The 57671-nt window shown below is 42.8% G+C and carries 53 protein-coding genes and 1 pseudogene (1 of these 54 running past the window's edge); 33 read left to right on the top strand and 21 right to left on the bottom strand.

Going from position 1 to position 57671, the window contains the following annotated elements:
• The 3 genes from JZ787_RS08185 to JZ787_RS08175 form a co-directional block, all read right to left on the bottom strand.
• Positions 1 to 832: the 5' portion of an NAD(P)-dependent oxidoreductase gene (locus tag JZ787_RS08185; protein ID WP_224467416.1), read on the bottom strand. The gene continues 44 nt to the left of window position 1, outside the view; only the first 832 of its 876 coding nucleotides appear in the window; it begins with the start codon at positions 830 to 832; the stop codon falls past the left edge of the window.
• Between the two features lie 34 nt (positions 833 to 866).
• Positions 867 to 1655: a crotonase/enoyl-CoA hydratase family protein gene (locus JZ787_RS08180; RefSeq protein ID WP_004692317.1), complete on the bottom strand. Its 789-nt coding sequence runs from the start codon at positions 1653 to 1655 to the stop codon at positions 867 to 869.
• A 113-nt stretch (positions 1656 to 1768) separates the two neighbouring features.
• A complete protein-coding gene (locus JZ787_RS08175) occupies positions 1769 to 4582 on the bottom strand; it encodes an ATP-binding protein (protein WP_346312088.1) in 2814 nt (937 codons plus the stop codon).
• Between the two features lie 153 nt (positions 4583 to 4735).
• Here JZ787_RS08175 and cysM point away from each other — a divergent pair, with 153 nt between their 5' ends.
• The 4 genes from cysM to JZ787_RS08155 are packed head-to-tail and all read left to right on the top strand — an operon-like array spanning position 4736 to position 10244.
• Positions 4736 to 5665 (top strand): cysteine synthase CysM, encoded by a 930-nt coding sequence (gene cysM, locus JZ787_RS08170; protein WP_168157955.1) that lies wholly within the window; start codon positions 4736 to 4738, stop codon positions 5663 to 5665.
• 22 nt (positions 5666 to 5687) lie between these two features.
• Positions 5688 to 6509 (top strand): 3'-5' exonuclease, encoded by an 822-nt coding sequence (locus tag JZ787_RS08165; RefSeq protein ID WP_004692313.1) that lies wholly within the window; start codon positions 5688 to 5690, stop codon positions 6507 to 6509.
• A gap of 6 nt (positions 6510 to 6515) precedes the next feature.
• A complete protein-coding gene (gene rlmD / locus JZ787_RS08160) occupies positions 6516 to 7904 on the top strand; it encodes a 23S rRNA (uracil(1939)-C(5))-methyltransferase RlmD (protein ID WP_346312087.1) in 1389 nt (462 codons plus the stop codon).
• A gap of 33 nt (positions 7905 to 7937) precedes the next feature.
• Positions 7938 to 10244: a bifunctional (p)ppGpp synthetase/guanosine-3',5'-bis(diphosphate) 3'-pyrophosphohydrolase gene (locus JZ787_RS08155; RefSeq protein WP_004979149.1), complete on the top strand. Its 2307-nt coding sequence runs from the start codon at positions 7938 to 7940 to the stop codon at positions 10242 to 10244.
• Positions 10245 to 10284: 40 nt separating this feature from the next.
• On the opposite strand, the gene JZ787_RS08150 is transcribed toward JZ787_RS08155, so the two are convergent.
• Positions 10285 to 11052 (bottom strand): SDR family oxidoreductase, encoded by a 768-nt coding sequence (locus JZ787_RS08150; RefSeq protein WP_346312086.1) that lies wholly within the window; start codon positions 11050 to 11052, stop codon positions 10285 to 10287.
• Between the two features lie 118 nt (positions 11053 to 11170).
• Between JZ787_RS08150 and mazG the strand changes: the two genes are divergently transcribed.
• The 9 genes from mazG (at position 11171) to yjgA (ending at position 17813) form a co-directional block, all read left to right on the top strand.
• Positions 11171 to 11932, top strand: a complete 762-nt coding sequence (mazG, locus tag JZ787_RS08145; protein WP_062033385.1) for a nucleoside triphosphate pyrophosphohydrolase — start codon at positions 11171 to 11173, stop codon at positions 11930 to 11932.
• An 18-nt stretch (positions 11933 to 11950) separates the two neighbouring features.
• Positions 11951 to 12349, top strand: coding sequence for a ComEA family DNA-binding protein (locus JZ787_RS08140; protein WP_062033382.1), 399 nt, complete (start codon positions 11951 to 11953; stop codon positions 12347 to 12349).
• 137 nt (positions 12350 to 12486) lie between these two features.
• The gene (pcnB, locus tag JZ787_RS08135; protein ID WP_346312085.1) at positions 12487 to 13956 is read left to right on the top strand and encodes a polynucleotide adenylyltransferase PcnB; all 1470 of its coding nucleotides are present in this window, start codon (positions 12487 to 12489) and stop codon (positions 13954 to 13956) included.
• The gene (gene folK / locus JZ787_RS08130) at positions 13953 to 14441 is read left to right on the top strand and encodes a 2-amino-4-hydroxy-6-hydroxymethyldihydropteridine diphosphokinase (protein ID WP_148826703.1); all 489 of its coding nucleotides are present in this window, start codon (positions 13953 to 13955) and stop codon (positions 14439 to 14441) included. Before pcnB ends, folK begins: the two co-directional genes overlap by 4 nt.
• 36 nt (positions 14442 to 14477) lie before the next feature.
• Positions 14478 to 15287, top strand: a complete 810-nt coding sequence (gene panB, locus JZ787_RS08125) for a 3-methyl-2-oxobutanoate hydroxymethyltransferase (protein WP_346312084.1) — start codon at positions 14478 to 14480, stop codon at positions 15285 to 15287.
• A 3-nt stretch (positions 15288 to 15290) separates the two neighbouring features.
• Complete coding sequence (gene panC / locus JZ787_RS08120) at positions 15291 to 16133, top strand: pantoate--beta-alanine ligase (protein WP_125274089.1); 843 nt, start codon at positions 15291 to 15293, stop codon at positions 16131 to 16133.
• A 26-nt stretch (positions 16134 to 16159) separates the two neighbouring features.
• Positions 16160 to 17011 (top strand): RNase adapter RapZ, encoded by an 852-nt coding sequence (gene rapZ, locus JZ787_RS08115; RefSeq protein WP_004692298.1) that lies wholly within the window; start codon positions 16160 to 16162, stop codon positions 17009 to 17011.
• Positions 17008 to 17277, top strand: coding sequence for an HPr family phosphocarrier protein (locus tag JZ787_RS08110; RefSeq protein ID WP_010325935.1), 270 nt, complete (start codon positions 17008 to 17010; stop codon positions 17275 to 17277). Before rapZ ends, JZ787_RS08110 begins: the two co-directional genes overlap by 4 nt.
• A 2-nt stretch (positions 17278 to 17279) precedes the next feature.
• The gene (yjgA, locus tag JZ787_RS08105) at positions 17280 to 17813 is read left to right on the top strand and encodes a ribosome biogenesis factor YjgA (protein ID WP_005400753.1); all 534 of its coding nucleotides are present in this window, start codon (positions 17280 to 17282) and stop codon (positions 17811 to 17813) included.
• A gap of 78 nt (positions 17814 to 17891) precedes the next feature.
• Here the strand turns inward: yjgA and JZ787_RS08100 are convergent, their stop codons facing one another.
• Entirely contained in the window at positions 17892 to 19535 is a 1644-nt protein-coding gene (locus JZ787_RS08100; protein ID WP_087527523.1) for an acyl-CoA synthetase, read from the bottom strand.
• 508 nt (positions 19536 to 20043) lie between these two features.
• Here JZ787_RS08100 and thrS point away from each other — a divergent pair.
• The gene (gene thrS / locus JZ787_RS08095; protein ID WP_004692292.1) at positions 20044 to 21966 is read left to right on the top strand and encodes a threonine--tRNA ligase; all 1923 of its coding nucleotides are present in this window, start codon (positions 20044 to 20046) and stop codon (positions 21964 to 21966) included.
• 5 nt (positions 21967 to 21971) lie between these two features.
• The gene (gene infC, locus JZ787_RS08090; RefSeq protein WP_050796974.1) at positions 21972 to 22523 is read left to right on the top strand and encodes a translation initiation factor IF-3; all 552 of its coding nucleotides are present in this window, start codon (positions 21972 to 21974) and stop codon (positions 22521 to 22523) included.
• Between the two features lie 61 nt (positions 22524 to 22584).
• Here infC and JZ787_RS08085 read toward each other — a convergent pair whose 3' ends face one another.
• Positions 22585 to 23037, bottom strand: coding sequence for an Hsp20 family protein (locus JZ787_RS08085; RefSeq protein ID WP_346312083.1), 453 nt, complete (start codon positions 23035 to 23037; stop codon positions 22585 to 22587).
• Between the two features lie 324 nt (positions 23038 to 23361).
• Between JZ787_RS08085 and JZ787_RS08080 the strand changes: the two genes are divergently transcribed.
• From JZ787_RS08080 to JZ787_RS08070, 3 genes are all read left to right on the top strand, one after another.
• Positions 23362 to 23982: a glutathione binding-like protein gene (locus JZ787_RS08080; protein ID WP_205667120.1), complete on the top strand. Its 621-nt coding sequence runs from the start codon at positions 23362 to 23364 to the stop codon at positions 23980 to 23982.
• Between the two features lie 115 nt (positions 23983 to 24097).
• Complete coding sequence (locus JZ787_RS08075; protein WP_114836810.1) at positions 24098 to 24391, top strand: hypothetical protein; 294 nt, start codon at positions 24098 to 24100, stop codon at positions 24389 to 24391.
• Position 24392: 1 nt separating this feature from the next.
• The gene (locus tag JZ787_RS08070) at positions 24393 to 24821 is read left to right on the top strand and encodes a YqaA family protein (RefSeq protein ID WP_346312082.1); all 429 of its coding nucleotides are present in this window, start codon (positions 24393 to 24395) and stop codon (positions 24819 to 24821) included.
• A 105-nt stretch (positions 24822 to 24926) separates the two neighbouring features.
• Here JZ787_RS08070 and JZ787_RS08065 read toward each other — a convergent pair whose 3' ends face one another.
• Together JZ787_RS08065 and JZ787_RS08060 are read right to left on the bottom strand one after the other, a co-directional pair.
• Complete coding sequence (locus JZ787_RS08065; protein ID WP_346312081.1) at positions 24927 to 25658, bottom strand: TonB C-terminal domain-containing protein; 732 nt, start codon at positions 25656 to 25658, stop codon at positions 24927 to 24929.
• A gap of 104 nt (positions 25659 to 25762) precedes the next feature.
• Positions 25763 to 27015 (bottom strand): annotated as a pseudogene (locus tag JZ787_RS08060) (MFS transporter).
• Positions 27016 to 27236: 221 nt separating this feature from the next.
• On the opposite strand from JZ787_RS08060, the gene rpmI reads away from it, so the two are divergent.
• Together rpmI and rplT are read left to right on the top strand one after the other, a co-directional pair.
• Positions 27237 to 27431 (top strand): 50S ribosomal protein L35, encoded by a 195-nt coding sequence (rpmI, locus tag JZ787_RS08055; protein WP_004278281.1) that lies wholly within the window; start codon positions 27237 to 27239, stop codon positions 27429 to 27431.
• An 11-nt stretch (positions 27432 to 27442) separates the two neighbouring features.
• Positions 27443 to 27802, top strand: coding sequence for a 50S ribosomal protein L20 (rplT, locus tag JZ787_RS08050; RefSeq protein ID WP_004692276.1), 360 nt, complete (start codon positions 27443 to 27445; stop codon positions 27800 to 27802).
• A 29-nt stretch (positions 27803 to 27831) separates the two neighbouring features.
• On the opposite strand, the gene JZ787_RS08045 is transcribed toward rplT, so the two are convergent.
• Positions 27832 to 28803: a hypothetical protein gene (locus JZ787_RS08045; protein ID WP_346312080.1), complete on the bottom strand. Its 972-nt coding sequence runs from the start codon at positions 28801 to 28803 to the stop codon at positions 27832 to 27834.
• Between the two features lie 428 nt (positions 28804 to 29231).
• On the opposite strand from JZ787_RS08045, the gene JZ787_RS08040 reads away from it, so the two are divergent.
• A complete protein-coding gene (locus JZ787_RS08040; RefSeq protein ID WP_078426674.1) occupies positions 29232 to 29783 on the top strand; it encodes an adenylate kinase in 552 nt (183 codons plus the stop codon).
• A 128-nt stretch (positions 29784 to 29911) separates the two neighbouring features.
• On the top strand, positions 29912 to 30124 hold the full coding sequence (locus JZ787_RS08035) for a hypothetical protein (RefSeq protein WP_004692273.1): 213 nt from the start codon (positions 29912 to 29914) through the stop codon (positions 30122 to 30124).
• Positions 30125 to 30185: 61 nt separating this feature from the next.
• Here the strand turns inward: JZ787_RS08035 and JZ787_RS08030 are convergent, their stop codons facing one another.
• The gene (locus JZ787_RS08030; RefSeq protein WP_346312079.1) at positions 30186 to 31202 is read right to left on the bottom strand and encodes a hypothetical protein; all 1017 of its coding nucleotides are present in this window, start codon (positions 31200 to 31202) and stop codon (positions 30186 to 30188) included.
• 157 nt (positions 31203 to 31359) lie between these two features.
• On the opposite strand from JZ787_RS08030, the gene pheS reads away from it, so the two are divergent.
• The 3 genes from pheS to JZ787_RS08015 all read left to right on the top strand — a co-directional run bounded on the left by pheS (position 31360) and on the right by JZ787_RS08015 (position 35152).
• The gene (gene pheS, locus JZ787_RS08025; RefSeq protein WP_004979194.1) at positions 31360 to 32340 is read left to right on the top strand and encodes a phenylalanine--tRNA ligase subunit alpha; all 981 of its coding nucleotides are present in this window, start codon (positions 31360 to 31362) and stop codon (positions 32338 to 32340) included.
• 137 nt (positions 32341 to 32477) lie between these two features.
• Positions 32478 to 34859, top strand: coding sequence for a phenylalanine--tRNA ligase subunit beta (gene pheT, locus JZ787_RS08020; protein WP_346312078.1), 2382 nt, complete (start codon positions 32478 to 32480; stop codon positions 34857 to 34859).
• Complete coding sequence (locus tag JZ787_RS08015; protein WP_004649746.1) at positions 34856 to 35152, top strand: integration host factor subunit alpha; 297 nt, start codon at positions 34856 to 34858, stop codon at positions 35150 to 35152. The genes pheT and JZ787_RS08015 overlap by 4 nt, the downstream gene beginning before the upstream one ends.
• A gap of 142 nt (positions 35153 to 35294) precedes the next feature.
• Here JZ787_RS08015 and JZ787_RS08010 read toward each other — a convergent pair whose 3' ends face one another.
• From JZ787_RS08010 to trxA, 3 genes are all read right to left on the bottom strand, one after another.
• On the bottom strand, positions 35295 to 35537 hold the full coding sequence (locus JZ787_RS08010) for a hypothetical protein (RefSeq protein ID WP_218289394.1): 243 nt from the start codon (positions 35535 to 35537) through the stop codon (positions 35295 to 35297).
• A 411-nt stretch (positions 35538 to 35948) separates the two neighbouring features.
• Positions 35949 to 37217 (bottom strand): transcription termination factor Rho, encoded by a 1269-nt coding sequence (rho, locus tag JZ787_RS08005; protein WP_004692266.1) that lies wholly within the window; start codon positions 37215 to 37217, stop codon positions 35949 to 35951.
• 330 nt (positions 37218 to 37547) lie between these two features.
• Positions 37548 to 37874 (bottom strand): thioredoxin, encoded by a 327-nt coding sequence (gene trxA / locus JZ787_RS08000; RefSeq protein ID WP_004692264.1) that lies wholly within the window; start codon positions 37872 to 37874, stop codon positions 37548 to 37550.
• 263 nt (positions 37875 to 38137) lie between these two features.
• Between trxA and ppx the strand changes: the two genes are divergently transcribed.
• Genes ppx through JZ787_RS07975 form a run of 5 tightly spaced genes read left to right on the top strand, consistent with a single transcriptional unit; the run spans position 38138 to position 43253 of the window.
• Positions 38138 to 39661: an exopolyphosphatase gene (ppx, locus tag JZ787_RS07995; RefSeq protein WP_004692262.1), complete on the top strand. Its 1524-nt coding sequence runs from the start codon at positions 38138 to 38140 to the stop codon at positions 39659 to 39661.
• Positions 39662 to 39691: 30 nt separating this feature from the next.
• Entirely contained in the window at positions 39692 to 40516 is an 825-nt protein-coding gene (locus JZ787_RS07990; RefSeq protein ID WP_078388708.1) for an acetyl-CoA carboxylase carboxyltransferase subunit alpha, read from the top strand.
• The gene (gene tilS / locus JZ787_RS07985) at positions 40453 to 41799 is read left to right on the top strand and encodes a tRNA lysidine(34) synthetase TilS (RefSeq protein ID WP_168157941.1); all 1347 of its coding nucleotides are present in this window, start codon (positions 40453 to 40455) and stop codon (positions 41797 to 41799) included. The genes JZ787_RS07990 and tilS overlap by 64 nt, the downstream gene beginning before the upstream one ends.
• 22 nt (positions 41800 to 41821) lie before the next feature.
• On the top strand, positions 41822 to 42658 hold the full coding sequence (gene proC / locus JZ787_RS07980) for a pyrroline-5-carboxylate reductase (RefSeq protein ID WP_171054246.1): 837 nt from the start codon (positions 41822 to 41824) through the stop codon (positions 42656 to 42658).
• A gap of 25 nt (positions 42659 to 42683) precedes the next feature.
• The gene (locus JZ787_RS07975) at positions 42684 to 43253 is read left to right on the top strand and encodes a YggT family protein (protein ID WP_004979206.1); all 570 of its coding nucleotides are present in this window, start codon (positions 42684 to 42686) and stop codon (positions 43251 to 43253) included.
• Positions 43254 to 43396: 143 nt separating this feature from the next.
• Here the strand turns inward: JZ787_RS07975 and polA are convergent, their stop codons facing one another.
• On the bottom strand, positions 43397 to 46162 hold the full coding sequence (gene polA, locus JZ787_RS07970; protein WP_346312077.1) for a DNA polymerase I: 2766 nt from the start codon (positions 46160 to 46162) through the stop codon (positions 43397 to 43399).
• A 162-nt stretch (positions 46163 to 46324) separates the two neighbouring features.
• Between polA and JZ787_RS07965 the strand changes: the two genes are divergently transcribed.
• Positions 46325 to 49021, top strand: coding sequence for a DUF2339 domain-containing protein (locus tag JZ787_RS07965; RefSeq protein WP_346312076.1), 2697 nt, complete (start codon positions 46325 to 46327; stop codon positions 49019 to 49021).
• A 49-nt stretch (positions 49022 to 49070) separates the two neighbouring features.
• Here JZ787_RS07965 and JZ787_RS07960 read toward each other — a convergent pair whose 3' ends face one another.
• Positions 49071 to 49994 carry a mechanosensitive ion channel family protein gene (locus tag JZ787_RS07960; RefSeq protein WP_004692251.1) on the bottom strand — a complete coding sequence of 308 codons (924 nt, stop codon included), beginning with the start codon at positions 49992 to 49994 and terminating at the stop codon, positions 49071 to 49073.
• Between the two features lie 9 nt (positions 49995 to 50003).
• Positions 50004 to 50825 (bottom strand): hypothetical protein, encoded by an 822-nt coding sequence (locus JZ787_RS07955; RefSeq protein WP_004692248.1) that lies wholly within the window; start codon positions 50823 to 50825, stop codon positions 50004 to 50006.
• A 105-nt stretch (positions 50826 to 50930) separates the two neighbouring features.
• On the opposite strand from JZ787_RS07955, the gene gspE reads away from it, so the two are divergent.
• Positions 50931 to 52418, top strand: coding sequence for a type II secretion system ATPase GspE (gene gspE / locus JZ787_RS07950; RefSeq protein ID WP_234950658.1), 1488 nt, complete (start codon positions 50931 to 50933; stop codon positions 52416 to 52418).
• A gap of 116 nt (positions 52419 to 52534) precedes the next feature.
• Positions 52535 to 53113, top strand: a complete 579-nt coding sequence (locus tag JZ787_RS07945) for a hypothetical protein (protein ID WP_346312075.1) — start codon at positions 52535 to 52537, stop codon at positions 53111 to 53113.
• A 43-nt stretch (positions 53114 to 53156) separates the two neighbouring features.
• On the opposite strand, the gene JZ787_RS07940 is transcribed toward JZ787_RS07945, so the two are convergent.
• From JZ787_RS07940 to JZ787_RS07920, 5 genes are all read right to left on the bottom strand, one after another.
• Positions 53157 to 53582 (bottom strand): organic hydroperoxide resistance protein, encoded by a 426-nt coding sequence (locus JZ787_RS07940; RefSeq protein WP_005400731.1) that lies wholly within the window; start codon positions 53580 to 53582, stop codon positions 53157 to 53159.
• Positions 53583 to 53923: 341 nt separating this feature from the next.
• Positions 53924 to 54748 (bottom strand): carbon-nitrogen hydrolase family protein, encoded by an 825-nt coding sequence (locus JZ787_RS07935; protein ID WP_346312074.1) that lies wholly within the window; start codon positions 54746 to 54748, stop codon positions 53924 to 53926.
• A gap of 23 nt (positions 54749 to 54771) precedes the next feature.
• Positions 54772 to 55293, bottom strand: a complete 522-nt coding sequence (gene gigB / locus JZ787_RS07930) for an anti-anti-sigma factor GigB (RefSeq protein WP_004692241.1) — start codon at positions 55291 to 55293, stop codon at positions 54772 to 54774.
• 112 nt (positions 55294 to 55405) lie between these two features.
• Positions 55406 to 56374: an RsbU family protein phosphatase GigA gene (gigA, locus tag JZ787_RS07925; RefSeq protein WP_078388698.1), complete on the bottom strand. Its 969-nt coding sequence runs from the start codon at positions 56372 to 56374 to the stop codon at positions 55406 to 55408.
• A 98-nt stretch (positions 56375 to 56472) separates the two neighbouring features.
• On the bottom strand, positions 56473 to 57375 hold the full coding sequence (locus JZ787_RS07920; protein WP_346312073.1) for a VacJ family lipoprotein: 903 nt from the start codon (positions 57373 to 57375) through the stop codon (positions 56473 to 56475).
• Between the last annotated feature and the right edge of the window lie 296 nt (positions 57376 to 57671).

Here is a 57671-nt window from a genome sequence, read left to right as displayed (position 1 = left end):
CAGCTTCAGCATAGCCTTGTTGTTGGTGTGCTTGCAATTGCTGAAGTGCTCGCGCAGCAACAGGAATGTCGAGTTGGTGCTGCGCCGCAAGCTGCACGGCATTGTTCAAGTCTTTGGACAGGGTTTGAACTTTCCACTGTACGGGCTCAAACAGGTGAGTCGCCATACGTGGACTTAAAATTTGAAAGGGTTTCGAATCGGCAAAACCGCCTGCAAGCGCAGGTGCGAGTAAGCGAGTGTCCACGCCAGCTTTGGATGCTAAAGCAACCGCTTCTGCAATCAGCGTGCTATTGGCTGCCACAATCAGTTGATTACAAATTTTGGTGGCTTGTCCTGTTCCTGTGTTGCCCATACAGGTGACACGTTGCGACAAGATATTATAAATCAAAGACAAGTCTTGAATCGTCTGTGCATCGCCACCAGCAAAGATGACCAGCGTACCTTGTTCCGCACCGACAGTCCCCCCTGAAACAGGTGAGTCGATCCATTGCACCTGTTTTTGTTCGGCGCGTGCTGCAAGACTCAGGGTTTGCTCCACCGAAAGACTGGAAAAGTCGATGATCACTTGCTTTGCCGTCAAAAACGGTTCGATTTGTTCATAAACGCTGAGTGCGGCTTTGTCATCAGCTAAACAGGTCAGAACTACGGGATATTCAGCAATACTCTGTAGTGCTAAGTCTGTCGCTCCCAAATCAATGAGGGCATCACAGGCGCTACTGGTACGGTTCCATACAGCGACTTCGAAACCCGCTTGAAGTAAGCGGGTGGCCATCCGGCTTCCCATGAGTCCCATGCCGAGAAATGCAATTTTAGTGTGTCGATCGAAATTCATGGGACCCTCTTTGATTGTCAGTGCTTAAATACTGTTATTTATATTGGCGTGGTAGATACTGCACGTCGGGTTGTTTATCTTTCTTACGTGCGATTTGGCTATTTTTACCTAACAGTAATTTGAGCTGCCAAATTTTTTCCAAACGTAAGGATTTTTTAGGCTCATGCTGCATGGCATCCAGCACATATTTTGAGGCCATGAGCGCATCTGGTGAGCGTTGTAACATTTCTTCTGCAATGGCTTGGGCTTTAGCAAGCGGTGATTCATCAAGATGTGTGACTAAGCCGATTTCTTTGGCATAAGTTGCATCGAAAATACGCGCCGTAAGTGTTAATTCTTTGGCAAGATCTAGTCCGATCAGACCTTTTAAAGAACGCGTTAGTCCCATATCCGGAACCAGTCCCCAACGGCTTTCCATAATCGACATTTTGGTTGCAGGGTGTGCGACACGAATGTCTGCCGCTAAAGCCAGTTGCATACCAGCGCCAAAGCAAAATCCTTCAATCGCGGCAATCACAGGAACAGGCAGTTCTTGCCAAATTAGGAAAGCTTTTTGAAATAGACTTTGTCCCGGTTTAATCAGCTCCCATGCGGCATAGGCGCGATTCTTCGGATTGTTCAAATCGGCAAGATCAATGCCTGCACTAAAGACTTGCGCTTCACCAGTGAGGATGACACAACGAATGCTGCGGTCTTTTTTAATTTTTTCAGCAGTTTTAACCAACTCGCGCAACAGGTCGAAACTCATCGCATTGCGTTTGTCTGGACGGTTTAGTGAAACAGTGGCAATGCCATTTTTGTTTTCAATGCGAAGTAAAGCCATGATGAGAACTCTTATTTTTTGCTCGCACGGAGCATAGCATAGCTCTCGTGCGGATAAATGACACCAAGAGTCACGTCGCAATTTGTCTTTCGTGCCATGCTCTTTTGAATGTTTTATGGGATATGTTTGATTAAAATTTGCTGTGCCGCATGTTGTACTTGTTCAATCACAACTTTGAGTTCATTGAAACGCTTTATGGTTTCTTGAACAAATTGTTCATCGGCTTTACGACGTTCTTTACGTAAGGTTGAAACAAACTGTTCAAATGTCCCTGTTGCTTCTTGTAAGTTGGGTACACCGACATAGCGTGTTGCACCATACAGACGGTGTAGCACATGCTCCAATTGTGGGAAATCTTCCATTTCAATCAACTGCTTCATTTCATGCAGCTCAGTATCAAAACTATCCATTAACATACGCAGTAAGTCGACTGCTAAGTCTTCTTTGTTGGCGGCTAACTGTAAGCTTTGCTGCCAGTCGAGTACCTTCGGATCAAGTGCTTCAATCACTATGGCTTTTTCAACGGGTGAGCCTTTGTTGAAACGATCAGTGGTCCAATGGGTCAAGATTTGAATAATCTGATCAATTTGAATCGGTTTGGTGACATAGTCATCCATGCCGACTTGCAGTAGTTTTTGTTTTTCATCGGCCAATGCATGTGCGGTGAGGGCAATGATGGGCAAACGCTTATGGTTTTCAATGGTTGACTCCAGCGCACGAATGGCACGTGTGGTATCGACACCCGACATGACAGGCATTTGAATATCCATAAATACCAAATCAAAAGCTTTGCTGTCGTGTTCAGCGCGCTCTTGTAAAATCTCTAAGGCTTGTTGGCCGCTTAAAGCTTTTGTTGTCGTGACATTCAATTCGCCTAGTAGTGCTTCAAGGACAATCAGGTTAGGGAGATGGTCATCCACCGCTAAAATATGTAAGCCTTGACCATTGAAGGACTCTATTTCATCTTCTTCAAATAGCGGTTGATTGCTGAGCAATTGAATCAAAGCACTCCGACTGAGCGGTTGGTATAATGGTCGTGCGCGATACTCATTCAGCGTGGTTAAATCAAGTGACATCTGGTAGCCATAAACCGCAAGGTTACCGCTATAACGCTGACGAATTTCTTTTAATAAGGCTTCGGTATCACCACTGTGGTCAACAATCAACCATGTGTTTTCCACATCTTGAGGCAGTCTGTTGAGGTGACTGAACAAGTCTAAAATTGAACTCGATTCGATGTGCTCCACAGCATAGTCTTCAAGATAATGGCGCAGAATATTGGCTGTTGCAGGATGTGCCAAATACGAGACCACTTGCATATCGCTAAACTGAGGATGCTCAACGTACTCATCTTCTTCATTGACCATAAACATGGCTGTAAACCAGAAGGTGGAACCTTTTTCGGTTGGCGCGCGTTCTTGGTTGTCCTCAAATCCAATTTGCCCCTGCATCAAATGCACCAGCTGTTTGGAAATCGCTAAGCCTAGACCTGTGCCGCCAAATTGGCGCGTGACCGAAGCATCGCCTTGCGAGAAAGACTCAAACAGTTTTTTACGGTCGGTTCCACTGAGTCCAATGCCGCTGTCTTGTACACTAAAGTGCAATAGGCACTGTCCAATATCATCTTGTTCCATTCTTGCGCGGACGATGATCTCGCCATCAGGAGTAAACTTAATGGCATTGGAAATCAGGTTGGTTAAAATTTGTTTAAAGCGTAGGGCATCTCCAACCACATGCTTTGGCACATTGTCGGCATAGTAAAAGGCCATATCGATATGCTTTTGTGCAGCAAGAGGAGATAGCATATCCATAACATCAAAAATTGCTTCTTCTAGATCAAAAGTGGCAGTATCGAGTTCTAATTTACCAGCATCAATTTTTGAAAAATCTAAAACATCATTAATCAGCGCCAGTAAGTGGGCAGACGATTTTCGGATGGTTTGTAAATAAAGATTTTGGTCATTGTTGAGGTTGTCTTGACGCAGTAACAGGTGAATAAAACCATCAATACTGTTCAGTGGCGTGCGCAGTTCATGGCTGATATTGGCCAAGAACACTGACTTGGACTGACTGGCTGAAATGGCTTGGTCACGCGCTTGACGATAGGTAATGTTTTGCACTTCTAAAGTGTCAAGGGTTCGACGTAAATCGTCTTCCGTCTGCTCAGTGTGTTCTTTCAATTCTAAAAAACTAAAATGCAGGCGTTTCACCACATTGGCAATATCGCGCTGTAGTAAGCGTAATTCACCAGTACTGTTAATCAGCATGTGTTGATCAAGAGTGTCGGCATTTAAACGTTGCAGCTGCATGCGAATTTCATACATCGGCGCAATCCAGCGACGCGAGTAGAAATTTAAACAGAGTAAAAGCAATAAGAGTGTCAACAGACCCGTCGCAATCAACACAATCAACACGCGATAACGGGCAATTTGTAAGGGCTGGTTATCTAATTCAACCACCAACTGCGCAGGTGTGCCTGTAAATTGGTTGATGGGCAAACCATATACCGTATTGCCTTTAAAATTCATCGGGCCAAAAAAATCAGTATTTTTTTTCAGCGCGGGCCATGGCGCTTGGTCTTGGTAGCCAATGCTGAGTTTGTTATTGCCTTTGTCATCAATAATTGCGGCACGAATCAGATGTTTTTCATCTAACATCTTTTGCATCAAATAACGTGCATTTTCATACTGCCAAGGGGAGGCATTCACCAAATTGATCGCCGCTTCTGCATCCAGCTGATAGCGCGTTAAAATCGCTATCGCCATTTGTCGCTGCTGGGCTTTGGCCGCATTTGAAGTTTCGGTAATAACCAGTAATGCACCTACACAGGCCAAAATCATAATCGGCACGAAAATAAGTGCAATGAGCTGTCCATAAGCATGGTTTAAGTGCAGACGATTAAATAACTTTTTATTGATATTTGACATGGTGCAAGTGATTTATTCCCTATGCTTTGAAGTGTAGCACGCTTTATAAAAAATCGATGGTGCTTTAATCACTTTCACGAAAAAGCACGCTAAATGGGTGCAGGGACAGGCATTTTTCCATACAATAGGCGCACCTCGATCAAGGTGCAAAGAATGAGTACTACATCCACTGATTTTCAAGCAGACGAATTTTTGTTAGATCACTATGTTGGAAAAACTCCACTGGTGCGTTTACAGCGTCTGGCAAGTCAAACTCAAGCAACAGTATTGGCAAAGTTAGAAGGCAACAACCCTGCAGGTTCTGTCAAAGACCGTCCCGCGTATAACATGATTATGCAAGCGGAAAAGCGAGGGCAAATCCAGCCGGGCGATACCTTGATTGAAGCGACCAGTGGAAATACCGGCATTGCACTGGCGATGGTTGCTGCGATGCGTGGCTATCAGATGAAACTGATTATGCCCAACAACATGAGCCAAGAACGTAAAGATGCAATGCGTGCTTATGGCGCGGAACTGATTGAAGTGACCAAAGAACAGGGCATGGAAGGTGCACGTGATTTGGCTTTGCAAATGCAAGAAGAAGGCAAAGGGCATGTACTCAACCAGTTTGGTAATCCTGATAATGTTGAAGCGCATTATTTAACGACTGGGCCTGAACTTTGGCAGCAAACGGGTGGCAAAATTACTCACTTTGTGAGCTCAATGGGCACTACAGGCACCATTATGGGAGTCTCTAAATATCTCAAAGAGATGAACCCCGACATTCAAATTATTGGCCTACAGCCATCAGATGGTTCAAGTATCGCTGGGATTCGCCGTTGGCCTGAAGAATATTTACCAACCATTTTTGACCGCAGTCGGATTGATCAAATTATTGATATTCCGCAAATTGAAGCGGAAAGAACCATGCGTAAATTGGCGCAAAAAGAAGGGATTAGCGCAGGAACTTCTTCAGGTGGTGCGGTGTGGGCATCAATTAAAATTGCTGAAGAAAACCCCGGTGCTGTCATTGCGTGCATTATTTGTGACCGTGGTGACCGTTATTTATCGACGGGTCTTTTCTCTGTGGTTGATCCTGAATAAAACAAAAAATAGAGTCTTAGATATGCGCTTACCTGTTCTCACCTTTGATATTGAAACCATGACTGATTTGAGATCGGGGGCGCATTTATATGGTTTAGATTTGCCTGAGGCTGATTTGGAGGCGGCACTGACCAAATTGCGTCGCCAAGAATCAGGCATGGATTTTCAGCGTTTGGCTTTGCATGAAATTGTGTGTATTTCAGGCTTGTGGCTAGACGACCAAGGCCAGATGAAACTCTTTTCTTTTAGCCGTGAACAATATTCGGAAGCAGAAATTCTTAGTAAGTTTTTATCCATATTTGATAAGCGCTTACCAACTTTAGTGAGCTGGAATGGCGCTCAGTTTGACTTGCCAGTAATCATGCTTCGAGCTATGTATCATGGTTTAACTGCACCTGCTTTGTTCGATCAAGGCGAAATTGACACACAAAAGCGCTATAATAACTATCAGAACCGTTATCATCAGCGTCACATCGACCTGATGGATGTGATGGCAATGTTTAATGGACGTCATTTCCAAAAGCTAGATGATGTTGCCCATTTATTGGGGTATCCCGGTAAACGAGGCGATGGGGCTTACCATGTACCTGAATATGTTCGGGCGCAGGAATGGCTCAAACTCACCAGTTATTGTGAAGGTGATGTGCTAAATACATGGTTGGTGTATTTGCGTTGGCTCTTGCTCAAAGGGCAATTGCTCGCTCAAGACCACCGTCATTTTATCGATCAAACCATCCAGTTTTTACAGGCTCAACCGCAGCATCAAGACTTTTTGTCGGTGTGGCGTGAGACCTCACAGCAGACGGCTTTTACCGCTGCCGATTTTTCCCCTTCCCATCTTTAGGTACACATGAAACATAGAGCCAAACCTCGTCCAACTCAACAGCCCAGTTATATTTTTCAGGTTGAGTCACTTTCGCATGAAGGACGCGGCATTGCGCACTATGGTTCGCATCCAGACCATCCTGCGGACAAGCAGGGTAAAAAAGTCTTTATTAGCTATGCGTTGCCGGGTGAAACGGTTAAAGCGCAGATTACCCATGCGGTAAAGCGTTTAGAGGAAGCCGATGCTGTTCAACTCCTCAGTGAAGCCTCTGCTTTTCGGGTTGAACCGAAGTGCCCGCATTTTAAAAGCTGTGGTGGCTGTAATATGCAGCACATTCATCCCGATGAACAAATTCGTTTAAAGCAAGATGTGCTTAAATCACACTTGCAGCATTTTGCGGGGATTCAACCTGAAGAATGGTTGCCGCCTTTGCGCTCTTTACGTGAAGACTACCGCCGTAAAGCACGCATTGGGGTGCGTTATTTGCCGCACAAAGACCAATTGGTCGTGGGTTTTCGAGAGCGTCAAACCAATAAACTGACTTCAATTGATCGTTGTTTGGTGTTAGATCAAGCGTTTGGTTCAATCACACGCTTGAAGCAGTTACTCCAAAGTCTAACAGCCAAAGCAGCTATTGGTCATATAGAATTGGCCATGGGGGATTGTGACATCGCCCTCACGGTGCGACATACTGAAAAATTAAACACAGAGGATGTCAACCGATTAAAACAATTTGCGTTAGACAGAGGGTGGCAATTGTATTTACAAGCTGCTGGCCCAGACAGTCTAAAGCGTATGGATGATGAACATGCAGAGATGCGTTTACATTATCGTTTAAATGATTTTGATGTGGCATTTGGATTTAACCCACATGACTTTACTCAAGTAAACTCAACCATTAACCCGCAAATGGTGAAATTGGCATGTGACTTGCTAGATTTAAAACAAGGAGAACGTGTTCTCGATTTGTTCTGTGGTCTAGGAAATTTCTCTTTGCCTTTGGCTCGATGCGTGGGAGCAACAGGACAAGTGGTTGGTGTTGAAGGCAGTGAAGAAATGGTTCAACGTGGTGCAGAAAATGCGGAACGTAATGCTCTTGGCCAGTTGAAGTTCTTTTCACAAGATTTAACAAAAGATTTCTCGCATCATTCTTGGGCAAATCAAGGATTTGATGCATTATTGATAGATCCTCCACGTGCAGGCGCAGAGGAAATAATGCATTATATGCCTAACTTTGGTGCAAAAAGAATCGTTTACGTGTCGTGTAATCCAGCGACACTCGCAAGGGATGCGGGGCTGTTGGTACAACAGGGTTATCGATTAGTCAAAGCCGGTGTGATGGACATGTTTACCCACACAGGTCACGTTGAGTCGATAGCATTGTTTGAAAAAGATAATGAGATAAACGATTAAAGAATATGAAGCGTAAAAGTGTAGGAGAAGGGTATGGTCACAGTACGTGAGCAACTACCTGGGCGACTCAATGAGTTGTCTCAGGAGGCGACTGTAGAGCATGCCGAACAAGCTCAACATGATTTGGCTGAATGGTTAGATCGTGTTCGAAGCATATTAGATGATGCGAAGCTTGAGCAACTCGAAGAAGTTGCCAATTTGACTTTACAAAAAGAGTTAGAAACTACGGTTAATCATCGTTCCAATACCTTTTATACCGGTATTGAAATGGCGGATATTCTGGCCCATTTACATGTCGATGAAGACACCTTGGCTGCTGCGATGCTCTATCGTGGTGTACGCGAAGGCGTGATTCCATTGGCGGAAGTACAAGAGCATTTTGGCGAACAAGTGCATGCACTTGTCAAAGGCACTTTGGCTATGGGTAAGTTATCTGACCTCATCGAGCAGAATAAACGCCTCGAAGATCACTTTAATAACAATCAGCGCGAGCACTTAAACGGCATTTATAAAATGTTGATTTCGGTGACGGAAGACGTGCGCGTTGTACTGATCAAATTGGCTGAGCGAACTTATGCACTGCGTGAATTGGCGACTTCATCTAAAGAACGTCAAGAGCGTGTAGCACGAGAAATCTTAACCATTTACTCACCTCTGGCACACCGTTTAGGGATTGCGCAGTTAAAGTGGGAACTGGAAGATTTAGCCTTTCGCTATTTAGCACCCGATCGCTATAAAGAAATTGCGACGCTGCTGAATGAAAAGCGACTGGAGCGTGAGCAATATATTCAGTTTGTGATTGATACATTGCGTGCATCTTTGAATGAGCATGGCATTGAAGCTGAAATTAGCGGCAGGGTAAAACACATTTATTCGATTTATCGAAAAATGAAAAGTAAGAACCTGAGCTTCGATCAGCTCTATGACATTCGTGCCGTTCGGGTCTTGGTTAAAACGGTTCCTGAGTGCTATCACTCGTTGGGGATCGTGCACCAAATTTGGCGGCATATTCCGCATCAGTTTGATGACTATATTACCAATCCGAAAGCCAATGGTTACCGCTCACTGCATACGGCTGTGATTGCGGAAAACAAGTCACTTGAAGTTCAGATTCGTACCAAGAGCATGCATGAAGAAGCAGAGCTCGGGGTGTGTTCGCACTTTAACTATAAAGAGGGCGGTAAGAATACCGATCGCTCTTTTAACCATCGTTTACATTCATTGCGTGCAGTACTTGAACACTATCAAGAGCGCAATGATGCGAATGTACATAAGTCGGATGAAGACTCTGAAAATTTTGAGCAAATTCAAGATTTTGAGGACTTTGAAAAGATTTATGTGTTTAGCCGTGATGGAGATATTAAAGAGCTACCACGTGGTTCGACCGTACTCGACTTTGCTTATCATGTGCATACTCAAGTCGGTAACAAGTGTTATGCCGCGCGGGTGAATCAGCGTTATGTTCCGCTGACTTATACCTTAAAAACGGGTGAGCAAGTTGAGATTTTAACCAAGAAAGACCGTGAGCCAAACCGTGATTGGTTGGTGAACTCTTTAGGTTATATCAAGACGGCACGTGCGCGTGACAAGCTGCGCCATTGGTTTAGACAACAAGACCGCAGTAAAAACTTGGAAGTGGGTCGTGACCTGCTCAACAAAGAACTTTCACGTTTAGCAATTCACCCAAAAAGTATTGATTTGAATGATTACTGCAATCATTTCAATGTTAAAGCGGGTGAAGATATTCTGATTGCACTGGTCAATGGTGACATTAGTCTGCATGCCTTGATCAATCAGGTGAACCGCCATATGCATTTGGATCAGGACGAACCTGAACTGGTGCTGAAGCCGACGTTGAATCCACGTGCTAGTCATACCTTGTCAGCACATGGCATTCTGATTGATGGTTTAGATAACGTTGAGCTGCATGTGGCGCAGTGTTGTCAGCCTGTACATGGTGAGTCAATTGCGGGTTATATCACCTTGAACCGTGGGGTGAGCATTCACAAAGTGGCATGTCCTGACTACTTACGCATGATTCAAAATGAACCTGAGCGTGCAGTAGAAGCTGATTGGGAAATGCAGCCAACGCGTGGTCAGAGTGTACAGATTGTGGTGGAAGCTTATGATCGCCGTGGTTTGCTCAAAGATTTGACCCAAGTGATTTTCTCCGATCAAATCAATATTCGTCAGGTCAACACCATCTCTGAAGCAGACGGTATTGCCAATATGAAATTGTTGATTGAAGTTAAAGGTTTATCGCAACTATCAAAACTGTTGGCACGATTGGAGCAACAACCAGGCATTATTAGTGCGCGTCGTTTGGTACAAGGTAACTAAGCGAATTGAAAAAAAAAGCCTGCAATTGCAGGCTCTTTTTTTATTTAGAAAGGTACAAGTTGGTTAGGCGATTCAGAAATTGGGGACTGATTTTACTCAGTTGAAATAAAAGCTTGGCTTTGGCACCCACGGCTTGATGGGTTGCAGTGAGTGCCGTATCTTTTGCAACAGCACGTTGAAAAACGTGGTGCGCTACATCTTCTGCAGTTAAGTGTACCCCCATGTTTTGAATACTCTTCGCTTGCATATCTTGCACCATGGCAGTTTGTACAAATAGCGGCATAACATCTAATACGCGAATGCCATATTTCTGCCATTCGGTATCTAAGCCTTCGGTGATACCGCGTACTGCAAACTTACTGGCAGAGTACGAGACCAAATCAGCTTGACCATAGATGGCTGAAGCCGATGAAAGGTTGATGATGCGGGCAAAATTCGCTTGTTTGAGATAGGGCAATGCAGCATGGCAGCCATTCAGTACACCATTAACATTGATCGAGATGGTTTTGTGATGTGCGCTGATCTCTGTGTGTTCAAAAGGCCCTGAGAATAGAATTCCTGCATTATTGACCAAAACATTGAGCTCGCCCGCCCATGCGACAAACTCGGCTAAAGCAGTTTGCCAATCTTGATAGTTGGAAACATCGAGCTGTCCTGCTTTGGCATTTGGGCCGAGGCTAGCTGCCAGCTGTTCGGCTTGAGCGCTATTGATGTCATAAATCCCGACTTTGTAGTGATGTGCATAAAATAAGCGGGCGATGGCCGCACCAATACCTTGGGCTGCACCGCTAATCAAAATACTGCGCATTGAAACTGCTCCTTGTTGCTCTTTTTCTTGATGTTATTGTTGTGATTGGATTGAGCATAACAAATGAATGCCGTCATAATGTAATTTTTATCAATTTGATTTTTGAAGAGAGATAAACATGGAACAATTGCTTAACGTGATGCGTGAATTACGTGAAAAGTGTCCATGGGATCAACAGCAAACCCCAGAAAGTTTAACCCGCTATGCCATTGAGGAGGCTTATGAAGTTGAAGCAGCCGTGCGTTCAGGTAAAGCTGATGAGGTGCGTGATGAGTTGGGTGATTTACTGCTACAGGTGGTGTTCCAGTCACAGATGTATACCGAGCAAGGGGCTTTTAATTTTCAAGATGTGGTCCATGCCATCACAGAAAAACTGATTCGTCGTCATCCCCATGTTTTTCAAGCACAGCAGTTTTCAGCTTTGTCTGCCGAAGATGTAGGCGAGCTTTGGAAGCAAATTAAACAACAGGAAAAACAAGGTAAGGCACAGTCACGATTAGACAGCATCAAGCATGGCCCAGCCTTACAACAAGCGGAACAGATTCAAAAAAATGCAGCACGGATCGGTTTTGACTTTCCAGATGTAGCAGGTGCTTATACCAAGCTTGAAGAAGAATTAGCTGAATTGAAACATGCGGTTCAACAGCAAAATTCCGATGAAATAGCAGATGAATTTGGCGATTGTTTATTTTCAATGATCAATGTTGGACGTAAACTGGGCGTCTCAAGCGAAATGTCGCTTTTGAGTACGATTCATAAATTTCGCACTCGTTTTGCTTTCATTGAAGATCAGGCTTTGCAACAACAAAAAAAGATTGAGCAGATGTCTTTAGAAGAAATGGATCAACTGTGGGAGCAAGCCAAATTACAACTGAAATAATAAAAATGGTGGCTTGAATTGATAAAAATAAAAGTAAGTTTGTTGATCATTGCGTTGTTATTGCTGAGTTTATTGGCTTGGGTGCCCAGTGGTTATGCACAGTCTTTTGATCAGAACTATCTGAACTGGAAAGCAGAGCAGCAGGCGTGGGATGATCGTACTCAAGCCCCCAAGAGCGTGAAACGTGCTGTGTCGCCTGTTCAGGCCCAACCTGTGTCGAACGCAAATAAAATTAGTTTAAATCAAGCCAGTGTTGATCAATTGCAGCAACTTCAGGGTGTGGGTTTAAAAAAGGCCCAGGCAATCGTGGCCTATCGCCAGAAACAAGGGCCATTTAAGACCATAGATGAGTTACAACAGGTGCGCGGTATTGGACCAGCGATTTTTGCAAAAAATAAAGCCCGTTTAGGCTTGTGAAAAAAGCAGTGTCATTTATTGGTGAATTGATCAGAATCCTGCTTTGCTTTCGATAATCAAATTGCCCTTTGATTGTGTTAGATATATGATTAGCGTCATCTTAGAATTTTACGTTTAGGCGTAGGAGACAGCGGCTTTTGCAAACTTTGCGCGCGTCAAAATGTGGTTTATCAACCGCTCAATTACCTTCTTACATTTTAGATGTGATCGATGCATTAACTAAGGCAGGCTATGAAGCGTATATCGTCGGTGGCGGTGTCCGCGACATGATGCTTGGCCTAAATCCCAAAGATTTTGATGCAGTGACCAATGCAACACCGTCACAGGTAAAAGAAGTTTTCGGACGACGTTGCCGTATTATCGGGCGCCGTTTTGAGCTGGCTCATGTCTATTCAGGTCGTGAGTTGGTTGAGGTGGCAACTTTCCGTGCACCGCCGAAGAAAGAAGTCACCTCTGCACAAGGCATGATTTTGCGTGATAACAATTGGGGCACCATTGAGCAAGACTTTGTCCGCCGCGATTTTTCAATTAATGCAATGTACTATCAGCCACGTAAGGGCGTTGTCTTAGATTTCTGTCATGCTGTGGATGACATTAAAAATAAAACCTTACGTCTACTGGGCGATGCACAAACGCGTTTTGAAGAAGATCCTGTGCGAATGCTGCGGACTTTACGTTTTTCTGCAAAATTAGGTTTCTCAATCGATCAGCAGATTCTCGATGTTTTCACCTTGGAAATGACGCAGTTGCTACGCGATGTTTCACCGCACCGTTTATATGATGAATCTCAGAAGCTGTTCACGATGGGGCATTTAAATCGGGTGCTGCCAATGTTGATCGATTTCGGTATTTGGAAGCAGTTATTTGCAGATATCAAACCGAATATCACTCCATTTATTGAACGTGCTGCTAAAAATACCGATCAACGTATTCAAGTGGGCAAAACCATCAACCCTGCATTTTTCTATGCGGTATTGTTATGGCAACCGTTCTTAGAGCGTTGTGAGTTTTATAGCAGTAAAGGTGTGGTTGCAGCTGAAGCGCGTGCACAAGCAGGACTTGATGTATTAAAACGCCAAGCCACGCGGACTATTATTCCGCGCTTTGCCGAAACCTTCATTCGTGAAGTGTGGGAAATGCAAACTCGGTTACTTAATCCGAAAGCACAGCAAATTCAAGCCTTATCTAGCCATGCACGTTTCCGTGCAGGCTTTGACTTCTTGTTGCTTCGCGAAAAATCCGGTGATGAGGGTACGCTCGGCATGGGACAATGGTGGGACGCGTATCAGTTGATGAGCACCGATGAAAAAGAACGTGCTATCAGCCAATATAACCGCCAACGTGCAAAATCACGTCGCAGCGGTAAAGCAAGTGCTGAAGAAGCGGCGATTGCTAAAACGGTAAGTCATGAAATTGAGCCTTTGGTACAAGAGCAAGAGTCGCGTAGTCGTCGTGCACGTAAACCGAAGCAACACGCTGAAGCTCGTACCCAGATTGGTACGGGAGCAGGTCATAGCTCGACCGAGATTGGTGCAGATCACCCAATTTTAAAACGTAAACGTGTTCAGCGTGATTTAAGCAGTGTGATTTTTGGACCGACACAATGAGCATCGTTACGTACATTGGTCTAGGTAGCAACTTAGGCGACTCTAAAGTGATTTTGACTGAAGCGGTGCACAAGTTGGCTAGTCTTGGCGGTGTAAAGATCTCCAAGCTGTATCAAAGCCCACCGATGGGGCCGCAAGACCAGCCTAATTATTTAAATGCCGTGGTGCAACTCAGCACAAACTTGGCACCGTTGGCTTTGCTAGATGAGCTGCAACGTTTTGAGCAAGAGTCGGGACGTGTGCGTTTACGCCATTGGGGTGAGCGCACTTTAGATTTAGATTTACTGATCTATGCAGAAGAGAAAATTCAGCATGAACGCTTAACCGTGCCACATGTCGGTGTGATGGAGCGTGATTTTGTGTTGATTCCATTGCTGGATTTAGACCCCAATTTACACATTGATGGTATTGCGTTGAAACAGTTGCCTGTTGTACAACAACCCACGTTGAGCGTACTGGATGCAGGCAATTGGGCAGAGATTTAATTTAGCCGAGCTAAAGATGTTGAAAGGAATAGTTTGATGATTAGTTTAAATGACTTAAGAAAATTTAAAGCAGAAGGTCGCAAATTTTCCTGCCTGACTTGCTATGATGCAAGTATGGCAAAGGCAATGGAACTTGCTGAAATTGATACCATTTTAATTGGCGATTCGCTAGGTATGGCCATTCAAGGTCGTGATTCCACTTTGCCTGTTACAGTTGAAGATATGGCTTACCATACCGCAGCTGTACGCCGTGGTAACCAGCATGCCTTAATCATGACCGATTTACCGTTTATGAGTTATGCCACTTTAAGTGATGCTTTGCAAAGCTCAAAAGTAGTGATGCAAGCGGGCGCGCAAATGGTCAAAGTTGAAGGTGGTGCGTGGCTGGCTGAAACGGTCCAGGTTTTGACACGTAACGGTATTCCTGTATGTGTACACTTAGGTTTAACCCCACAGTCGGTACATGTATTTGGTGGTTATAAATTACAAGCACGTACACGTGAAGCGGCAGACCAACTGATTGCGGATTGCCAAGCGGTGGTTGATGCGGGCGCTGCGGTGCTGTTATTAGAGTGTGTGCCTGCGCAGCTCGGCAAAGAAATTAGTGAGTTGTTCCCACATGTACCTGTCATTGGCATAGGCGCAGGTGTGGATACCGATGGTCAAGTCTTGGTGGTACAAGACATGCTTGGACTGACTTTTGGTCGTGTTGCAAAATTTGTGCGTAACTTTATGAAAGAACAAGCAGGGGAAACGGCGATTTTGGATGCGTTCAAGGCATACCATACAGCTGTGCTAGATAGCTCATTCCCTGCGAAAGAACAAACATTCCAAGTCGAGCTGTAAAACATGAAAACTGAAACCACGATCCAAGGCCTATCAGCATCATTGAACCCTGCGCGAACGGCTCGAAAAAGTATTGGTTTCGTCCCGACCATGGGGAACTTGCATCAGGGGCATTTGAACCTTGTGCGCGAAGCGAAAAAACTCTGTGATGTGGTTGTAGTCAGCATTTTTGTGAATCCTATTCAATTTGGACCCAATGAAGATTTTGACAGTTACCCACGCACCTTGGAACAAGATCAGCGCTTGTTGGCCGAGGTTGGTTGTGACATCGTGTTTGCACCATCGGTTGAGCAAATGTATGGCAACAGTCCACGTTTGACCAATATTACTGTTTCAGATATCACCAATGATTTGTGTGGTCTACAACGCCCAGGTCATTTTGATGGTGTCGCCGTTGTAGTGACGAAACTGTTCAATATTGTGCAACCTAATTTTGCTTTCTTTGGTGAAAAAGACTATCAACAGTTGGCTGTGATTCGTCAGTTTGTTCGTGATTTGAATATGCCGCTTGAGGTAATGGGTGTGGCAATTGCACGTGCAGAAGATGGTTTGGCTTTAAGTTCCCGTAATGGTTATTTAAGCGAAGAAAACCGTCAAAAGGCACCGACCATTTATCAAAGTTTAAAAGCGGCAGAACAGTCGCTACAAACCGGTACTGCTTTAGCGGATGTGTTAGCAAATATAAAGGCGACATTGACACAGGCTGGTTTTGTTGTGGATTATGTGGAAGCACGCACACCTGCATTGCAGAAATTAGATGCGTTTGACCAAGATCTGGTGCTTTTTGTTGCGGCGAAACTCGGGGCAACTCGTTTAATTGATAACTTGAAAGTGAAACATATTTAGGCAAGCTCACCTCTCAAAGGATTAAGATGAAGCGCATTTTAATTGTTACAGGACAGTCTGGTTCAGGTAAATCCTCTGCATTACAAGTATTGGAAGACCTCGGTTATTACTGTATTGATAATTTGCCTTTGGCCTTACTCCCAGAGATTGTGGCTAAACTGGATCGGGAAAATAACCTTGAGCAGTTGGCGCTTGGTGTGGATGTACGCAGTACACGTGCAGATTTGCAAGAGTTCGACTTGGTGTTTGAACAATTGCAAAGGCATGGTACGGTCGATATTATTTATTTGACCACGCGTGACCAAGAGCTGATTGCGCGCTTTAGTGCTTCACGTCGTCCGCATCCGTTGGCGACACGCTTTCAAAGTTTGAATCAGTGCATTCAAGAAGAAAAAACCCTTTTATTGCCGATTAATTTGCGCTCAACCGTGCATATTGATACCACCGATAAAAGTGTGCACGATTTAAAGCATACCTTGCTGTCAAAGTTGGGGCAGTCGGATAACCTGATTTTGATTTTGCAGTCTTTCGGCTTTAAACATGGCATTCCGCTAGATGCTGACTATGTGTTTGATGTTCGACATTTACCCAATCCCCATTGGGATTTAGAACTGCGGAAGTATTCTGGACTAGATGCCCCTGTGCAAAAATTTTTGGAACAAAGTGAGCAAACCCACGAAATGTTCCAAGATATTTATAAGTTTTTAGATAAATGGTTACCAGCTTTTGCTGAAGGGCATCGTCACTATATGACCGTGTCAATTGGTTGTACGGGTGGGCAGCATCGCTCTGTATATATTGTGGATAGACTCAAAAAAGCCCTTGAGGCAAAATGGTCTATTCAGGTCCTCCATCGAGAAATGAAGCACTGGGCATGATTGACACAACTGTTGACGTAATTAATAAACTAGGGTTACATGCGCGTGCATCTGGCAAGCTCATTGAAGTGACCACCAAATTCCGTTCTTCAATCCAAATTGGAAAAGGAGACAAATTGGTGGATGCCAAAAATATTATGTCCCTCCTGATGCTAGGCGCAGGAAAGGGCACCACTTTACGCTTGGTGCTTGAAGGCGCAGATGAAGAACAAGCTTTATCTGAGATTCAGGCACTATTTGCAGCAAAATTTTACGAGGCAGATTAATCGTGGCACGTCGACCGCATAGTTTTACTGAAGAAGACTTTGAATCTTTAGAAGGACGTGCAAGTAAAACTGAACAGAAAAAAGCCGTACAACGTATGGCATCTTTGGGTTCTCAACTTGCAGAGTTGAACACTAAACAAATTCAAAACTTACCTGTTGAAGAACGTTTGATTGAAGCCCTTTTGGATGTGAAACTGATTACATCAAATGAAGCTCGTCGTCGCCAATTTTTACGCATTGGGAAGTTGTTGCGTAATGAAGATGAAACGGTGATTTTGTCTTATTTGACACCGCAACAAGGCGCGAAAAAAACCGCTCAATTGCAGCGTTGGGTTGACCGTATGATCAAAGATGGTGATGTGGTCATTAATGAGTTTTCCAAAACCTATAATGCCGCGGAACGTCATACCATTCGTCAGCATGTATTGCGTATTCACCGTGATATGAAACAGCAGGCTGATGAAGAACAACTTAAAGCTTCGCGTTTGAAGTTGTTTAACTACATTCAGCAAGTGGCTTTAATTTCAGATAATTAAGTCATTTAGACATAAAAAAGCGACCTTCAAGGTCGCTTTTTTATGTGAGAATATTTGCTTGAATAGACTGCTGAATGTTTAGCTAAACTCGCCCGTTGCACGCTCTTTGGCCCAATCGCGTAGGACAAATTTCTGTAACTTGCCTGTCGACGTTTTTGGAATTTCTGTAATCACCACATCTTTCGGGACTTTAAAACGTGCCAGATGTTGCTTACAGAATTCAATGATTTCCTCAGGCGTAGTTTCTTTGCCTGCTTTGAGTTCAATAAATGCACAGGGCACTTCTTGCCAGCGAGGATCGGGCTTCGCGACCACCGCAGCCGTTAAAATAGCAGGATGTTGATAGAGAATTTCTTCAACTTCTAGTGATGAAATATTCTCACCTCCAGAAATGATCACATCTTTAGAGCGGTCAGTAATTTTGGCATAGCCATCGGGTTGGCAGACTGCAAGATCGCCTGTATGAAACCAACCACCTGCAAAGGCTTCTGCGGTCGCTTCAGGGTTTTTGAGATAACCTTTCATCACAATGTTGCCACGGAACATAATTTCGCCCATGGTCTGACCGTCATGCGGTACAGGTTGCATGGTATCTGGATCAAGGACTTTCATGCCATCTTGCAGTGGGTACGGTACACCTTGGCGTGAGTGCAGCTGCGCTTGTTCTTGAATTGATAAGTCAGACCAACCCGCTTGAGAGGCACAAAGCGCAGAAGGACCATAGGTTTCAGTGAGACCGTAGACATGGGTGACATTGATGCCAATATGACGCATGCCCTCAATAATTGCAGCAGGAGGCGCAGCACCTGCCACCATTACTTCGACGCGGTGTTCAAAGTGAACCCGTTGCTCTTCTGGAGTATTGATCAGCATTGATAACACAATCGGCGCACCGCAGAAATAATCGACTTTGTGTTCAGCGATGAGTTTGAAAATGAGTTCAGGGTCAATTTTACGTAAACAGATGTTGGTGCCCCCATTGGCTGCCATAGTCCATGCAAAGCACCAGCCGTTACAGTGAAACAGGGGGAGGGTCCACAAGTAGGTCGCACGAGGTGTCATGCCACAAGCAATGATGTTACTGGCTGCATTGATATAAGCCCCGCGGTGATGATAGACCACCCCTTTCGGGTTACCTGTCGTTCCCGAGGTGTAATTTAGGCTAATGGCATCCCATTCATCTTGAGGTAAATGCCACTCAAAGTTTTCATCGCCTTCGGTTAACCAGTCTTCATATTCAATCTGACCAATCGGAGCTGCAAAACAGTTTTCGTACTCAGCATCATCTACATCAATCACAAAAATGTCACGCTTGACCAAAGCCAAAGCTTCTTGTGCAACCGATGCAAACTCAGGATCGACCAAAAGGACTTTGGTTTCGGCATGTTCCAACATGAACGCAATGGTTTTTGCATCTAGGCGTGTATTCAGCGTATTTAGTACCGCACCTGTCATGGGTACTGCAAAATGTGCCTCAATCATTGCAGGGATGTTGGGCAATAGTACCGAGACGGTATCATTCTTAGTGATCCCCAGTTTTTGCAGCTGAGAAGCAAATTGGCGACAACGTTGATAAGTTTCACGCCATGAAATATGACGGTGTCCATGAATGATGGCATCTTGATGGGGATAAATATAGGCAGCTCGTTCTAAATAACGCAGCGGTGACAAAGCCACAAAGTTTGCGGGGGTTCTTGGTAGTTCGTCATAAGCGCTGACCATGTTTATCACTCCAAATTCAGTATTATTTTTCCATTGCTTAAAAGATATGCATTTTTCAGCCATCTTGCATTTATGCTTTAGTCGAGTTGCGCTTTTTAGATGAATTTATTGAACTTTTTTGTTTAGTTTATCTAAACTGAATCTATGGATTCTGTGCGATATAAGCGCTTTTAGGTCGATTCTAGCTTGTTTTGTGAGCAATATGTATATGCTTGTGTTGCAGCATTGTTCAATAAAAAGTGACCGATAAAGTCATTCTAAAATGTAGCGATGAGGATTGCGGCACATCAATTCCCTCATTTTAGTGATGCTGTCGGATTGGCAAATGAATTCAAAATGCGCCGAAACGTGAATTTTCTAGGGGAAAAGGTTTAATCCTGTGGATAACACGTGTAAAATTCGACTGATTTTATTTATCCACCGTTTTTATCTTTTGAGGTTTTACCTCGATCATAATCTCGCGGTGACATGCTCCATGGTACGGGGCATCACTCCTTAAGGATTTTTTATGCCAATTATCACTTTGCCAAATGGCGATCAAAAACAATTTGATCAAGCTGTATCTGTGATGGACGTTGCACTGAGCATCGGTCCGGGTCTTGCGAAAAATACAGTTGCAGGAAAAGTCGATGGTCGTTTAGTCGATGCATCTGACTTGATTACCACGGATGCCAGCCTTCAAATTATTACGCCTAAAGACGAAGAAGGTGTCGAAATCATTCGTCACTCTTGCGCTCACTTGGTGGGACATGCGGTGAAGCAATTGTTCCCTGAAGCGAAAATGGTGATTGGTCCTGTCATTGAAGATGGCTTCTATTACGATATTTTTAGCGCAAAGCCATTTACGCCAGAAGACATGGTAGCCATTGAAGAGCGCATGAAAAAGCTCATCGATCAAGACTATGATGTCATCAAAAAAATGACACCACGTGATGAGGTGATTGCAGAATTCACAGCGCGTGGTGAAGATTATAAATTACGCTTGATTGCAGACATGCCTGAAGAAACAGAAATGGGCTTGTACTACCATCAAGATTATTTGGATATGTGCCGTGGTCCACACGTGCCAAATACTAAATTTTTAAAAGCATTCAAGTTGACTAAAATGTCAGGCGCTTACTGGCGTGGCGATGCGAAGAATGAACAGTTACAACGTATTTATGGTACAGCGTGGGCAGACAAAAAACAGCTTGCAGCGTATATCAAACGTATTGAAGAAGCTGAAAAGCGTGACCATCGTAAAATTGGTAAAGCTTTAGATTTATTCCATATGCAAGAAGAAGCACCAGGTATGGTGTTCTGGCATCCAAATGGTTGGACCATTTATCAAGTACTTGAACAATACATGCGTAAAGTTCAGCAAGACAATGGCTACCTCGAAATTCGTACCCCGCAAGTGGTTGATTTCACGCTTTGGGAAAAATCAGGCCATGCTGCAAACTATGCAGATGGTATGTTCACGACACATTCAGAAAGCCGTAACTATGCAATTAAGCCGATGAACTGTCCTTGTCACGTACAAGTGTTCAACCAAGGTTTAAAGTCATACCGCGATTTGCCAATTCGTTTGGCTGAGTTCGGTTCGTGTCACCGGAACGAACCATCGGGTTCATTGCACGGCATTATGCGTGTTCGTGGCTTTACTCAAGATGATGCACACATTTTCTGTACCAAAGAGCAAATTGGTCAAGAAGTGGCTGACTTCATTCAACTGACTTTAGATGTGTATAAAGACTTCGGTTTCGAAGAAGTGCAAATGAAGTTGTCTACACGTCCAGAAAAACGTGTGGGTGATGATGCACTTTGGGATATGGCTGAAAAATCTTTAGCAGATGCTTTAGATGCTGCTGGTTTGGAGTGGGAACTTCAACCGGGTGAAGGCGCATTCTATGGTCCGAAAATTGAATTCTCACTGAAAGACTGCTTAGGCCGTGTATGGCAATGTGGTACAATCCAATGTGACTTCAATTTGCCAGAACGTTTAGATGCGTCATATGTCACTGAAGACAATGATCGTGATCAACCTGTTATGTTGCACCGTGCAATTCTTGGCAGTTTTGAACGTTTTATTGGTATACTAATCGAACACTATGCGGGCTTTATGCCACCTTGGTTAACACCAATCCAAGCATGCGTGATGAACATTACCGATTCACAAGCGGAAGCATGTGAGTCAGTCGTCGCTAAACTTAAAGAAAACGGTCTCCGTGCGATTTCAGACTTGAGAAATGAGAAAATCGGCTTTAAGATTCGTGAACGTACATTAGAGCGTATTCCTTACTTACTGGTACTTGGGGATCGTGAGGTAGAGGAAGGTACAGTGAACGTGCGTACCCGCTCAGGAACAAATTTGGGTACTATGTCAATCGACGCTTTCGTTGACCTAGTAAAAGCAGCCGTTGCCGAACGCGGCCGGTACATTGTGGAGTAACAGCGATTAAACAGCCTGACCGTAATCAACAGGGCGGTAACAAATCAAACCGTCCTGCTTTGAATGATGAAATTCGTGCGAAAGAAGTCCGTCTTGTAGACGAAAATGGTGAGCAAAAAGGTATTGTTAGCTTGGCAGAAGCATTACGCGCTGCTGAAAGTGTTGAGCTTGATCTTGTTGAGATCGTAGCAAACGCTGAACCGCCTGTTTGTAAAATCATGGACTTCAACAAGCATTTGTTTGATCTAAAGCAAAAGCAGAAAGAAGCGAAGAAAAAACAGCATCAAGTACAGGTGAAAGAAATCAAACTCCGCCCGGGTACTGATGTTGGTGATTACAACGTAAAACTACGTGCAATCACTAAGTTCCTTGAAGAAGGCAACAAAGTAAAAATTACTCTTCGTTTCCGTGGTCGTGAAATGGCGCACCAACAGCTTGGTTTGGCTCAACTTCAAAAAGTTGAAGCAGATGTGGCTGAAATTGGTGTTGTTGAGCAATCACCAAAAATGGAAGGTCGTCAAATGGGTATGTTGCTTGGTCCTAAAAAGAAAAAGTAATGATCCATTGATCTTAAAAAAAGCACTGCCTATGCAGTGCTTTTTTTATTTTGTTGATTGACTATGCCGTAGTATTTTCAGTTGTTAATTTCTTCTGTCTGATTGGAATTCGGCATGGTGCTTTTTCTTCTGGAACAATCCTTTGTAGTTGGATGGTGAGTAAACCATTTTCATAATTGGCCTCTTGTACTTCAATGTGTTCATCTAAACGTAAGGATAATTTAAATGAACGCTGTGTGATACCTTTATGCAAGAACTCAGCATGATTGTCTTTGGTCTGATCAGCATGTTGACCTGAAATATTAAGTACCTGATTCTCTAAGTCAATCGCGAGCTCATCTTGGTTAAAACCAGTCGCAGCTACGACAATGCGGTAGTGATCATCACCGACTTTTTCAATATTGTACGCAGGATAATGTGGTGCTTCACTGAGCATTGCATGATCAAACAAATCGTTTAAACGGTCAAAACCGATACTACGACGGAATAATGGCATTAAGCTTAAATTACTCATTGATAAAACCTCCATCATTAGGAAAAGTGATATAAATAAGCAACCTATGCGACTCAATTAGCATGGTTGTCACAGCAATAATCGGTGTGGATGTTTGCTGTACTTTTAATATTTGGATGCTCTGTGAAATTTCAAGATTAAAAAATAAGATTTTTTTAAAAATTCTCTTTGGTTGATAATTATTCTATTTATATGAAGCTAGTCATGCATATTTTAAGATTTCAATTTCAGTTTAACCTAATGTTTCTAGGCTGGAATCATGTTATAAACAGTATCAAACCTCGACAATATGAACTAAAACGAGAAAAGTAACAGGATAACCACATGATCGATTTGTACTATTGGGGAACACCCAACGGACATAAAATTAGCATCGCATTAGAAGAGATGGGTTTGGAGTATCAAGTCTTTCCCATCAATATTTTAGAAAATGATCAGTTTCAACCCGACTTTCTACGCATTTCACCCAACAATAAAATCCCTGCGATTGTGGATCAAGATGGTCCTAAAGGTGAAGCCATTTCTGTGTTTGAGTCAGGGGCGATTTTGCAGTATTTAGGGCGTAAAACAGGACAGTTTTACCCAAGCGATGAACAGTCTCGTGTTGAAGTTGAGCAGTGGTTGATGTGGCAAATGGGTGGTTTTGGTCCAATGCTTGGACAGAACCATCACTTCAGTAAATTTGCTCCCGAACGTATTGCATATGCAACTGAACGCTATGTCAATGAAACCAAGCGCTTGTATGCTGTACTAGACAAGCAGCTTTTTGGTCAAAACTATGTGGCTGGCGAGTACTCGATAGCGGATATGGCAATTTTTCCATGGATTTTGCGTTATGAGTGGCAGCAAATTGATATAAATGACTATCCAAATGTGAAGGCTTATATGGAGCGTATTCAAGCGCGTCCTGCAGTTCAGCGTGCGTTGGCGCTTCAAGTTAATTAGTTACAGAAGCGGTGACTTGAACTGTGTTAAGCTTAGTGCCTTCAAGGTATAAGCCATTCTTTAAAGCCACCGATGGGTGGCTTTTTTGTTGAAAGGTTGTTTGGACATCAGCGTAATGAAAAAAGAGTTTTTCCTCAATTTAACCCGTATTATTGAAGCGAATCCTAAAATCTATCTCAGTATTATTGTGGGGATTGCAGGATGTTTGGTGCTATTTGTAGCTGAAGCGGTACACATCCAAAAAATCATTGAACTGCTGAATACCAAAGATCAGGTGGTACTTCGAGCTGCAATTGAACCGATTGCTGATAAATATTCATGGTCGCGTTGGTCTTTGTTGATTCTGGCATTGATTTGGTCAAGTTTTGCTTATAGCTCAACCAAGAAAAAGTTGGGTTTAAAATCATAAAATGATGTGGGCCTTAGGACTGCTTTTCCTTTCTGCTTTTGGGGCGGCGACACTGCTACCGTTACAGTCAGAGGCAGTCTTGGTAGGATTGTTGGCTCAGATGCAGTATTCAGTGTGGTTATTGGTAGCTGTTGCCAGCCTAGGCAATATTTTAGGTAGCTGTGTGAATTGGTGGCTCGGTTTGAAAGTTGAGCAATACAAAAACAAAAAATGGTTTCCCATCTCAGAGCAAAAGATGTTGCAGGCGCAGGGTATTTATCAAAAATATGGTTTTTGGTCTTTATTACTCAGTTGGGTGCCCGTTATTGGTGATCCGATTACCCTCATTGCAGGATTACTCAAAGAAAACTTTGTTCGTTTTGTCGTGATGGTGAGTATTGCGAAAATCGGACGCTATCTTTTTGTGTATTGGATGTTTAGTCAGTTCTAATTATTTTCAGAGACCAACTGGCCACATGCTTATATTGGCTGAATGGGTTTAAAGTTTATATAGAGAGATGACACGAGTGAGTGAAAACTCGTGTCATGCTAAATTTTAACGACAAGCATTTAGATCGAATTCAATCGCATCTTTAAATTTAGATTTTTTATAGAGCCATAGTGTGCTTGCTGTGCGTTTAACACTGACTTTGCTATTTGCAACGGCTTGTAAAACCTGTTGATCAAGCGCGTAAATACCTGAACCTTTGGTGATTTTGGGCTTCTTGATGTTGCCGTGTTTATCGGCTTTAAAGCTAAATTTAATTTGACGGTCATGCTCATTTAACTGCGTAGAATCTAGCGCAAGCTTAGGTTGAGCCTGATATTGAAAAGGCACTTTTTGCTGCTGTTGTTGTGCAAGCCAATTCTTCGAGTCGAAGGTGTAGTTACATGCTTCGACATCATCTGGGGTCAAGTTTAAATTAAAAACTTGATAACCAATGACAGCTAAAGCGGTGTCGTCCTCCATAAAAGGTTTTACTTTGGCTTGAAGCACGGCATTTACCAGCTTTTCATCCAAAGCTTTGATTCCAGTTGTTTCTTGGACTGTCGCTTTGGTTACTTCACCTGTTTCATCTGCATACACACGAATAATCGCTGCACGGTTTTGTTGGTTTAAATCACTATTTTTATATTGGGGTTTGGGAAAATCTACCCATTGAATACGCGTAGTCAAATGCGCCGATTGAGCTGAACTTTTTTGAATGGTGAGTTCTAATGGGGGATGAGCTGCATGACTGAGATGAAAGGGCAGTGTAGATAATGCGAGCAAGAAGAGTGGTTTCATATGGTCGATTTCTTTTATAACGCATCCAGTGCGCATGACTTAAATAATTGTTGCGAGTATTTCCTGAATTAGAAAGACTCGCAAGTTATATTGTTAAATTAAAACTATTTTTGCTCGGCTTGGGTGATGTCTACACCAAATAAGTCTTTGGTTTTAGTCCAACTCAGTGCGACCACCAAGAGCGTCATGCTGCCGCCAAAAACCGTTGCAATCACAGGGCCTAAATATTTTGCTGCAAGACCTGACTCAAATGCCCCCAGTTCATTACTACTCGACACAAACATGCCATTTACTGCTGCAACACGGCCTCGCATATTCTCAGGAGGATAAATTTGTAAAATGGTCTGACGAATTACCACTGAAATACTGTCACATGCACCCGTCATCGCAAGAGCAAATAAAGATAGCCAGAGGTAGTTTGAGTAAGCGAACAATAAGGTGAATAGGCCAAAACCAGCAACAGCAAGCAGCATATTGCGCCATGTATGTCGGGTGGGCGGAAAACGTGTCAGCGCAATCATGGTAATGAGTGCACCAATCGATGGCGCTGCCCGTAAATAGCCCAATCCTTCGGGTCCAATTTTCAAAATATCTTCAGCAAAGTCGGGAGCAAAGCAATTACACCACCAAACAGTACCGAGACTAAGTCGAGTGAGATGGCCCAGAGGACGATTTTAGTTTTAGCAATAAAGCGAAAACCTTCACCTAAACTTTGTAGTACACGTTCCGTTTCAATTTTAGGAAAAGTGCGTTTGCTTAAAAGATTGACGAGTAAGAAGCACAGACTAAGCAGCACCGCCACACTGATTAAACTGGTTTCACGGCCTAAAAAGGCTAACATCAACCCACCGAGCATTGGCCCAATAATCACCCCGCTTTGCCAACCAATGGTGGTCCATGTGGCGCCATTGGCATAAAGTTCCCGAGGAATCAAAAAGGGTTTGAGTGATGTTGCAGATGGATTATAGAAACCTCGAATTATTCCTAAGCCAAAGATCACGGCATAGACACCCCATGACAGGGTGGAGAGTCCAATGTGCTTTAAGCCATAAGCATGAAATAACGCCCATAAAACCAAGGGTAGAGGAATGGCAAAGAATAAGCAGGTTTTCATGATGGTTTGCTTATTAAAGCGATCGGCAAAATAGCCGCCCCATAACGAGAGCGCAATAAAGGGGATTGCTTCTGCTAGACCAATCGAGCCTAGAGTGAGAGGATCTTTGGTAATTTTATACAAAGAATACGCCACAATAATTTCCTGAATCAAAATGGCAAGCGTCAGGCAAAATTGATTGAGTGTAACAATAGAAAAGTCTCGGTGTCGGAGTGCGGCAAAAGCATCCTGTGTAGCGTTCATAAAGGTACAGTATGGAATGGATATGGCATTATACGACTTGGACTAAACCACGGTTATAAATTCATCGCTTAAAGCTTATCGGGAAATAGACTAAGCTTGCTTTTATTGTTGATTATTTGCTTTTGTTTTAGACAAAGTTCGATTAGAATATTCGCTCCCTTACCTGCAGGTCGTTTTGCAATGGTGCAAACGTTCCGAACAGGTGTTCAAAAGAGGTTGTTATGCCTAAGATGAAAACTCGCCGTGGTGCAGCTAAGCGTTTTAAAGCTACTGCTAACGGTTTCAAGCGTAAACAAGCGTTCAAACGCCACATTTTGACCAAAAAATCTGCTAAGCGTATTCGTCAATTACGCGGCTGTGTAATGGTTCACGTGAGTGACGTTGCTTCAGTTCGTCGTATGTGCCCATACATCTAAGGAGATTATAAATGGCTCGTGTAAAACGTGGTGTACAGGCTCATCGCCGTCATAAAAAAATTCTTGCTCGTGCTAAAGGTTACTACGGCGCTCGTTCACGCGTATATCGCGTAGCGTTCCAAGCAGTAATCAAAGCGGGTCAATACGCTTACCGTGACCGTCGTCAGAAAAAACGTCAATTCCGTGCTCTATGGATTGCGCGTATTAATGCTGGTGCTCGTCTAAATGGTTTATCGTACAGTCGTATGATCGCTGGCTTGAAAAAAGCTCAAGTGATTATCGACCGTCGCGTACTTGCTGACATCGCTATGCATGACGCAGTTGCATTTGCTGCTTTAGCTTCTAAAGCTAAAGATGCATTAGCTGCATAAGTCTTTAAGACTTAAAAAAAGACCGCTTTTTAGCGGTCTTTTTTATTGTTAGGGTGCATGGCGTTTTTATAAAGTGCATATAAAAATGCAATCGTTAGTATAAAAGTATTTCCCCAAGATACGGAATAGAATGCCAAAGTCCACAATGCACAGTAACACCAAATGATGTGCCATAAAAATTTCATGATTTTGAATAAATTAAAAGAGCTTACAGCTACGCTCTTTGTTTCTACTTGATGTTCTATGTCTTTTAGGTGCGCGGTATTTTCTACTACATCATTAGATGTCGGAATTTGAACGGTGTTTTTTTCAATAGAAAAAGAAGAATCTTTTGTTGTTTCGGGAATATTGGACAAGTAATTGCAATTTTTAATGTCTGAAAACTGATATTGATTTGCACAGTGTTTAAAGATTAGTGGACGGAGTAGGGTCAGTTGATTATAGGCTGCTGAAAAAGTATCTCTTTCGTTACTATTCATTTGAACATAATCGGAATATTCATTTTTTGAATGTGATGCAGCGGAATATTGCTGTTCTAATAAAGATGTATTTTCTATCAAATTCGAAGCGTAATTTTTTCGAATAGTGAATGGAAATATCGGATACTGCTCTTTTATAGAATCATTGAATAAATCGCCGACATAGCAATTATTGATATCTAATGGAATTGGATAACTACCATATTGTTTTGCCATATCATTAAAATAAAGACGTGCTTCTGTGTCTTTAAAAAATGTATCCCAATCGATTGGCTTTAAGTCTTGTTCTATAGTAGAAATTGCTTGAGGGGATGGGTGGTGTAACGTGTATGCCTCTACATTTTGGTAATAATTGGAATAATCATAAAAATCTTTGTTTCCATATTCATCAAAACTTTGCCATGTTGGTTTTTCCTCGCTAAGGATTAAAACTTTATATTCATTATGAGGATAATGCACAACAATACAAAAACTTTCTTCATCGGTTGAAAAATAAAAAATTGAATAGTCATTGAGTTCCATATGCAAGTCTTGAGCAACATGTAAACTCAGTTTTATGGCTCCGGATTCTTGTAGTCTACTTAAGAGATGTGAAGCAGAACCGCATACAAGCGTACCGTATTTAGTATCACGTAATATTGGAAAATGGTTGAATAATAATGGATGTCTATCTAGGATCTCTGTATCAACGGCACCATTTAAATATTCATTTCCATAGCTTACAAAAGCAATTTAGCGATAAGCTCTATTTAGATACACTTTTTAATTCCGATAACTATATTTTACTAATTGAATAAATACTAAAAATTATTGTTTTGTCGGTGCAGAGAATATCGGTGTTTACGTTTTTAGGCTATTACTTTAATTGTAATTTTATTGATAATAATGTTTTAGGTATTGAAACTTCTAGATATAGTTTTTAACTCTTTTCGAGTCTTGGGTAGATGGTTATGAAAAAAATTAATGTTGTAGGAACCTCTGCCACGGGAAAATCTACATTTTCCAGAGCTTTGGCCGAAAAGTTAGATTTGCATTATATCGAGTTGGATAATTTGTTTTGGTTAGACGACTGGCAAGAATGTCCCGATGAGGTGTTCTTTGCCAAGATTGAGTCAGAAGTACAAAAGGCGACACAGGGCTATGTAATCGATGGAAACTATACCCGTGCCATTCCTGTGAAATGGGCGGAAATTGATACTGTCATTTGGTTGGACTTACCGTTTCCAGTCAACCTTTACCGTTCTGTGAAGCGTGCGGTTCAGCGGGCATGGGCGCAACAGGATTTATGGGAAAACTCGAATAATCGGGAAAGCTTGCTGCGGATGTTTGGTCGGGACTCGATTATTTGGTGGATGATCAAAACACATGCTAAAAACCGACAGAAATACTTAAAAATGATGCAGATGCCTGAATATCAACATATACAGTGGATTCATTTAAAGACACCAAAACAGGTGAGTCGTTTTTTAGACCAGTTGGCTGTTGAAAAGCATAACGTTTAAATTAAAAAGCTCAGTGCCTACTCAGCGATTAAGGTGAACCGTTAAGTTTTAGTTACATAAATCTGCTTTAATCTCAAAGGTGGCCGATGCCTAATAAATAAAAAGATTAAAAAGAAAAGGAGTAGGATATGCTTGCAGAAATTACTGGGATGGGACAGGGAAGTATCACGGTGGAATTACAAATGATTCCTAGAAAAGGTGAGTCAGTCAAAATTATGTATGGACCTGATGCGGAGCTAGAGGGCGAGGTTGTTTCGGTTAATCATTATATTAATCAACATGCCAATCAGCATAAGGTACAAATCAAAATCCGGCCCTTCAATCTTCTAATTACCGCCTGAAGAAGTTGAGCCCGTAAAAAAGCGCTCTTTGAGAGGAGCGCTTTGATATCTCGCTAATAACTTATAAGCCAAAATAATAGCCAACTACGCAGATCAAAATCGTAATTATGATTAAAGCAAACACCCCAGTTTTCCCCGATTTATGGTGTATTTCATGAGGCTTGCTCTCTATCGCACTTAATTTAGGTGTTGGATGATTACGTGCATCCAGTGGTGTTGTCGTATCTTTGGGTGTGAGCTGCGCGGTTTGATAGTGATTGGCCACTTTCACAATGAACTTGGTACTTAAATCATCAATCTTCTGCTCAAAATGACGTAGATTCAATTGCTCATCTGGCGTGAGCACTTGGCCTTCTGCATTGTAAGGATGTTGAATCTTAGTCTGGATCAATGTTGATAGTGCATCTAAACGATACAGCGTTTGGTGTGCATAATCAGCAACGTAGTCTGTTGGTAAAAGAGCGAGACGGTGGACTGCATCTGAGGCATCTTGTTGTCCATAGTAAGGTAAGTTCACCGACTCAGGCTCTACTAAACCTTGTGCAAATGGCGCACTAAACAGTTCTTGTTCGGTAAAGTTTTCGATTTCATCCCATTTCGGCGTTTGTAAATCCGATTCAATGCGTTTGCTGAGCTTGTGATTCAGTTCAAAACGCCATAAATTTTCGCTACGGATTGAACTTTGTTGTGCTTTTGGAATTATAAAATCGTGTTCAGCGCTGTACCACTCAGCTAGTTCTTTGCCAAAAATCCAAGCTGTTTTTTGCTGTGCTTGATGGCTCACAATAATATGTGGTGTCGCGAGGAGTTCAACATTTGGGTTAGGGTTCTTTTCATCTGCTAGCAATGTTGAGCTATGCAGACTGAGCTGTTTGACCCCTTGTTTTTTTAAGGCTTCAAGCCAAACCTGAAAATGCTGAGCCAGTAAATGTTGGCTATTCAGATCACGAAACTGAAAGCAATGTCGGTCAAAAATGGCATGTTCTAACCAACGTTGGAAACTTAGGTTGTGGCGTAAATATTCATTGCCATAAGTAACTAAAGTAAGTTGTTGTTGCCAAATAGGATCAAGCGACATCGTTTGTTGTTCTCTTCTGTGATGACACTATCTTAACCTGTTTATAAAACCATGTACTAAACAAATTTTCCTGATCGTAGAGCTTCATCAACGTGCTTAAAAACTGATAGAATATGGGGTTTTATTAATTTTATAAATTGTTGCTTTGAGAGTTACTATGTCACTGGAAGCCCTGACCACTGAAGCGCTTGCTGCGATTGCAGCAGCAGAGGACCTTGCTACACTCGATCAAGTACGAGTGCAGTTTACGGGTAAGAAAAGCCAGCTCGCTGAGCAATCCAAAGCTTTAGGTAAAATGGACCCTGAAGAGCGTAAAAATTTTGGTGCGCAAATTCATGCAGTCCGCGAAGCGATTACCGGTGCTTTAACTGAACGCCAAACACAATTACAACAAGCAGCGTTGGCGCAAAAACTTGCAAGTGAAACGGTGGATATTACTTTACCGGGTCGTGGTCAAACGATTGGTAGTATTCACCCCGTTACTCAAGTGCAAGAGCGTATTTGTCAGTTCTTTACCAAAGCGGGTTTTGTGATTGAAACTGGACCAGAAGTTGAAGATGACTATCACAACTTTGAAGCTTTAAATATTCCTGGGCATCACCCTGCGCGTGCAATGCACGATACTTTCTATTTTGATGCGACACATTTGCTACGTACCCATACTTCGGGTGTACAGATTCGTACCATGGAAACCCAGCAACCCCCGATTCGTATTGTGTGCCCGGGTCGTGTATACCGCTGTGACTCTGACCAAACGCATTCACCAATGTTCCACCAAATTGAAGGTTTGTATGTGGCTGAAAATACTAGCTTTGCAGAACTGAAAGGTTTATTGGTTAATCTATTAAACGAATTCTTTGAAAAAGACTTAAAAGTGCGTTTCCGTCCATCTTATTTCCCATTCACAGAGCCAAGTGCTGAAGTGGATATTATGGATGAGCGTGGGAAATGGTTAGAAGTGCTTGGTTGTGGCATGGTACATCCAAATGTCTTGCAGGCAGCAGGGATTGATCCTGAAAAATACAAAGGCTTTGCTTTCGGTCTAGGTGTGGAACGTTTTGCGATGCTTCGTTATGGCATCAATGACTTACGTATGTTCTACCAAAACGATGTGCGTTTCTTACGCCAATTTGCTTAATAGTTTAAACAGTTATTTTAGAATTATTGAAATCCCCCTAAATCCCCCTTTATAAAGGGGGACTGGTCTACCTAAAACGGTGGTGTGTTTTCCTCTCTTTAAAAGAGGGGTTAGGGGAGATTAAGGACATTGAATTTATGAAAATTAGCGAAAATTGGTTGCGTACATGGGTGAATCCAGCCGTTGATAGCAATACTTTATCTGACCAACTGACCATGCTAGGTTTGGAGGTCGATGATCTATCACCTGCGGCAAAACCGTTCACTGGCGTGGTTGTTGGTGAAGTGTTGACTGTAGAGCAACATCCCGATGCAGACCGTTTACGTGTGACCACGGTGAATATTGGTTCAGGCGATTCTTTACAAATAGTGTGTGGTGCACCAAACGTACGGGTTGGTATGAAAGCCCCTGTGGCAACCATTGGTGCTGTGCTTCCAGGCGATTTCAAAATCAAGAAAGGCAAACTTCGTGGCATTGAATCACAAGGGATGTTGTGTGGTGCATCTGAAATTGATCTAGAAGACAAAATTGATGGCCTTTTAGAGCTGCCCGTTGATGCACCTGTCGGTGTGGATATTCGTGAATATTTAAATTTAGATGATCATGTCATTGATATCAGCATCACGCCAAACCGTGGTGACTGTTTTAGTATTCGTGGTATTGCCCGTGAAATTGGGGTAATTAACCAACTGACTGTGACTGCACCTGAAATTAATGCCGTTGCTGCGACCATTGCTGATGAGAAAAAAGTGGTGGTGAGCACTGAAGGCTGCCCGCGCTATTTGGGTCGTGTGATTAAAAACGTGAATACCAAAGCCGCAACCCCAGAATGGATGGAACGTGCTTTGGTTCGCTCAGGGATTCGTCAGCATAGTATTTTGGTTGATATTACCAACTATGTACTGATGGAGTTGGGTCAACCGCTCCATGCTTTTGATGCCGCAAAAATTCAAGGTTCAGTCCAAGTTCGTCAAGCGAATACGGCGGAGAAATTGGTTCTACTGAATGAACAAGAAGTTGAGCTCAATGAAAAAGTCATGGTGATTGCGGATGATGAAAAAGCATTAGCGATTGCAGGCATCATGGGTGGCTTGTCTTCATCTGTTACCGATGAAACCCAAGACATTTTCTTAGAGTCTGCATTCTTTGCTCCATTAGCCATTGCAGGCCGTGCCCGCAGCTTTGGTTTACATACCGATGCGTCACAGCGTTATGAGCGTGGCGTGGATTTTGAACTCCCAATACTCGCGATGCACCGTGCATCACAATTGATTGCAGAATTGGCAGGTGGTGAGTTTGGTCCGATTACGATAGCGGAACAAGCAGCTGTTTTACCGAAGCGTGAAGCGATTGAGCTAGAACAAGCACAAGTGGATCAATTGCTCGGTTATCGCGTAGATGCTGTATTTATTGCGGATGCCTTAACCCGTTTAGGTTGTGCTGTGACAGTTAAAGCAGAAGGTCAGTGGTCTGTAGTACCGCCTTCACACCGTTATGACATGGCAATCTACCAAGACCTGATTGAAGAAGTCGCACGTATTCATGGTTATGACAACATTCAAATCAGTTTGCCAAAAATTGAAGCGCAATTGGCGCAATATCAAGACCAATTTGAAATGACTCAGCTTCGTCAAACCCTCGTGACTTTGGGTTATCAAGAGGCGATTAGCTTTAGCTTTGCAGACTTAAAGCTTGAGAAGCAACTCAATACGGCTGTGAATCCTTTGGCTTTGGCTAACCCAATTTCAAGCGATTTAGCAGTGATGCGTTCAACACTGCTCTCTAGTTTGATTCCGTGTGTGCAATACAACGTGAACCGCCAACAAAGCCGTGTCCGTTTCTTTGAATTAGGCTTGCGTTTTGACTATCAAGACGCTGAATCTATTCATGATTTGAAACAAATTCCTACCCTTGCAGTGATTGCAACAGGTGCAAAAACTTCAGAAACTTGGCATGCTAAACCTCAAGCTATGGATTTCTTTGATTTCAAAGGTGAAATTGAGGAGGTATTGGCAGCAGGTCGTGTGCAAGTAGACTATGTTCGTTCTGAGCGTAGCTGGTTGCATCCAGGACAGTCTGCTGAGATTTTAGTCGATGGCCAATCTATTGGTTACTTTGGTCGATTACATCCATCTTTAGAGGATGCGCTGGATTTGAGCACAACTTGGGTGGCTGAACTTGATCAATCGGCTGTTTTGCAAACTTATGTATCTAATTTTACAGAATTATCACGTTTTCCGTCGGTTAGACGTGATATTGCGCTTTTAATTAGTGATAAGATAAATGTAAGTGAAATTCAGCAACTTATCGAAAAAACAGGTGGTGAGCTATTAGACTCGACTTGGTTGTTCGATGTGTACACTGGGCAAGGCGTTGAAGACGGTAAGCGCTCATTGGCATTTGCACTTCTTTGGCAACACCCATCACGTACGCTTGAAGATGCTGAAATTAAATCCGGTATGGATCATATTTTACAAGTGTTGGAAAACACTTATCAGGCGACATTGAGGGCTTCATGACAGCATTAACAAAAGCGGAAATGGCTGACCATCTAAGTGAGCTCACGAGTTTAAACCGTCGTGAAGCTAAGCAAATGGTCGAGTTGTTCTTTGACGAGATTAGCCAAGCGCTAATCTCTGGTGAGCAAGTTAAACTTTCTGGTTTCGGTAACTTCGAGTTGCGTGATAAACGTCAACGTCCAGGTCGTAATCCGAAAACGGGTGAAGAAATTCCGATTTCTGCACGCCGTGTAGTGACCTTCCGCGCAGGGCAGAAATTCCGCCAGCGTGTGGGAAATGAGCAGATCGATTGATCTGCTTTTTTTTGCTTAGAATTTTTGATGATCGTTTGGCTGATTCAATTCTTGCCAAATAATGGAACGTCGTTTTTTGATAAATTTTGAGCATAAAAAAAGAGAGCCAAGGGCTCTCTTTTTCTGACTAATCTCTAAGAGATTAGTGAGCTTCAGAAGCAGCAACTTCAGAAGCAGCAGCAGTAGCTTCAGAAGCAGCAACAGTAGCTTCAGATGCAGCAGCAGCAGCATCTACAGCAACTTCAGAAGCAGCTTGAACAGCTTCAGATGCAGCAGCAACTTCAGATGCAGCAGCAGCAGCAGGAGCTTCTTCTTTCTTAGCACAGCCAACGAAAGCTAAAGTAGTAGCAACTGCAGCAGCAATAGCGATTTTTTTGAATAACATGGCATCACTCTCTAAAATATGAGATTAAAAAAAACCGACGTTAGTCTGTTGTGTGCTTTTATTGTTCCTAATTTTGCTAGGGACTAACAATGCAGGAGCAGCCTAACTGGTCTGCAAATATGCTATCACTGCGCATTTTGAATTGCTACTAGCTGGGATGAAAAAAGTGATAAAAAAGGTCTAAAAACAGGGCTTTTTTAACAGAAAATAACAATCAATGATGAGGTTTGTATTGGAGAAGTGCTGAATAAACATTTAAAAAGATGAAGGTTTTTTATTTCAAATTTTTGTTTATCAAAAACTTGCAAATAAGTTTACAGAGAATCGGATAAAATGTTGCTTTGTGTAAGCTAAGTCAACCAAATAAAAAGGCTGTCGTTAAGACAGCCTTTTTAGGTGAAGCAGGTCGGATCAACTGGTTGCTTTACGCTTCATTTGATCAAAGAAATCATCGTTGGTTTTAGTTTCTTTCATGCGATCAAGTAAGAACTCCATTGCTGCAAGTTCATCTTGAGTATGAAGTAACTTACGTAAAATCCAAACCTTACGTAGATTGTCTTCAGACATTAAGCGCTCTTCGCGACGGGTGCCAGACTTTTTGATGTTCATCGCAGGGAAGACACGTTTTTCTGCAATACGGCGATCCAGTGTAATTTCTTGGTTACCAGTACCTTTAAATTCTTCGTAGATCACTTCATCCATTTTACTGCCAGTTTCAATCAGGGCTGTAGAAATGATGGTTAGTGAGCCACCTTCTTCAATATTACGTGCTGCACCGAAGAAACGCTTAGGGCGTTCTAGCGCATGTGCATCCACACCACCAGTTAAAACCTTACCAGATGAAGGCACAACCGTGTTGTAAGCACGTGCTAAACGGGTAATGGAGTCAAGAAGAATCACAACATCTTTCTTGTGCTCAACCAAACGTTTTGCTTTTTCAATCACCATTTCAGCCACTTGAACGTGACGAGCAGGAGATTCATCAAACGTTGACGCAATGACTTCACCACGAACAGTACGTTCCATTTCGGTCACTTCTTCAGGACGTTCATCAATGAGAAGAACGATCAGGAAGCACTCAGGGTTGTTACGCACGATCGACTGAGCGATGTTTTGTAACAACATGGTTTTACCCGCTTTTGGCGGCGCTACGATAATTGAACGTTGGCCTTTACCGATAGGTGCAACCAAGTCAACTACACGTGCGGTTAAATCTTCTGTCGTCCCGTTACCAAGTTCCATCACCAATTGCTCAGTTGGGAAAAGTGGTGTTAAGTTTTCAAACAAGATTTTGTTACGTGAGTTTTCTGGAGTGTCGTAGTTAATTTGGTTCACTTTTAACAGTGCAAAATAACGTTCGCCTTCTTTGGGCGGGCGAATGGTTCCCGTAATGGTGTCACCAGTACGTAGATTGAAACGACGAATTTGAGATGGGCTAACATAAATGTCATCTGGGCCTGCAAGGTAAGAACCCGCTGCAGAGCGTAAGAAGCCGAAGCCATCTGACAGAATTTCCAAAACGCCATCACCAAAGATCTCTTCGCCATTCATCGCATGGCGCTTTAAGATGGCAAAAATAATGTCTTGCTTACGGTTACGAGCCATTCCTTCGAGGCCCATAAATTCAGCAATTTTGATGAGTTCGCCAATCGGTTTTTTCTTGAGTTCGGTTAAATTCATAGGAGGTCAGATAAGAATCAAAAATTCTAAATTACAGGATGAAAAGGAAGCAACATTTAGCCGCAGACATGCAATGAAGTAACGCAATTGTATTTGAACTATAACAATTCAGAGGACTGATTCATTGTTTGAAGAGAAACGTGTCAAAACAATTTGTATTGCCGAGCGGCGATCTTATGTGTTGTGTCTTTTAAGAAAATGACAGGATTGAATAATCCTTTATCTCTTGATCATGCAATATAAGAGAGAAAGACAGACTTGTCAATTTATAGCCGAAAAAAATACGCTGTTGTTTAGACAGCGTATTTCATTTTCAATCTAAACGGATGCTTAAATGTTTTCTTCAATGAAAGCAGTCAATTTCGATTTTGGTGCAGCGCCCACTTGTTGAGCAACAACTTCACCATTTTTGAACATGAGTAATGCAGGAATGTTACGGATGTTATAGTTCACAGCCGTTGCTTCGCAAGAAGTCACGTCAACTTTAACAATCTTCACTTTACCTTCGTATTCGTTCGCCAATACTTCTAATACAGGTGCAATTGCTTTACATGGCGCACACCAGCCTGCCCAGAAGTCAACAAGCACAGGAACGTCTGATTGAAGTACATCAGCGTCGAAGTTTGTATCAGTTGTATTTACGATATTGCCAGACATGGATAGCTCCAGTTTCAATTTTTGGATAGTTTTATGGCTAATAGTATGTCATAGCCTGCTATCACTGAGTAGATGGATTACTAAATTTTCAACCTTTAGTTTGAATTTGTCTAATTGAAGCTCACGATGTTACTGATCGTGTAACACAATTGTCATATATGCCGAAATTTTAAAGGCTCGTCAATTTCTGACCACAAATGGCTTTTAAATTGCATGGAGGTGAATTAATCTAAGCACAATTCTGTATAGGTTTATATTAAATCATGTCTGATTTTTTGATTGATGAAGAGTTACTTGCTGCCATCGATATGGGGTCGAACAGCTTCCACTTAGCGATTGCGCGAGTGGACCATGGCGAAGTGAAAAAAGTTGCGTCAATGTCAGAAAAAGTACAGTTAGCAGCGGGTTTAGATGAAAATAAAAACTTAACAGAAGCCGCACAGCAACGTGGTTTGGCCTGTTTATCTCGCTTTGTCGGACGCTTAGGTTCGGTTCAGCCGAATCGTTTAAGAATTGTGGCGACCAATGCGCTACGCCAAGCCAAAAATGGACATGAATTTATTCAAAAAGCGGCAGAAATTTTGCCGAAGCACATCGAAATTATTGCAGGTCGTGAAGAGGCTCGTCTGATTTATTTGGGTGTATCGCACACTATGGTAAACAGTGGGCGCCGCCTTGTGATTGATATCGGTGGTGGTTCAACAGAGCTGATTATTGGTGAAGAATTTGAGCCCATTCATACCGAATCTTTACAAATGGGCTGTGTAGCATTTACCAAAGCCTTCTTTGTTGATGGTGAAATTAACCAAAAAAGTTTTGATAAAGCCGTGGTTGCAGCACGTAAGGAGCTGTCTGGTATTGCCAATACCTATAAAGAAGCGGGTTGGGATACGGTGGTCGGTTCGAGTGGAACCATCAAAGCGTGTCGTCAAATTACTGTAAATATGGGCTGGAGTAATGAAAAAGAAGAACTCACCCGTGACGGTTTAGATAAGCTTAAAGAAAAATTGCTCAAATACAAACATGTCGCTGAGATGGAGTTTGATGGTCTGAAAGAAGACCGTCGAGCAGTTTTGCCAGCCGGAATCGCTATTTTGTATGCCATTTTTGATGTACTTGAACTGGATAAATTGGTGTATTCGGATGGTGCCCTACGCGAAGGGGTGATGTATGACTTGCTGGGACGTTTTCAACATGAAGATATTCGAGATCGTTCTGTACAAGCGTTAATGGGCCGTTATAACGCCGATCCAAAACAAGCTGAACGAGTCGTGAATATGGCTCAGCATTTGTTCGATGGTGTGGCGGATTCATTGAAATTAACCACAGAAGACAGTGATTTACTGCGTCGTGCAGCTTATCTGCATGAAATTGGTTTAGCGATTAGTCATGCCGGCTACCATCGTCATGGTGCATATTTATTGCAACATTCTGACATTGCGGGATTCTCGCAAATTGATCAAAACCATCTGTCGCATTTGGTGGCCCATCACCGTCGTAAGCTGCGCAGTGACGCGCGTGTCGATGTGATGAAGGTTGGCGGCAACAAATTAGTCTATCTGTGTTTGTTACTTCGCCTCGCAGTTTTACTGAATCATAGTCGTAGCGATCAGATGCTTCCTGCCATTGAATTAACAGTAGGCAATGCGCAACAATGGCAGCTGAGTGTTTCTGGTAATGCCGCGCAATGGCCTTTGTTGGTTGCAGACTTGCATGATGAGCAAGCGCAATTTAAGCATTGGGATGTTGAGCTGGATATCCAATCAGAACAATTTGTCGATGAATAAATTGGTCAATTAGGGATTTATGGTTGAGCTATGAAGAATAAAGCTGCGCAATCCAAAGCATGGACGACGGTTCAAATTGCACGTCATCCTGAGCGTCCGCAATTTTTAGATTATGTGAGTGAAATTTTTACCGAATTTGATGCTTTGCATGGTGATCGCTTATTTGGTGATGATGGTGCAATGATCGGTGGATTAGCTCGCTTTGATGGTCAGCCAGTCATGATTGTGGGTCAACACCGTGGTCGTAGTACGCGTGAAAAGTTACAACATAACTTTGGTATGAGTAACCCAGAAGGTTACCGTAAATCACAACGTTTACTCGATATGGCTGAACGTTTTAATCTACCCGTCTTTACATTTATTGACACCATGGGTGCATATCCAGGTGTGGGTGCAGAAGAACGTGGTCAGGCTGAAGCAATTGCAACGTCTTTGGCACAACTTTCAAGCTTGAAAGTGCCTGTCATTGCAACCGTACTCGGTGAAGGCGGTTCAGGTGGTGCACTGGGTATTGGTGTGGCTGACCGTGTGGTGATGTTATCCCATAGTATTTATTCGGTCATTTCGCCTGAAGGCTGTGCATCTATTTTATGGAAAACAGCTGAAAAAGCAGAGCAAGCCAGCGAAGCTTTGGCCTTGACTGCTGAAAAATTACAGAAAATTGGTATTGTTGAATATGTGGTCGATGAAGGTGAAGGCGCTCATCTCAACCCAGAACAAGTCATGCATGCTTTAAAAACCGTTTTAAAAGATGCATTGGCTGAGTTGCAACCAATGGATGCGAATGAACGATGCGAAGCACGTTACCAACGTTTAATGAAGTTTGGCAGCGACAATTTAGGGCTAGTGTCTTAACTGAGTTTCAGGATACGCCTGAACAGCCTCATTTTTTAATCGGATGTAGTGGTGGCATGGATTCCATGCTGCTACTCCATTTGATGTCTCATTTATTTCCCAAGCGCATTCGCGCTATCTATATTGATCATCAATTGCAGGATGTCAGTCCGCAGTGGGGCAGCTTTGTTCAAGAACAATGCTATGTCTTGGATGTCCCATGTGTGATTCAAGCGGTGGATGTTGATACAGGCAATGTAGAAAGCCAAGCGCGTAGTGCACGTTATGCGGCCTTTCAGAAGCATCTTCTTGCCAATGAAATTTTAGTTCTCGCCCATCATCAACAAGATCAAGCCGAAACCGTTTTACTCCGATTACTCTCTGGTGCGGGGATTCATGGACTTGCTGCCATGCAAAGCATCGATATACGAGAGAAATTTACAATTTGGCGCCCTCTATTGGCTTTGTCCAGACAGCAAATTGAGCTGTGGGCCGCTGAGATGCAGCTAAGAAATATTCAAGACCAAACCAATTTTGATACCAGTTATGATCGGGCATGGTGCCGAGCTGAATTGTGGCCAATCTTAGAAAAACGCTTTCCGAAAATGCAGCAAGCTTTGGCACGCACCAGTTATTTGATGCAAGATGCCGAAACGATTTTGGCTGATGTGTTGACACAAGATTGGGCCAGTTGCGGGAATGCTGCGGTTTTAAATTTAACCCCATTTCGTCAATTATCTGCACCGAGACAGCGACAGTTGTTGTCCGCTTGGATGAAAGGTGAGGATTTATATCGCCCCGCTTTTGATATGGTGCAACGCTTGTTTGATGAAGTGATTGAATCCAAAGTGGATGCCCAAGCCGCATTGCACTGGAACCAATATTATTATGTGCGCTATCAACAACAGCTCTTTCGTGTCAGTAAAGCAGAGTATTTGGCGGAACAATTCCAGACGATTGAGTCAATTGAGCAGCGTTTTAGTTTAGATCAAGCTTATGCATTGGCTTCAGGGCAATATCGGATTGAAACACAAAAATATGGACTGTCTTCTGCATTATTGGAGCAGCCTTTACAGATAAAACCGCGCTTAGGTGGGGAAAAATTGCATTTGTATGGGCGTGTTGGGGCTTGGCCGTTGAAAAAAGCCATTCAGAGCGCACAAATTTTTCCGTGGCAACGTCATACAATACAAATATTAAGCATAGATAATGTTATGCTTGGTGTTTTTACGCCTAAAGGATTTTGGTTGGTCGAGTCGGCTTATTGTGAAGCGGGTGGATGGCAACCAAATTTAATCGCTTAGTTAAAAAATTCAGGATAGAGAAATAATCATGAGCGCAGTGTTGAATCGTAATATTTGTTTTATCGGCGGTGGTAACATGGCTCAAGCCCTCATTGGTGGCTTGATTTCACGTGGTTTACCTTCAACTCGCATTACGGTTTCTGATCCTGTTGAACAAGTTCGTCATTTATTGGCTGAAAAAGACTTGGTGGTGACTGAGGACAACGCATCTGCTATTCGTGAAGCTGATGTCGTGGTCTTAGCGGTTAAACCTCAAGTTTTAGCCAATGTTTTAAAGCCATTAAACGGTTTATTTGACGGTAAGTTGATTATTTCGATTGTTGCGGGTGCTGAAATTGCCACGATTGCTGCATTAGCTGGCAGTAATCGTATTGTTCGTGTTATGCCAAATACGCCTGCTTTAGTACAAACAGGTGCGCATGGTTTATATGCCACTGAGGCTGTAGATAAAGAAGACCGTGATTTGGCGAGCCAAGTACTTGCTGCAACAGGCTTGACCTTATGGGTAGGCGAGGAAGCGCAAATTGATGCTGTGACGGCGGTGTCTGGTTCAGGTCCTGCGTATTTTTTCTACATGATGGAAAGCATGATCCGTGCAGGTAAAAACCTCGGTCTAGATGAAAAAGTGGCAACGGCATTGACGTTGCAAACTGCTTTGGGTGCAGCACAAATGGCAATCACGAGCTCAAATACACCAGCTGAATTGCGTAAAAATGTCACTTCGCCGAATGGCACAACCCAAGCGGCACTTGAAGTGTTTGATCGTGCACAAATTTCACAAAATATCCAAGCTGCATTGGCTGCTGCTCAAAAGCGCAGTCAGGAACTTGCTCAAGAGCTGAGTGAAAGTAGCAAATAACCGTTTTATTTAGGAAAGTTCAAGTATGGGTGCAAACTCTGCGCTAATTTTTGGCATCATTATTAACGTTGCAATTTTACTGGTGTTCTTCCGCTTTCTCATGCAGTTGGCAGCGGTTAACTTTTATAACCCAGTGGTGATGTCGACCGTAAAAGCCACAAAAATTGTGGATATGTTTGGTCGTATTTTTCCAAATGTAGCGAAAGGCCGCGTTAACTTAGCGGCTTTAGTGCTTTTGGTTTTATTGTATTTACTGAAAATTTTTGGCGTCATGTATCTCTCTGGAGCGATGCCGAATAGTCCTGTACATTTGGTCATTTTAACTTTTGTGACCATGATTCAGGACTTGATTCGTTTCTGTCGTTACCTGATTTTTGCAACGATTATTTTAAGTTGGGTGGTGATGTTTACGCAATCACGCTCGCCTTATATCGAAGTGATTCAAGAACTTGCAGAACCATTATTGGCACCGTTTCGTCGTTTATTGCCCAATATGGGGATGATTGATCTTTCTCCAATCGTAGCGTTCTTGGCGTTGTATATTGCTGAAATGATTATGAATGAAGTGGCGATTGTCCTGCTCACTGGTTTATAAGATTGTAGCGATATAAAAAAGGACTCGATTGCGAGTCCTTTTTTTGTGGTTGAAATTTTTAGGTGAAGACGTTGATATTTCTTCTAGGAGGCAAATGACCTCCATACCAGCCTTACTCCTGGGAGGAGGAAGGTGCAAATGTTTTAGTGGGCTTCATCCCAGTTTCGACCTTTGCCGACTTCAACCAACAATGGCACAGAAATTTGCAAGACGGACTGCATCACGTCTGCCAGTTTCGAAGCCAGTTCATCTGCAATACTTTCATCGACTTCAAAGACTAATTCATCGTGTACTTGAAGTAGCATTTTGGCTTGATCTTTAGGCAGCATTTGATCAACAGCAATCATCGCCATTTTAATAATGTCCGCAGCAGAACCTTGCAGCGGTGCATTAATTGCGGCACGTTCAGCCGCTTGTTTGATCATTTTATTGCTTGCCATAATATCGGGCGTATACAAGCGACGGCCTAAAATGGTTTCGACAAAACCTTGTTCACGTGCAATTTGGCGGGTACGTTCCATATAGTCGAGCACGCCCGGATAACGTTGGAAGTATTTTGCAATATAGCCACGCGATTCTTCACGGCTAAAACCGAGTTGACGGGTTAAGCCAAACTCAGACATGCCGTAGAGTAGACCGAAATTGACGGCTTTGGCCTGACGACGTTGGTCTGAAGTGACATCTTCAAGTGCAACACCTAAGACCTCAGCTGCTGTACGACGGTGTACATCTTGCCCATGATTAAAAGCATCGACCAAGGCTTCATCTTGGGAGAAATGCGCCATTAAACGCAGTTCAATTTGTGAATAATCGGCTGCCAAGATCACGCGACCTTGTGGTGCAATAAAGGCTTTACGAATTTGGCGTCCAATTTCCTCGCGCACAGGAATGTTCTGTAAGTTGGGATCGGTCGAAGACAAACGACCAGTTGCGGTCAGTGCTTGGTGGTAACTGGTATGCACACGATGGGTATCACTGTTGGCTTGTTTTAATAAGCCATCGGTATAGGTGCTTTTTAGTTTGGATAAACCGCGATAGTCCAAAATCAGCTCGGTAATCGGGTGGTCAATCTTTTCTAAAACACTTTCAGAGGTACTGTACTGACCCGTTGCGGTTTTTTTGCCGCCCTTAAGTCCGAGTTTATCAAACAGAATTTCACCGACTTGCTTCGGCGAGCCGACATTGAAACTTTGTCCTGCCAGTTCGGTAATTTGGCTTTCAAGATTGGCCATGGTATTGGCAAACTCAACACCGAGTTGGTCAAGGAAGCCTAAGTCGAGCTCAATGCCGTTTTCTTCCATGATGGTCAGGACGCGGGCAACTGGCATTTCGACATTGTGCAAAATATTGACCAGTTCGGGATGCTTTTGTAGTTTGGCATCGAGCACTTCAAACAGGCGATAGGTCACGTGTGCATCTTCAGCCGCATAGTGTGCGGCGGTTTCGATCTCAATTTGGTTAAAGGTTTTCTGTTTTGCGCCTTTACCCGCCACCTGTTCAAAAGTGGTGGTTAAGTGGCTGAGGTAGAGGCGTGAAACATCATCCATCCCGTGACGAGTCGCCACAGCATTGAGTACATAAGATGCCAACATGGTATCGAAATACCAGCCTTTTAGCTCAATGCCATGATTTTCTAAGACATGTGCATCGTATTTCAAATGATGACCGATTTTCTGAACCGACCCATCTTCTAAAATAGGTTTAATTTGCGCCAAGATCTGTTCACGATCTAACTGCGCAGGTGCATTTTCATAATCATGCGCAAGTGGAACGTAATACGCATCTTGCGCATCGAACGCGACCGAGAAACCAACAATTTGCGCTACGCGATAGTCTAAACTGGTGGTTTCGGTATCAAAGGCAAAGCGTTTTTCTGTATTTAAACGTTTGAATAATTGAGTCCACTGTTCTGCACTGAGCACAGTATGGTAATTCGCTTGACCCAGTTGGTCATCGACACTGCTTTGAACGGCCTGATCTTCTGTATTGATGACAGTTTCAGACTGCGCTGATTTGGCAATGTGTTGCGTCGCTTGTTTGTAGGTTGCGCTATTCGGATTGTTTGGATGATCGAGCGATTGTAACTGCTGGCGGAATTCAAGCTCGGTATACAGTGAACGCAAGGCTTCGGTATTCGGATCTTGGAGTTTAAGATCGTCAAAGGTCAATCCTGTCTCTAAGTCACAGACAATACTTGCCAATTGGTGATCTAGAGCAATTCCATCGGCATGTTCTTTGATGTTTTGACCGACTTTGCCTTTAATTTTATCGACATTTTCTAAAATGCCACCAATCGAGCCATATTCTGTTAATAGTTTTGCTGCGGTTTTAGCCCCGACACCCGGAACACCCATAATGCCGTCAGAGGCATCGCCCATTAAAGTCAGATAGTCAATAATTTGGTTTGGCCACACCCCAAACTTTTCAAACACGCCATTTACATCCATCGGCTTGTCTTTAAAGCTGTCTTCTAGTGTGACTTTATCGGTCACCAACTGTGCCATGTCTTTATCGCCTGTGGAAATCAGCACTTGCTGTCCCGCGGCTTCCGCACGTTTGGCTAAAGTCCCGATGATGTCATCTGCTTCGGCACCTGGGAGCATGTACAAGGGGATACCCAAAGCACGAATTAAGGCATGCAAGTACGGAATTTGCTCTGATAACTCCTCAGGCATACTTGGGCGGTCACCTTTATAAATCGGCGATAGCACATGACGAAAAGTTGGTTCTGGCGTATCAAAAATGACCGCCATATGTGTTGGCTGGGTACGACGCATCAGTTTTTGGATGGCAGAAATTGCCCCACGAATTGCATTGGTATGTAAGCCAGTTGACGTGGTGAGCGGTGGCAAAGCATGAAAAGCACGAAATAAAAAGTATGAGCCATCGACCAAGACAAATGGTGGCATTGCAAGATTCCTTATCCAAATAACCTGTTTATTGTACGTGATTTTGACGCAGAACAAAGTGTATTGATGTACCGATTGGCATAGATGGTTACGGTTATGCGCTTAAAGATGTACTACAAGCTGATGTATTATTTGAAGATGAGAAAAAGAGATCGAGAACGGATGCAAACTGGACAGCGTGAAATTCGCATGATGTGGTTAATGGGGCTCACGATTGTTGCTATTGCAGCATGGTTTCTGGCCGTACCGCTGTTGAGTGCATTGTGTGGAATTGCTTTGATCATGAGTGTTATGCACTATGTTGATAGCATTGAACACCCCAGTGCGAGGTTAGCGGAACAACGGGGCGTTGCTTTCCAGCCAACGTCAAAGGTCCCTCTTTATCTTGCTGCTTTCGTTATTTTAATTGGCATGGTGGGGCAATGGGGCGGACTCATTGGATTGGGGATCAGTGGCTGGCTGTTCTTTTTCTTTCGTTGGTTACGTCGCCTAGAATATTTATTGTTATCCGTGCAAGCACAGCCACATCAGGCGATATCCGACCGAATCCTAGAATCTGAAAACGCTCCCTCTTTACCCACTACTCTAAACAACACAGATGATTTAAGTCTAAGTGAGCAAGTGAAACGCTGGCTTTGGCAGGGCAATCCTGTCTTAAAAGTTGCGATTGTGATACTGCTGATAGGGCTTATTTTATTATTACGCTTTGCCACCGAACATTGGCAGTTGAGTCTCGCGGTAAAGCTGAGCCTCGTTGCTGCGGTAAGTGTGGGCGTTGTGATCTTTGGTTATGTGCTTCGGCACAAAAACCGCAGTTTTGCTTTGGCTTTGGAAGCACTTGGACTGTCAGGCTTATTTTTGACTTTGTTTTTTGCTTACTACAATGGTGTGATTGCAAGTTTAGCGATTGCAAGTCTGTACTTTGTGGTGGTGATGGCGGTTACACTTTGGCTTAGTTTAAAACAGCAGTCGATTGAGCTGGCGTTGATGGCGATGATCATTGCTTATTTGGCGCCTTTTACTTTGCCTGTACGGAATGCCACTGCGATAGAGCTGGTGGCCTATTATTTGGTCATCAATATTGCGGTCGCGGTTTTAAGCACGTTCAGGCCGTGGAAAGTCCTCAACCAAATTGCTTTTTTAATGACGGTGGTCGTAGCCGGCACTTATGCCTTTTACCAGGGTAAAGCGTCAGAGCGAGACATGCTGGCCGTGTTGGTTTTGGCACATAGTGCGGTCTTTATTTGGTTGAGTTTTCGTTATAGTCAACTGTTGGCGCGTGAGGACTTAACTCAGTTTAAGTTAAAACCGATTTTGGATGTGGCTTTGATTTTTGCTGCACCCATTGTTGCTTTTGCTTTTTTGTATGTGATGTATTTTGAGGAAACGATTTGGCAGGCAGGCTTTAGTCTAGGCTTTGCAGCGCTCTATGCCATGCTTTATCAACTGCTAAAAAGAGCCCATAGTATTGAGCTGATTGCGCAAAGTTATCTCAGTCTGACTTTGGTCTTCTTGGCATTGATTCCCCCTATTTTACTGCCTGATCAGTGGGGTGTGGTGGGGTGGAGTGTTGAGGGTGCACTGATCTTTATGTATGCCTTATATCGAAATTCCGCTCTGAGTCGTTATTTGGCGATGGGCTTATTGGCCGTGGCAGGGCTCTCAAGTCTGTATTATGTGGTGGAGCTCAATCGTTTTCCAACGGAAGTCTATTGGGCGCTGTGTCTGAGTTATTTTGCAGTGGTTGCCGTTGCCAACAGTGTAGAGCGCTTTAGACAACAGTTGTCTTTTGCCACCATTGCCTTTTTTTGCTTACAACTACTTTCAGCAACCAGCATGTTGTTTATTTTACTTTTGGATGAAATCGACAGTAAAAGTCAGGTGACGATGGCGCTACTGATCATCGTGCTTTTATATACAGTACTGAATGAATGGCTGCTCTACCGTAAAGCCAGTTGGTCATGGCTATTACCCAAATGGATTGGCCTGATTCCGCTGTATGCAGTTGCCTTTATTTTCTTGGTGGGCTTGAGCCATGATGGCATCATTATGTGGTCGTCTGGTTTAGATCGCCTACTGTTTGCTTTAACGAGTGGATTACTCACGTTGCTGTGGTTGCGCCCGTTACAGGGCGTAGAGGATGAGCAGGAGTGGGTGAGTTTGGGTGCTTTACTGAGTTTGGCGCTCACCAGCTTAACTCTCATTCCAAGTATGCCGTATCTGAGCATGGTCATTTTACCGCTGGTCTTTGCTGCATGGTGCTATACACAACCGACTCAAACGCGATGGAGACAGTTTTGGCAAGCACGCAATACCTTAGTGCTCATGTTGTTTTGGATCGTGTGTTCTCAGATCTTTAGCCAACAAGCTTTTGCAGGGTACTGGTTACCCATTTTCAACCCATTTGACTTGGTCAGTATTGCGATGCTGATCGGTTTCATTTGGATGCTGAATTTACAAATGAAAGCGGGTTTGGAAAAAAGTCTGGGTGCCATTTTGATGATGTCGAGTCTACTTTGGCTCAGTAGTTATGTGGTGCTACGTGCGCTGCATGTCTACTTCCTCACACCCTATAATGACTGGGAAATGTGGGAAAACGCTTTGGTGCAACTGAGCTTTACTTTGCTTTGGGTCAGTTTGGCGTTCATTTGCATGCTGACGGCAACCAAACGCAACTTGCGTTCATTGTGGATTTTCGGCGGCTGTATTTTAGTTCTTGTGACGCTGAAATTGGTCTTGTTTGACTTATCTCACATTGGGACACTCACTCGAGTGATTTCATTTTTAGGCGCGGGTTTGGTGATGTTGGTAATTGCGTATATTGCGCCGATGCCGGAACTTGAGGAAAAGACCAATTAAACAAGTTCAGCTCCTTATGTCTGCAGGGATCATAAGGAGCTGAGGCGATTTATTTGATATTCGGTTCTCGTTTCAAGGCTTGCGCATTGGCATATTGATCAATTTCTTCATTGGATAAAGGACGCGAAAGCGGATGATCGACAAAGCCCATTTTCGGCACAGGAATTTCGATTTGGTTATCCAAGAAACCATTGCGAATACGTTCCTGCATTTCATCGCGTACTTGCAAAAAGTGTTCTTGCTGACACCATACGGCAAACAATAATTCAATCGAAGACTCACGAAAGGCGGTGACGGTGACGGCAGGTTTCGGGTCTGCAAGCACCAAAGGATATTTATTGGCGACATCAATCAGCACTTCACGTACTTTAATGATGTTCTCATGAAAGTTGATCGCTAGGGTGATGGGAATACGCCGTATTGGGAACTTAGAGAGGTTATGAACAGGCGCTCGAATCAGTTGTTCATTCGGCAGTCGTACATAAATGTTGTCCTGAGTGAGTAACTTAACCGAGAGGAGGTCAATTGAAATGACTTCACCTTCAATGGTATTGCCACGAATAAGGGTGATTGAAATGGTGTCGCCAATTTCAAAAGAACCTTCACCAATCAGGAACAATCCACTAATTAAGTTGGATGCTGAGGTTTGTGAGGCAAAACCCAAAGCAACCGTCAAAATACCTGCGGCGCCTAAAAATACACTCAGTTTAAAACCAGCTTCTTTGAGGCTGGCCATCACAAAAATTAGGAAAATAAAGTAAAAAATACCACGACGCCAGACCAGCCGTTGGTGGGCGTTAAACTTGGTTCCAATGGTTCGGATAAAGGTATTTGAAACCAGACGTGCCAAGAGAAACCCAACAAAACACAGCACTAAGGCAATTAAGATTTCCGTTAATCGTTCTGTATTGATGTTGGTGAAAATGCCTTTTAGGCTACTGGTAATTTCTTGGGGAATATTTGAGTTTGGCATATTTCCCCCTTAGAAGAATGAATCAAACATATTAAATAACGCACTCGCCGAAGAGCGAGGTGGATGCACATAAATCACTTTGCCTGCATGCGGAGGCGTACGATTTTCGATACGGATTCTCGGTGGCCGATCGGCACCTTCATGCAAGACTTTAATTTGTGATGTCCAAAGTCGATCCGTACTTTCACTATAAAATAAAGGCAGGGCTGAAACAGGCACGTTCATGCGGTCAAAACGCAGTTGTAAATGGCTGGTATTGTGGAACTCAATGGGAGTCACTGCACGAAATGCACGTGGTTTGAGTTGATGCAATTCAGTTCGACCATCGACAGCTGTAGCGTAGGCAATTTCACCTGTACGGTGGTTTGGCCCAAACCAAGTTTCTTTGGGTAAAATCACAGGAATATCAAATAGGGGATCGCGCTGACCTTCAATAAAACCCGAAATCCATAACGGAGTGCTGATATACAGCGTCCCGCGCTGACCAGCTGGAATATAAATCGGGTCGACAGGTTTAATTACCACTGAACGATCGGCCAAACGTGGCATCAGTTGAATTGTATGGTGAGTGTTTTTAAACATGTAGCGTTTAATTTCAACCGGTTGCGGAAAGGCGAAATGTGGGTCTTCTATCGCATGCCATTTTTGCTCATAGTCATACTGAACTTGAGGACGATGAAACTCTAAACGCCATTCTTGTAGACCGCGGGTGAGGCGAAAAAGTAATGAGCCGAACTGCCACGCACGAGCTTGATTCAACTCAAAGTTGTATTCCCCCCACCATTTTAAATTGGGGCTATCCGATTCAAACAGTTCATTCATATTAGGCAACAGCACATTTCCTTATATTGCAAATCAGTGAAAAACAGACTTCACGCTGTCATATGCTTAGAGTACACTCAAAATAATATTTTTCATCATTATTATAATTTTAAGATGCAAGTGCTTAAACAATTACAAATTCCCTATAGTTTTGCGAAGCGTCATGGCGTGCTGTTGCGTTACGAAGGTGATCAAGCCTTTATTGTGCGCCGTGAAAGTACGCCGTTGTTGGCTTTGCAAGAGGCGCGTCGTTTTTTAGGTGTGGCAGCACAACATCAACTGTGTAGTGATGAAGAATTTCATCAGCTTTTAAGCAGTAGCTATGCAGGGGACAGTGGCGAATCACAACAAGTGGCCGCAGGTTTAGAAGATCATCCCGATTTACTCAGCTTGGCTGACCAAGTGCCTGAAGCTGAAGATCTGATGGACCAAGAAGATGATGCCCCAATTGTTCGTTTGATTAATGCATTATTGTCTGAAGCCATTCGTGTTGGCGCATCCGATATTCATATTGAAGCCTTTGAAAAGAAACTATCGGTGCGTTTACGTGTCGATGGGCAATTACGTGAAATTGTGCAGCCACGCCGTGAACTAGCACCGCTGTTGGTGTCTCGTATTAAAGTTATGGCAAAACTGGATATTGCAGAAAAACGGATTCCGCAAGACGGGCGTATTTCACTGCGTTTAGCCGGGCGTGAAGTGGATGTGCGTGTATCGACTTTGCCATCATCACATGGCGAACGTGTGGTGATGCGTTTATTAGATAAACAAGCCGGTCGTTTGAACATGACCCATTTGGGTTTATTGAAATCTGACTATGAACGCTTGACTCAATTAGTGCATCGCCCACACGGCATTATTTTGGTCACAGGACCGACAGGTTCGGGTAAAACCACAACGCTTTATGCAGCACTTTCGGACCTCAATGACGGATCGAAAAATATTTTGACCGCAGAAGACCCGATTGAATATCAACTGGAAGGGATTGGACAGACACAAGTCAACACCAAAGTCGATATGACTTTTGCGAGAGCCTTAAAGGCCATGCTACGACAAGACCCTGATGTAGTCATGGTCGGTGAAATACGTGACTTGGAAACGGCTGAAATTGCGGTACAAGCATCGCTCACAGGGCATTTGGTTTTATCTACACTGCATACCAATACGGCCATTGGTGCGGTGACCCGCTTAAAAGATATGGGCATTGAACCATTTTTACTGTCGAGTTCTTTGATTGGTGTGATTGCACAGCGTTTAGTGCGAACCTTATGTAGCCATTGTTCCATTTGGCATGATGCCGATACTTTTGAAACACAACTGTTTCAGCATTTGAACCCAAAAGTAGAACTTCAGTTACCTCAACCGAATGGCTGTGAACGTTGTTCACATACGGGTTTTACGGGGCGGACGGCAATTTATGAAATTGTTGCTGTGGACGATCAGATGCGCCGTTTAGTTCATGGCAATGCAGCTGAGTTTGAGCTAGAAAGTTATGCAAGACAACACTCAGGTTCTATTCGTGATGATGGTTTGCGTAAAGTATTGGCGGGGAAAACCACACTGGAAGAAGTATTGCGTGTGACCAATGATGCTGCTGAATAATAGAATATCGAGTAGTGGATACGGATTATGTGTGTAGTTGTATTATCCTGAAATTACCTGATGTGTTTCATAACAGATTTCGTTTTACTTTTAGAATGAAAATAAAGAACTTTATAATGATGAATAAATCCTTAGCCTTGTTTGGTGTGCTGAGTGGTATGAGTATTTTTACTCCACTCAGCTTTGCAAAAGATGAAACTTTTAATGTTTATAAACAATGCCATGATGAAATGGAGTGGTCTTGTGATGTCATTAGAAGCACCCATGGCAAGAAAGAAAAAGTTTATGGCGGTATGAAATCACCAAATATTGAGCGTTTAAATCAAAATTATTATCATGTTCAAATGTCATGTGGTAGTCCATGTCAGGCTCATAGTTTTCTATCGAGAAATAAACAAGAAGATGATGCGACTCAAGAATTTATCGCTATTGATACGAAGAGTAATTGTTTAATTGAAACTGATTCTAAACACAATAAAATCACAGCTCGCCAATTAAATTCGAAAAAAAGACATACTTTGATCAGTACTCAGCACCCTATTTTTCAAAATGTCCCTATTTTTGATATTGCCCAATACACTGTGTTTCAAGGCACTTCTTATTTTGATCAAAAAGGAAATTTGATTTTGCTGGCAGATGAAATCGATGATCAAAAGAAATTTAAAAAGATATTTCCAAACCCTTGTAAGTTATGAAATCTCTATCCCAAAGCTATGGCTTTAGGATAGAAGAGGTGACTTAAACAATTACATTCAATGTCACATCAATATTGCCACGTGTTGCATTTGAATAAGGGCAAACGATATGTGCTGCATCCACTAATTTTTGCGCTTCTGCTTGCTCTAAACCTTCTAAATGAATGTTCAAGGTCACTTGAATACCAAAGCCTGTTGGAATCGGGCCAATACCTACATCACCTTCGATATAAACATCAGGTGTAATTTTTAATTGGTCACGGTTAGCAACAAACTTCATTGCACCTAGAAAACATGCAGAATAACCTGCGGCAAAAAGCTGTTCAGGGTTCGTTCCACCACCTGCGCCGCCCATTTCTTTAGGAACGGTGAGTTTTACATCTAAAATTCCATCAGAAGAGGTTGCGCGACCATCACGGCCACCTGTCGCTTTAGCATGTGCTGTATAAACTACTTTTTCTAAAGACATTGTGATTCCCAGAATATTGTATTTGAGTTCTTATCCTGTCCTAAATTGCAGAAAGAATAAGCAGTGTTTTTGTAAATTTATACAGAGTATGCTTGCGTTTAAATTGAGGGTTTAGTTAATTAAAAATCAATGGTATAGAATCCTATTATTGTTTTTTAACATTCGCAATCGGGGCTTGTCGATGTGAATGAAAACTGAGAGGGATTTGAGGGATTATTAATTTTTAAAGATAAATAGAGTCATGTATTTTATGAGAGCTAGATCTACTCAATGCAAGAGCAGCAAATCAATATGAAGTTTTTGTGCGAAGACTGACGTTATCTTAAATGATCGCGGCTTGATTAAAACTGCACTAATTTTCGGTGTTGCATCAACGGCATACTTTCACGAATTTGAGCTTGTTCTGCCAAGTCAAAAGGAACCGTAATCAACTGTGCGCCCGGGTTAAGAATCAAATCCAAAACTTGACCACGGCTATTGGTTGCCGCTGCATGTCCCCAAGTTTGTCTCTTTTCACCATGCCAGCCTTGTTGTGCGGCGCCTAAAACCTGACATTGACTGTCCATCGCACGGGCTTGTAATAATAACTGCCAGTGCATTTGCCCTGTGGTGTAGGTAAACGCAGCGGGTGCAGTCAAAATATTTGCACCGCGCGCGCGTAAAGTTAAAGCCAATTCAGGAAAGCGTAAGTCATAGCAAACCATCAAGCCAATATTACCAAAAGGTGTTTTTGCCACAACGACCTCTGTACCAGGTTCAAAAAACTTCGATTCTTGGTAGCCACCCACAGCATCGCCAACTTGTACGTCAAACAAATGAATTTTGTCATAACGTGCTTCAGTACGTTCAGGGCTGATGCAAAGACTGACTGTACGAACACGACCATCTTCAATAACAGAACCATCTGGACGGAACGGACATGGGAGGGTACCCGCGACGATCCAGATCTGATATTGATGGGCAAGATTTTCTAAACGCTTTTGAATGTCTTCAAACTGTGCTGCGGTCTCACGTTGTTTGCCTGCGGCAAAACAAACGAAGTTTTCGGGGAACACAATAAGTTCAGCACCATTTGCTTTACTTTGTTGAATGAGAGACTCAATGACAAGGAAGTTTGCTTCAATGTCATTTTGAGAGTTCATCTGTACAACAGAAAGTAAAGTCATAAATGGGCCTACAAAATTTGTTGTTATGCGTTTTGTTGCTGTGACACTTGGTCGAGGCTGTCTTGTTCTTTTTGCAACTGTTTGACCAAAGGTTCAAACATATTTTGATTACTTTGATTCAGTTCCATCAAAGTTTTATGTGCATCTAGTACGGTGTTTAACATATTACGATGTGTAATGTGCTCTTCCATCAGTTCGAGGGTACAAACGTTTGGATCGCCGCAGTAGTTTAAAATCACAAAAACCTGCCCTAGCCCCATGCTGTTGGCTAAGGTAGTGATATCAGAGTTGGTGGACAACATGACAGCTTGGATATTATGGATCTGTTTAAGCTTTAAGCCTAACTTTGCCAAAATGCCTAACACAGTGCTGTCGATGAATGTAGTTTGGGTTAAATCTACGATTGCACCAACAACATTTGACTGTTGTTCAATACGGTTTAAAAGTTTGTCTAGACTGATACAAGATTGGGCACGCACTTCGCCAATAAGCTTAAAAATATGCGTTCCATTCAAGCTTGCATATTCAACATGACCTGTTGACATATAAATGCCATTTGCAGAGAAGGATAGGAAATTATCCCATAGGGCAAATACTTACTCAAGTATCTAACAGTCTTAGAAGATAGGATATTGTAATAAGTTATTGATAATTTAATTAATTCATTCGACGTAAACTTAAAATGGCAATATCGTCTGCAACATGCTCTGGTGCTTCAAAGGATTGATTTTGCAAATGATACACCAATTGTGTGAACTGATCATTCAGTCCGCCATTGAAGGGTTCGAGTGCGCCATCGGAACAAATAATGAAGCGGGCATGACGGTTGAGTACACATTCATGCTCTTCAACTTCTAGTTCTTCAGTAAGGCCTAAAGGAAAACTACTGGTATGTAATATTTTAGGAGCTTGATTTGGCTCAAAGATAATTGCGGGGGGGTAATGTCCTGCACTCGACCAGCGAAGTTGATGTGTTTCGAGGTTTAAAATCCCTGCAATCATGGTGATGTGCTTTTCAATATTCTCTTGAACCAACATGCCATTGAGTTTCTTAATTAACCCACGCGGTGTTTTGGCACGACCATGAAAAGCAGCCATCCAAGAGGTTAATAAGCTACTGGTGACCCCATGACCGGATACATCAGCCAAATAGAACATCACTTCTTTATCGCTAATTTTCCAATAATCAAACCAGTCTCCGGACAAATAAGCAGAAGGTTGAAAAAACGTTTCAACGGTGTAGTTTTGGAGTTCTATAGGGTTTGGTAAAAGTCGCTTTTGTAACTCTGCTGCGGAAGGCAGATCGCGACTGTCTTGATTACGCTTATATTGAGCATCAATTTTGAGTAAGGATTGCTGTGGGTTACTGGGCAGTTTATTCCACATCCAACCTGCTAAAGCACCGAGTTCCCAAGCTTGGGCTAAAGCACTACCTTCATTTTCAAAGGCAAGGACAATGGTGGGAAGTGTCCATTTATAATCTAAATAATCTTGGATATCGGCAATAGCAATAATAGTCGGGTCATAAAGATCAATGTCTTCTATGCGAATCATTTGCACACTTGGTAGTGTGTCTAGCACCTGTTCTAAATATGGAATATGGCGAGAAGGTTGAATGAAATACATAAAAAAAATGGCTTATCCTTAGCATTAAGCTATTGCTTTACTATAACAAGCAAATTACAGCTAGAGAAAAAAAATTCAACTCTAGCTGCAATACATTGTTATTCGGTATCTAACATTTGATGTGATTCATTGGTTGATGGAGAGCTAGATGAATCATCATCACCGACATCATCAATAAACATCCCTTCAGATTCTTGGCCTTTTTTCTCAGCAATAATGAAGTTTTTACGTTGTAAATAAATATCACGAATTGAGGAGTATTTGTCGCCTTGAATCGCACCTTCAATATCAATCAGTTGTGATCGCACATCAATACCACGTAAAGCCTGTTCCGCCCAATACAGGCCTTCTTCATCTTCTAAAATGTATCTTTGTGGGCGTGCATAGCCATCAACAACCAAGCCAAAGCCATCACGGAAAGTACTTGGCCCAAAAACAGGAAGTACTAGGTATGGGCCAGATGGAACCCCCCAATAGCCAAGAGTCGTACCAAAGTTTTCATCTTCAGTTTCTAAACCCAAGCGCGAAGCAGGATCTGCAAAACCTAAAGTAGTTACCGTATTAATGGTAAATCGACCTAAAGTTTTTGCGGCACGGCCGGGACGACCTTGTATAAGTTGGTTCACCGCATTCCAAGGTTCACCGAGGTTTTTACGGAAGCCACTATAAGAGTCACGAATCGGAGAAGGGATCTTTTCTTTATATTCCACCGCAATTGGGCGAACGATCGCACGATCTAAAGCATCATTGACGGCAAAAATTTGTCTATTTAAAGGCTGAAGTGGATCTTTTACATTATCAGGTTGTGCTGCATTGGCATCTACTTTTAAATCTTTTGCTTTAATATTCTTTAATTCTTTAAGCGAAGAAGATTGAGCTGTTTGCGGATCAGCACTGGTATCTATTTCGCTGGCAGCCGCAGGCGCTACATCTTCAGCAAATGCAAATGTTGTAAAGCCTACAAAGAGTAGACCAGCACATAAGTGGCGAATGTGTTGCATATAAAAGAGTTCCGGAACTTTATAATCAGCAGGTGAATTAAAAAAATAATGTTTTAACTATCTTAACAGCTCTTTATTGCTCATTGTTAAATCAAATTTTAAGAAATGTTAGTAAAAAAACGCCATTTTGCTGAATAAATAAACAAGTGGAGGTTTTTTTATAAAAAATTGAATAAAGGGGGTTGTGTTGGTTTGGAAATACTGTAGAATGCACATCCATCGGCGGTGATGTTGATTAAAACTTGTTGAGAAACAAGGATTTAGCCCAAGTGGTAGAATCTGGAAGTCTTGAATAA

The organism is Acinetobacter sp. BWR-L5, assembly GCF_039655985.1.
GTDB lineage: Bacteria > Pseudomonadota > Gammaproteobacteria > Pseudomonadales > Moraxellaceae > Acinetobacter > Acinetobacter johnsonii.
Note: the sequence above shows the minus strand (reverse complement) of the source record. Positions and strands in the feature narration are given on the sequence as shown.

What these genes read in the sequence shown, in the direction of transcription:
- JZ787_RS08180 (WP_004692317.1), bottom strand. Translation starts at nt 1,655, where the DNA reads ATGGCTTTACTTCGCATTGAAAACAAAAATGGCATTGCCACTGTTTCA.
- JZ787_RS08175 (WP_346312088.1), bottom strand. Translation starts at nt 4,582, where the DNA reads ATGTCAAATATCAATAAAAAGTTATTTAATCGTCTGCACTTAAACCAT.
- cysM (WP_168157955.1), top strand. Translation starts at nt 4,736, where the DNA reads ATGAGTACTACATCCACTGATTTTCAAGCAGACGAATTTTTGTTAGAT.
- JZ787_RS08165 (WP_004692313.1), top strand. Translation starts at nt 5,688, where the DNA reads ATGCGCTTACCTGTTCTCACCTTTGATATTGAAACCATGACTGATTTG.
- rlmD (WP_346312087.1), top strand. Translation starts at nt 6,516, where the DNA reads ATGAAACATAGAGCCAAACCTCGTCCAACTCAACAGCCCAGTTATATT.
- JZ787_RS08155 (WP_004979149.1), top strand. Translation starts at nt 7,938, where the DNA reads ATGGTCACAGTACGTGAGCAACTACCTGGGCGACTCAATGAGTTGTCT.
- JZ787_RS08150 (WP_346312086.1), bottom strand. Translation starts at nt 11,052, where the DNA reads ATGCGCAGTATTTTGATTAGCGGTGCAGCCCAAGGTATTGGTGCGGCC.
- mazG (WP_062033385.1), top strand. Translation starts at nt 11,171, where the DNA reads ATGGAACAATTGCTTAACGTGATGCGTGAATTACGTGAAAAGTGTCCA.
- folK (WP_148826703.1), top strand. Translation starts at nt 13,953, where the DNA reads ATGAGCATCGTTACGTACATTGGTCTAGGTAGCAACTTAGGCGACTCT.
- panB (WP_346312084.1), top strand. Translation starts at nt 14,478, where the DNA reads ATGATTAGTTTAAATGACTTAAGAAAATTTAAAGCAGAAGGTCGCAAA.
- panC (WP_125274089.1), top strand. Translation starts at nt 15,291, where the DNA reads ATGAAAACTGAAACCACGATCCAAGGCCTATCAGCATCATTGAACCCT.
- rapZ (WP_004692298.1), top strand. Translation starts at nt 16,160, where the DNA reads ATGAAGCGCATTTTAATTGTTACAGGACAGTCTGGTTCAGGTAAATCC.
- JZ787_RS08110 (WP_010325935.1), top strand. Translation starts at nt 17,008, where the DNA reads ATGATTGACACAACTGTTGACGTAATTAATAAACTAGGGTTACATGCG.
- JZ787_RS08100 (WP_087527523.1), bottom strand. Translation starts at nt 19,535, where the DNA reads ATGGTCAGCGCTTATGACGAACTACCAAGAACCCCCGCAAACTTTGTG.
- thrS (WP_004692292.1), top strand. Translation starts at nt 20,044, where the DNA reads ATGCCAATTATCACTTTGCCAAATGGCGATCAAAAACAATTTGATCAA.
- JZ787_RS08085 (WP_346312083.1), bottom strand. Translation starts at nt 23,037, where the DNA reads ATGAGTAATTTAAGCTTAATGCCATTATTCCGTCGTAGTATCGGTTTT.
- JZ787_RS08080 (WP_205667120.1), top strand. Translation starts at nt 23,362, where the DNA reads ATGATCGATTTGTACTATTGGGGAACACCCAACGGACATAAAATTAGC.
- JZ787_RS08075 (WP_114836810.1), top strand. Translation starts at nt 24,098, where the DNA reads ATGAAAAAAGAGTTTTTCCTCAATTTAACCCGTATTATTGAAGCGAAT.
- JZ787_RS08070 (WP_346312082.1), top strand. Translation starts at nt 24,393, where the DNA reads ATGATGTGGGCCTTAGGACTGCTTTTCCTTTCTGCTTTTGGGGCGGCG.
- JZ787_RS08065 (WP_346312081.1), bottom strand. Translation starts at nt 25,658, where the DNA reads ATGAAACCACTCTTCTTGCTCGCATTATCTACACTGCCCTTTCATCTC.
- rpmI (WP_004278281.1), top strand. Translation starts at nt 27,237, where the DNA reads ATGCCTAAGATGAAAACTCGCCGTGGTGCAGCTAAGCGTTTTAAAGCT.
- rplT (WP_004692276.1), top strand. Translation starts at nt 27,443, where the DNA reads ATGGCTCGTGTAAAACGTGGTGTACAGGCTCATCGCCGTCATAAAAAA.
- JZ787_RS08045 (WP_346312080.1), bottom strand. Translation starts at nt 28,803, where the DNA reads ATGGAACTCAATGACTATTCAATTTTTTATTTTTCAACCGATGAAGAA.
- JZ787_RS08040 (WP_078426674.1), top strand. Translation starts at nt 29,232, where the DNA reads ATGAAAAAAATTAATGTTGTAGGAACCTCTGCCACGGGAAAATCTACA.
- JZ787_RS08035 (WP_004692273.1), top strand. Translation starts at nt 29,912, where the DNA reads ATGCTTGCAGAAATTACTGGGATGGGACAGGGAAGTATCACGGTGGAA.
- JZ787_RS08030 (WP_346312079.1), bottom strand. Translation starts at nt 31,202, where the DNA reads ATGTCGCTTGATCCTATTTGGCAACAACAACTTACTTTAGTTACTTAT.
- pheS (WP_004979194.1), top strand. Translation starts at nt 31,360, where the DNA reads ATGTCACTGGAAGCCCTGACCACTGAAGCGCTTGCTGCGATTGCAGCA.
- pheT (WP_346312078.1), top strand. Translation starts at nt 32,478, where the DNA reads ATGAAAATTAGCGAAAATTGGTTGCGTACATGGGTGAATCCAGCCGTT.
- JZ787_RS08015 (WP_004649746.1), top strand. Translation starts at nt 34,856, where the DNA reads ATGACAGCATTAACAAAAGCGGAAATGGCTGACCATCTAAGTGAGCTC.
- JZ787_RS08010 (WP_218289394.1), bottom strand. Translation starts at nt 35,537, where the DNA reads ATGTTATTCAAAAAAATCGCTATTGCTGCTGCAGTTGCTACTACTTTA.
- rho (WP_004692266.1), bottom strand. Translation starts at nt 37,217, where the DNA reads ATGAATTTAACCGAACTCAAGAAAAAACCGATTGGCGAACTCATCAAA.
- trxA (WP_004692264.1), bottom strand. Translation starts at nt 37,874, where the DNA reads ATGTCTGGCAATATCGTAAATACAACTGATACAAACTTCGACGCTGAT.
- ppx (WP_004692262.1), top strand. Translation starts at nt 38,138, where the DNA reads ATGTCTGATTTTTTGATTGATGAAGAGTTACTTGCTGCCATCGATATG.
- JZ787_RS07990 (WP_078388708.1), top strand. Translation starts at nt 39,692, where the DNA reads ATGAAGAATAAAGCTGCGCAATCCAAAGCATGGACGACGGTTCAAATT.
- tilS (WP_168157941.1), top strand. Translation starts at nt 40,453, where the DNA reads ATGCGAAGCACGTTACCAACGTTTAATGAAGTTTGGCAGCGACAATTT.
- JZ787_RS07975 (WP_004979206.1), top strand. Translation starts at nt 42,684, where the DNA reads ATGGGTGCAAACTCTGCGCTAATTTTTGGCATCATTATTAACGTTGCA.
- polA (WP_346312077.1), bottom strand. Translation starts at nt 46,162, where the DNA reads ATGCCACCATTTGTCTTGGTCGATGGCTCATACTTTTTATTTCGTGCT.
- JZ787_RS07965 (WP_346312076.1), top strand. Translation starts at nt 46,325, where the DNA reads ATGCAAACTGGACAGCGTGAAATTCGCATGATGTGGTTAATGGGGCTC.
- JZ787_RS07960 (WP_004692251.1), bottom strand. Translation starts at nt 49,994, where the DNA reads ATGCCAAACTCAAATATTCCCCAAGAAATTACCAGTAGCCTAAAAGGC.
- gspE (WP_234950658.1), top strand. Translation starts at nt 50,931, where the DNA reads ATGCAAGTGCTTAAACAATTACAAATTCCCTATAGTTTTGCGAAGCGT.
- JZ787_RS07945 (WP_346312075.1), top strand. Translation starts at nt 52,535, where the DNA reads ATGATGAATAAATCCTTAGCCTTGTTTGGTGTGCTGAGTGGTATGAGT.
- JZ787_RS07940 (WP_005400731.1), bottom strand. Translation starts at nt 53,582, where the DNA reads ATGTCTTTAGAAAAAGTAGTTTATACAGCACATGCTAAAGCGACAGGT.
- JZ787_RS07935 (WP_346312074.1), bottom strand. Translation starts at nt 54,748, where the DNA reads ATGACTTTACTTTCTGTTGTACAGATGAACTCTCAAAATGACATTGAA.
- gigB (WP_004692241.1), bottom strand. Translation starts at nt 55,293, where the DNA reads ATGTCAACAGGTCATGTTGAATATGCAAGCTTGAATGGAACGCATATT.
- gigA (WP_078388698.1), bottom strand. Translation starts at nt 56,374, where the DNA reads ATGTATTTCATTCAACCTTCTCGCCATATTCCATATTTAGAACAGGTG.
- JZ787_RS07920 (WP_346312073.1), bottom strand. Translation starts at nt 57,375, where the DNA reads ATGCAACACATTCGCCACTTATGTGCTGGTCTACTCTTTGTAGGCTTT.